The organism is Prevotella sp. ICM33 (genome assembly GCF_000517825.1).
Taxonomy (GTDB): domain Bacteria; phylum Bacteroidota; class Bacteroidia; order Bacteroidales; family Bacteroidaceae; genus Prevotella; species Prevotella melaninogenica.
Window position 1 is genome coordinate 1 of the sequence record NZ_JACD01000027.1, and the last position, 41,517, is coordinate 41,517.

33 protein-coding genes and 2 tRNA genes are annotated in these 41,517 nt (G+C 38.2%); 21 read left to right on the plus strand and 14 right to left on the minus strand.

Translation table 11 applies throughout. The features are described from left to right. The first annotated feature begins 157 nt into the window (after positions 1-157). Entirely contained in the window at positions 158-1,030 is an 873-nt protein-coding gene (locus HMPREF1505_RS03825; RefSeq protein ID WP_036922808.1) for an endonuclease/exonuclease/phosphatase family protein, read from the plus strand. 225 nt (positions 1,031-1,255) lie between these two features. On the opposite strand, the gene HMPREF1505_RS03830 is transcribed toward HMPREF1505_RS03825, so the two are convergent. From HMPREF1505_RS03830 to HMPREF1505_RS03840, 3 genes are all read right to left on the minus strand, one after another. Beyond that, positions 1,256-2,383: a nucleotidyltransferase family protein gene (locus HMPREF1505_RS03830; RefSeq protein ID WP_036922811.1), complete on the minus strand. Its 1,128-nt coding sequence runs from the start codon at positions 2,381-2,383 to the stop codon at positions 1,256-1,258. 36 nt (positions 2,384-2,419) lie between these two features. Beyond that, positions 2,420-4,336, minus strand: a complete 1,917-nt coding sequence (locus tag HMPREF1505_RS03835) for a nucleoside-diphosphate sugar epimerase/dehydratase (protein ID WP_036922815.1) — start codon at positions 4,334-4,336, stop codon at positions 2,420-2,422. Between the two features lie 166 nt (positions 4,337-4,502). Continuing rightward, positions 4,503-5,882 carry a toxin-antitoxin system YwqK family antitoxin gene (locus HMPREF1505_RS03840; RefSeq protein ID WP_036922818.1) on the minus strand — a complete coding sequence of 460 codons (1,380 nt, stop codon included), beginning with the start codon at positions 5,880-5,882 and terminating at the stop codon, positions 4,503-4,505. 149 nt (positions 5,883-6,031) lie between these two features. Here HMPREF1505_RS03840 and HMPREF1505_RS03845 point away from each other — a divergent pair, with 149 nt between their 5' ends. The 4 genes from HMPREF1505_RS03845 to sucD all read left to right on the plus strand — a co-directional run bounded on the left by HMPREF1505_RS03845 (position 6,032) and on the right by sucD (position 10,128). Continuing rightward, complete coding sequence (locus tag HMPREF1505_RS03845; RefSeq protein ID WP_036922821.1) at positions 6,032-6,943, plus strand: phosphate acyltransferase; 912 nt, start codon at positions 6,032-6,034, stop codon at positions 6,941-6,943. Positions 6,944-6,973: 30 nt separating this feature from the next. Next, on the plus strand, positions 6,974-8,038 hold the full coding sequence (buk, locus tag HMPREF1505_RS03850; protein ID WP_036922824.1) for a butyrate kinase: 1,065 nt from the start codon (positions 6,974-6,976) through the stop codon (positions 8,036-8,038). A 65-nt stretch (positions 8,039-8,103) separates the two neighbouring features. Continuing rightward, a complete protein-coding gene (gene sucC, locus HMPREF1505_RS03855) occupies positions 8,104-9,243 on the plus strand; it encodes an ADP-forming succinate--CoA ligase subunit beta (RefSeq protein WP_013264279.1) in 1,140 nt (379 codons plus the stop codon). Positions 9,244-9,255: 12 nt separating this feature from the next. Beyond that, positions 9,256-10,128: a succinate--CoA ligase subunit alpha gene (gene sucD / locus HMPREF1505_RS03860; RefSeq protein ID WP_013264181.1), complete on the plus strand. Its 873-nt coding sequence runs from the start codon at positions 9,256-9,258 to the stop codon at positions 10,126-10,128. Positions 10,129-10,214: 86 nt separating this feature from the next. Here the strand turns inward: sucD and HMPREF1505_RS03865 are convergent, their stop codons facing one another. Next, the gene (locus HMPREF1505_RS03865) at positions 10,215-11,426 is read right to left on the minus strand and encodes an esterase (protein WP_051412308.1); all 1,212 of its coding nucleotides are present in this window, start codon (positions 11,424-11,426) and stop codon (positions 10,215-10,217) included. Positions 11,427-12,206: 780 nt separating this feature from the next. Here HMPREF1505_RS03865 and trxA point away from each other — a divergent pair. Together trxA and HMPREF1505_RS03875 are read left to right on the plus strand one after the other, a co-directional pair. After that, on the plus strand, positions 12,207-12,716 hold the full coding sequence (trxA, locus tag HMPREF1505_RS03870; protein WP_036922827.1) for a thioredoxin: 510 nt from the start codon (positions 12,207-12,209) through the stop codon (positions 12,714-12,716). 9 nt (positions 12,717-12,725) lie between these two features. Beyond that, a complete protein-coding gene (locus HMPREF1505_RS03875; protein WP_036922830.1) occupies positions 12,726-13,082 on the plus strand; it encodes a MarR family transcriptional regulator in 357 nt (118 codons plus the stop codon). 155 nt (positions 13,083-13,237) lie between these two features. On the opposite strand, the gene HMPREF1505_RS03880 is transcribed toward HMPREF1505_RS03875, so the two are convergent. Both HMPREF1505_RS03880 and HMPREF1505_RS03885 read right to left on the minus strand, forming a co-directional pair. Continuing rightward, a complete protein-coding gene (locus HMPREF1505_RS03880) occupies positions 13,238-14,779 on the minus strand; it encodes an RNase adapter RapZ (protein ID WP_036922833.1) in 1,542 nt (513 codons plus the stop codon). A gap of 122 nt (positions 14,780-14,901) precedes the next feature. Beyond that, complete coding sequence (locus HMPREF1505_RS03885; protein WP_036922836.1) at positions 14,902-15,111, minus strand: hypothetical protein; 210 nt, start codon at positions 15,109-15,111, stop codon at positions 14,902-14,904. Positions 15,112-15,361: 250 nt separating this feature from the next. Between HMPREF1505_RS03885 and HMPREF1505_RS03890 the strand changes: the two genes are divergently transcribed. The 8 genes from HMPREF1505_RS03890 (at position 15,362) to HMPREF1505_RS03925 (ending at position 26,091) form a co-directional block, all read left to right on the plus strand. Further along, positions 15,362-16,582, plus strand: coding sequence for an HD domain-containing protein (locus HMPREF1505_RS03890; RefSeq protein WP_036922893.1), 1,221 nt, complete (start codon positions 15,362-15,364; stop codon positions 16,580-16,582). A gap of 50 nt (positions 16,583-16,632) precedes the next feature. Then, on the plus strand, positions 16,633-17,673 hold the full coding sequence (gene lpxD, locus HMPREF1505_RS03895) for a UDP-3-O-(3-hydroxymyristoyl)glucosamine N-acyltransferase (protein WP_036922839.1): 1,041 nt from the start codon (positions 16,633-16,635) through the stop codon (positions 17,671-17,673). Positions 17,674-17,678: 5 nt separating this feature from the next. After that, positions 17,679-19,067: a bifunctional UDP-3-O-[3-hydroxymyristoyl] N-acetylglucosamine deacetylase/3-hydroxyacyl-ACP dehydratase gene (locus HMPREF1505_RS03900; RefSeq protein WP_036922842.1), complete on the plus strand. Its 1,389-nt coding sequence runs from the start codon at positions 17,679-17,681 to the stop codon at positions 19,065-19,067. A gap of 18 nt (positions 19,068-19,085) precedes the next feature. After that, positions 19,086-19,856 carry an acyl-ACP--UDP-N-acetylglucosamine O-acyltransferase gene (lpxA, locus tag HMPREF1505_RS03905; protein WP_036922845.1) on the plus strand — a complete coding sequence of 257 codons (771 nt, stop codon included), beginning with the start codon at positions 19,086-19,088 and terminating at the stop codon, positions 19,854-19,856. A gap of 114 nt (positions 19,857-19,970) precedes the next feature. Beyond that, positions 19,971-20,882, plus strand: coding sequence for a tRNA (adenosine(37)-N6)-dimethylallyltransferase MiaA (gene miaA / locus HMPREF1505_RS03910; RefSeq protein WP_036922848.1), 912 nt, complete (start codon positions 19,971-19,973; stop codon positions 20,880-20,882). A gap of 77 nt (positions 20,883-20,959) precedes the next feature. Continuing rightward, the gene (locus HMPREF1505_RS03915) at positions 20,960-23,485 is read left to right on the plus strand and encodes a transglycosylase domain-containing protein (protein WP_013264105.1); all 2,526 of its coding nucleotides are present in this window, start codon (positions 20,960-20,962) and stop codon (positions 23,483-23,485) included. 297 nt (positions 23,486-23,782) lie between these two features. Continuing rightward, positions 23,783-25,558, plus strand: coding sequence for an AAA family ATPase (locus HMPREF1505_RS03920; RefSeq protein WP_036922851.1), 1,776 nt, complete (start codon positions 23,783-23,785; stop codon positions 25,556-25,558). After that, a complete protein-coding gene (locus HMPREF1505_RS03925) occupies positions 25,558-26,091 on the plus strand; it encodes a hypothetical protein (RefSeq protein WP_036922855.1) in 534 nt (177 codons plus the stop codon). The genes HMPREF1505_RS03920 and HMPREF1505_RS03925 overlap by 1 nt, the downstream gene beginning before the upstream one ends. A gap of 120 nt (positions 26,092-26,211) precedes the next feature. Here HMPREF1505_RS03925 and HMPREF1505_RS03930 read toward each other — a convergent pair whose 3' ends face one another. The 7 genes from HMPREF1505_RS03930 to HMPREF1505_RS03960 all read right to left on the minus strand — a co-directional run bounded on the left by HMPREF1505_RS03930 (position 26,212) and on the right by HMPREF1505_RS03960 (position 33,392). After that, complete coding sequence (locus tag HMPREF1505_RS03930; protein ID WP_036922858.1) at positions 26,212-26,697, minus strand: ferritin; 486 nt, start codon at positions 26,695-26,697, stop codon at positions 26,212-26,214. A gap of 465 nt (positions 26,698-27,162) precedes the next feature. After that, positions 27,163-28,179, minus strand: coding sequence for a branched-chain amino acid aminotransferase (locus HMPREF1505_RS03935; RefSeq protein WP_036922861.1), 1,017 nt, complete (start codon positions 28,177-28,179; stop codon positions 27,163-27,165). 128 nt (positions 28,180-28,307) lie between these two features. Next, on the minus strand, positions 28,308-28,496 hold the full coding sequence (gene xseB, locus HMPREF1505_RS03940) for an exodeoxyribonuclease VII small subunit (RefSeq protein WP_013265025.1): 189 nt from the start codon (positions 28,494-28,496) through the stop codon (positions 28,308-28,310). A gap of 40 nt (positions 28,497-28,536) precedes the next feature. After that, positions 28,537-29,841 carry an exodeoxyribonuclease VII large subunit gene (gene xseA / locus HMPREF1505_RS03945; protein WP_036922864.1) on the minus strand — a complete coding sequence of 435 codons (1,305 nt, stop codon included), beginning with the start codon at positions 29,839-29,841 and terminating at the stop codon, positions 28,537-28,539. A 28-nt stretch (positions 29,842-29,869) separates the two neighbouring features. After that, the gene (locus HMPREF1505_RS03950; RefSeq protein WP_036922867.1) at positions 29,870-31,291 is read right to left on the minus strand and encodes a S8 family serine peptidase; all 1,422 of its coding nucleotides are present in this window, start codon (positions 31,289-31,291) and stop codon (positions 29,870-29,872) included. A gap of 97 nt (positions 31,292-31,388) precedes the next feature. Continuing rightward, positions 31,389-31,461, minus strand: a tRNA-Lys gene (locus HMPREF1505_RS03955). Positions 31,462-31,976: 515 nt separating this feature from the next. Beyond that, positions 31,977-33,392, minus strand: a complete 1,416-nt coding sequence (locus HMPREF1505_RS03960; protein ID WP_036922870.1) for a threonine/serine exporter ThrE family protein — start codon at positions 33,390-33,392, stop codon at positions 31,977-31,979. 667 nt (positions 33,393-34,059) lie between these two features. On the opposite strand from HMPREF1505_RS03960, the gene HMPREF1505_RS03965 reads away from it, so the two are divergent. After that, positions 34,060-34,911, plus strand: a complete 852-nt coding sequence (locus HMPREF1505_RS03965) for a hypothetical protein (RefSeq protein ID WP_036922873.1) — start codon at positions 34,060-34,062, stop codon at positions 34,909-34,911. 141 nt (positions 34,912-35,052) lie between these two features. On the opposite strand, the gene HMPREF1505_RS03970 is transcribed toward HMPREF1505_RS03965, so the two are convergent. After that, positions 35,053-36,105, minus strand: coding sequence for a glycerate kinase (locus HMPREF1505_RS03970; RefSeq protein WP_036922876.1), 1,053 nt, complete (start codon positions 36,103-36,105; stop codon positions 35,053-35,055). A 95-nt stretch (positions 36,106-36,200) separates the two neighbouring features. Between HMPREF1505_RS03970 and sppA the strand changes: the two genes are divergently transcribed. The 5 genes from sppA (at position 36,201) to HMPREF1505_RS03995 (ending at position 41,273) form a co-directional block, all read left to right on the plus strand. Beyond that, on the plus strand, positions 36,201-37,979 hold the full coding sequence (gene sppA / locus HMPREF1505_RS03975) for a signal peptide peptidase SppA (RefSeq protein ID WP_036922879.1): 1,779 nt from the start codon (positions 36,201-36,203) through the stop codon (positions 37,977-37,979). Between the two features lie 6 nt (positions 37,980-37,985). Then, entirely contained in the window at positions 37,986-39,167 is a 1,182-nt protein-coding gene (lpxK, locus tag HMPREF1505_RS03980) for a tetraacyldisaccharide 4'-kinase (protein WP_036922882.1), read from the plus strand. Next, positions 39,094-39,858 carry a purine-nucleoside phosphorylase gene (locus HMPREF1505_RS03985; RefSeq protein ID WP_004361080.1) on the plus strand — a complete coding sequence of 255 codons (765 nt, stop codon included), beginning with the start codon at positions 39,094-39,096 and terminating at the stop codon, positions 39,856-39,858. Before lpxK ends, HMPREF1505_RS03985 begins: the two co-directional genes overlap by 74 nt. A 99-nt stretch (positions 39,859-39,957) precedes the next feature. Continuing rightward, positions 39,958-41,067, plus strand: coding sequence for a thiamine-monophosphate kinase (locus tag HMPREF1505_RS03990; protein WP_036922885.1), 1,110 nt, complete (start codon positions 39,958-39,960; stop codon positions 41,065-41,067). A 133-nt stretch (positions 41,068-41,200) separates the two neighbouring features. Further along, positions 41,201-41,273 (plus strand) — tRNA-Phe (locus HMPREF1505_RS03995). The last annotated feature ends 244 nt before the right edge of the window (positions 41,274-41,517 follow it).

Here is a 41,517-nt window from a genome sequence, read left to right on the forward strand (position 1 = left end):
GGAAAGAAAAATATATTAATTAAGAAAATTTCCCCACCTTTTTTCTACTGAGCCACTTAATAGAGTAATGACTTTTGGAAAACATTATGTACTTTTGTAACATAAAGCTGCATTTAAAAGTATATTATAGATTGTGGAACAATAAAGAACTTAAATCATGAATAAACTAACAACACTATTCCTTGCATTGCTACTGAGCTGTAGCCTTTCGGCTCAACGACTCTATGTAGGCACTTATAATATCCGTTATAACAACCCAAATGATGAAAAAGAAGGCAATGCATGGACACAACGTTGTTCACATTTGTGTGACTTCATCAATTTTGAACAGCCAGAAATATTTGGTACACAAGAGGTACTTGTAGACCAACTACATGATTTAATGAAAGGATTAGATAGTTACGGTTATATTGGTGTTGGACGAGACGATGGTAAAGAAAAAGGAGAATACGCAGCAATCTTTTATAAAAAAAATCAACTTAGTTTATTAGATAGTGGTAATTTCTGGCTCTCTCCTACTCCTGAAAGAGCTTCTTTGGGATGGGATGCAGCGTGTATTCGTATTTGTACATGGGGAAAATTTCAAGACAAGGTATCGGGTAAGCAATTTTATTTCTTCAATACTCACATGGACCATGTGGGTACTGTGGCACGGAGAGAGAGTGCTCGATTAATTTTAAAACGCATTAATCAGTTATCAAAAGGGTTACCTACAATTCTGACGGGCGATTTTAATGTAGACCAAACAGATGAAATCTATCAAATCTTCTCTAACTCTGGGGTTCTACGTGATTGTTACACCAACGCTCTACAACGCATGACACCTACTGGAACATGGAATGACTTTATGCAGGATAGTCGCAGTAAATCCCGAATTGACCATATTTTCGTTTCTTCTGATTTTAAAGTTCCACATTATGCTATCTTTACCAACAGCTATTGGCTTGGTAAATCACGTCGCAATATCTCAGACCATTATCCCGTCATGGTAAAACTTATATTCGCGCAAGATAAGACTCTTACAAAGTAATACCCACCTTCTTTATACTAACACAATAGAAGTTGAACTGGATTACCTAATTACTCAAGCGCGATTTCAACTTTGATGATACAATACAAAGACTAAAACACCAATCGTGTTAGTACTGAACACCATTAGTGTTTACGCACAGCACCATTGGTGCTCACGTATAACACTACTATTCAGCCTTATATTTTCAATCGGAAAGAGTTCTATTCTATATTAATAAAGCGCTTATTTTGAACTCCGACGTAGTTGGCGACGCAAATATGCCTTGTATATCATATGCCACCACCTTGAGATAGGACGCCCCCATACGGTTTCAGATGGAAAGTCTATCGCAAAATGAAGATTTCGATATATTTCTAAAAAATATTGGGAATAAACTGATTTACCAGCAAATGAATAACGATGATCATGAAAACCAAAATTACCTGCCATCAATATTTCAGAAACAAGCATCTTACCTATTCTATCATTAGGCTCCAAGAGTAAATACTTGTCTGGTAAACCAAATATATCTTTCATTACATACATTACAGCTGCTGTGAATTTGCACATCCCGACATCTTTCAGTACATGAAGAGTTTCTTTACGCTCCTTCTCGCTAAAGCCACGTAGCAACAAATAATAATAATCTATCATTTGTCTTAAACCAATACCTTCAAAAAAGAAATGGTGCATCAAATGAGTCAACTGAAAAACACGATTAAAATCATCTGTTACAGTATAAATCTTTCCTAAACCATCTGGTAACTCTGTTAGATGCTTAAACTGATTCTCTTTACATTGTTCAAAGTATCGACGTAACTTATATTCATGCCACAAATTTCCCATAAATGAAGGGAAAAAGTGAACTTCTACTGGTGTTTTAAAATAACTCAGTTCAATGTGATGATATCCGATTTCTCCTTTACTATCTAACTCACGAGAAATACGTATAATATCTAACGTTTTTGCATCAGTCCATAGGTCTATATCGCCTGATGTACGCATATAGGGATCAGGATACATCAATGCATTAGTTTGCCCTTTTAAAACACAACTACGTACACCATACTTTTCACGTAATAATGTTGTAAGTGCATCTGCATCTTTATAAGTTTGTTTATTAGCTTGCTCTATATAAGAGTAAGCACCATACCACTTAAATATTTGCTCCTTATTAGGACGATATGGAGATTCTGACAACTTCTTTATACCATGAAATAAGACACCAAGAATAGCTTGTTTTTTTCCAAACTTATAGAGTGCATCCCAATCCATCTCTGCTAAATTAGCAGGTACCTTAGCATCCTCCTTTAAGCAAAAACGCAGAAACTCAAAGAAAAGGACAGAAGAATCTTCTTTTTTATATTCCATTAAGTGTAATTAAAAATCCACTACTCGACCAATGAATTATTTATCGAGTACAGAGTATTTACTATTATTACTTACATACTCTGGTACAATTTCTTTCATTTTTTCAACAATAGCCATATCGTCGTAGGTGTGACTCAAAGCTATAAGTGATTCTATTTGCTTGTTTACCTCATTAAAATCGTACTCACGTACCTCTGCGATACGAATCTTCTCGTGGAAACTTGGAAGTGTATTTTCAGTTGTACTCAACACCTCCTCATATAGTTTCTCGCCAGCACGCAAACCTGTATATTTAATTTCAATATTCTTAGCACCAGAAAGCTTAATCATTCGTTTAGCAAGATCAGCTATTCTAACAGGTTTACCCATATCGAACACGAAGATTTCTCCACCACCTCCGTGTGTACCAGCTTCAAGTACCAATTTACATGCTTCAGGAATCAACATGAAGAATCGAATGATGTTAGGATCTGTAACAGTAACAGGTCCTCCAGCCTTTATCTGCTTCTCGAACAAAGGAATAACAGAACCATTTGAACCTAATACATTACCAAAACGAGTAGTAACAAATTGCGTAGTAGGTTTACCATTTGCCTGCTCATTAATCATTTTGTTAAGGCTTTGACAATATATCTCACAGATACGCTTTGAGCAACCCATAACATTTGTTGGGTTTACAGCTTTATCTGTTGAAACCATAACAAATTTCTTAACGCCGTACTTAACACTAAGGTCTGCAATAACTTTTGTTCCCCAAACGTTATTTTGTATACTTTCAGACGGATTATTTTCCATCATCGGTACATGCTTATACGCAGCTGCGTGGAAGACATAATCAGGCTTATAAGTTTGGAAAATCTTCTCCATTCTTTCCTGATTAGAGATGCTTGCAACAATAGTATGCGCCTTAATATCAGGCCATTCAAATTGCATCATCAAGCGAATGTTATGCTGAGGTGTCTCTGCCTGATCAATAAGGATTAGCTCTGCAGGTTTATAGACAGCAATCTGACGTACCATCTCAGAACCAATACTACCAGCAGAACCAGTAATCATAATCTTCCTATTACGTAAAAGATTACCAATGGAATCCATGTCAACATTAATTTGATCACGTGGAAGCAAGTCTTCAATACTAATCTCCTTAAGTTGAACCTTCGTATAATCTTCATTTTGAGTCCATTCTTTCTCCGCTGAACTCATAAAGATTTGTACACCAAGACTTAAAAGTATATCCTGTAACTTTGCATCATTACGGAAACGCTCATTCTGCAGTGGAGATACTAAAACAGCCTTTATTCTCAATGCTTTGATATGTTCTGCAAGATTATCATCTACAAGATAAATCTTCTCACCCATGAGAATTCGACCTTTGATATCTGGGTCATGTGCAATAAAGCCCTTCAATAAGAACTTACGTGGAACGTCACTTCTAATGCTTTTTGCCAATCCAACACCACCATCTTTTACACCATAGATGAAAGTGCGAATACCTTTATCTGTAGTAAATAAGACTTCATAAACTGACTTTGTTAATATACGAAAGGCCATCATACCAATGGTCGCAACAAGATACATTGCTGCAATTTGTCTTCCTTGAAGACGAACAAATTCAAGATCCCAATGATAAACAACATAATGCATTGCCTCTGCAACAATAAGAGAGAGGAGCATAGCCAATACTACTCGACGCAAATCAACAAAGGAAGAGTAACGAATAATCCCTGAATATGTACGAAAAATTCTAAAACCAATAAGGTTAAATATCATGTACATAAAGATTGTTTTACTTAACAATACAATATGCTGAGGGGAAACAGCACCATGATAATATAACCAAAAGACAAAGATACCTGAAAGATAACAGATAACAATGTCTATAGCCAATATGACCCAATATGGTAATGCATTCCTCGAAAGATACCAATCCAACAGTTTGTCAAATACTTTCATAATCACTTTAAATAGTTTACAGGTGATTGCTCATTATGAATAATGAACTTGTTCGTTCTCTTCTTAGCAGAAAATTAATTTTATGATGCAAATATACTAAAAAAAACTAAATGATATACATCAACCGAGTAATATTTGATTTAATAAATCTAAAAAAACAATTTCATCATTTTATATCCATTTGAATATGATAAAGTCCTGCATAAAGGTTTGACTGATGAGTGAAGGTGACAATAACTTCACGCTCACCATAATCCATAGGTTTAATCTTTGGCTCAAGAATAAAATTTCCATCTGTTGACTTATAATCTATACCTCCAAGAGTTTTATAGCCAGCATTGATAGCTTCTTGAGCGATAAGATACATTTCCTCTTCTGACCAAGTGAAAATATTAATACGATCAATGAAAAGATTACTTCCGGTAATTGTGCCAAAGAAGCCTATTTGCCTTGGCTTGCTACCTGTAACTTTATCCTTGCTATTCTGTACATCATAAATCATATTATGATGAAAAACAACTTCCTTCTGGGCTCCAAACCCATCAATTATTTGTGAAGAATTTAACTGAAAATTATGACTAATGCCTGTTAGTACGTCTATACTCTTTGACCTTTCATTTTCTTTGCTAAGCAAACTATGAAGATAAGTAAAATTAAATCTTCCTTTCTGTGGTATTATGCCATCTGAAGACATCTTATCACTAATAGTTCCAGTCTTTTCTTTTGGAGTATCTGGATACTTTATATTAGCAAGATATTTATCCTCCTTTGATGTTTGACTGGACTCAATCTCTTTCACCTTATTATTAATAGAATTAATACGTTCCTTCTTTGCCACATCATCATGTGCGCCCTGAGGTTCTTTAGATTCAGTTGTAGGATTACTATTTAATTTCTTTGTAGCTTTAACATTTTGCTCCTTATTTTCTCTTGCTTTATAGATGCTTTTTGATTGTGCCATTATTAACGCCTCGTCATGGCGATATCGTTCGCAGAATTCATCTTCATTAGTATTTTTATCAATGTAATGATCCTTTCCACCTTTAATCTCATTGACTTTAGAACCATTGCGCCAGATAGTAGTAAATTCTAAACGACCATTCTCGGTATAAGTATAACAAGGACCATCAAGTAATCCATTGCGATATGATAATTTCATTCCAATGTTACCACTTGGGAAAAATGACAAAGCACGACCATTTGCTTTACCATTCTTATATTGTAACACAGACTCTACTCTACCGGACTTATGGAAAGTTCTACACACGCCATTTAAGACCGTGTTTCTATCATTTTGTCTGTTTATACTTATATAATGTTTCTCTGCTTGAAGTTGTCCTGTAATATAATAATCATAAAACATCTTCTGCCCCTTATCATCAATAGCCAAAACTCTATAATAAGCAGCTTTATCAGCACTACTAACTCCTTTCCACTGACTATCATAGAAAAAAGCACCATGAGGAATATAACTACGTACTACACGTTGAGCTGTAGCAACTGTAAATAAAGTACTTACAAGTAAAACAAAGTACAAACGTTTCATATATAAATCTCTAATTCTTTTGCAAATATACACCAACCAATACAAAAAAAAGAATTTTCTTCTGTTTTTTTCTTTAAATATCAAGCATATTTCAAAACAAAGTATTATCTTTGTCACAATATAAAACTGTAACTGAAAATCGATTAACTATGCCTGGAGAAAGAAAGACTATCAATGACTTTAAGTTGCTCATTCATCTTCTTAAAGAAAGGAAGATTTGTAAACGAGCAGTAGTTGTTTGGCCTGAAGAAAGCCATACACAAGAAGCTGTGTGTAAAGCTGTACACGATGGTTTCATTGAGCCCATATTAGTATGCTCTAAACAAACTATGGAAGACTATGCCAAAAAGAATGCTTTTCAATGTATTATTGCAGAATCGCCAGAGGATGCAGCTCGCAAAGCTGTTGAATTAATTAGACGAGGTGAGGCTGACATTGTAATGAAAGGCTTTCTTAATACAGACGTCCTTCTACGTGCTATACTTGATAAAGAAGTTGGAATTTTACCGAAAGATACTGTATTAACACATATAACCGTAGCAAAGTTACCCGAGTATCCGAAATTACTTTTCTTTACCGATGCAGCTGTTATTCCTGCTCCAAATGACAAACAGCGAAGAGCACAAGTACAATATATTGTAGACTTCTGTCATGCCTTTGAAATAGAATGTCCTAAAATTGCTCTTATCCATTGTTCTGAGAAAGTGGACGAACGTCATTTCCCATATACAGCTTCATACAGAGCACTAAAGGCAGAATCTGAAACTGGTGCCTTTGGTAAATGTACAATAGATGGACCATTAGATTTGATTACCTCTTGTTCTGTTGAAGCAATGAAAATCAAACAAATAAACTCTCCCATCAATGGAGAAACTGATGCATTAATTTTCCCAGACATTGAAGCTGGTAATTTGTTTTATAAAACCGTTACCCTTTTCTGTCATGCGAAAACAGCAGCCATTCTTCAAGGTACCATGGCGCCAGTAGTGCTCCCAAGTCGTGGCGATACAATTGAATCTAAGTACTATAGTCTTGCACTTGCAAGTCTTATCTCCAAATAGTATATATATAAGGTATATAAAGAAAACATTATGGCTTACAAGATTTTAGCTATTAACCCTGGATCAACATCAACTAAGATATCACTTGCTAATGATGATCAGCCTGTCTTCGTTGCTGACATTGCACACTCAAGAAAGGAACTGAGTAAATTCAAGCGTATATCCGATCAGTATCATTTCCGCAAACAAGTTGTAATTGAAGAATTAAAGAATAGAAATATTCCTTTGGATTTTGATGCCGTCATCGGACGTGGTGGACTTGCAAAACCAGTGTCAAGTGGTGTGTTTACAATCACTGAACAGATGATAATTGACCAGCAACGGGCTATTCACCAACATGCTTGTGATCTTGGCTGTATGATTGCTGATGAGATTGCGAGAGAGATTCCAGGATGTAAGAGTTTTATTGCAGACCCTGGTGTGGTAGATGAAATGGAACCAGAGGCACGACTATCAGGCTCTCCTCTTATGCCACGTATGTGTATTTGGCACGCCCTAAACCAAAAAGCTATTGGTAGACGATTTGCTAAAGACATGGGTACAACTTATGAAAAGCTTAACCTTATTATATGTCATTTAGGCGGAGGAATATCTATTGCAGCACATTCACAAGGGAGAGCTATTGATGCTAATAACGCATTAGATGGTGAAGGACCATTTTCACCAGAACGTGCAGGAACATTACCTGCAGCTGACTTGATTCATCTTTGCTTCAGTGGGAAATATACTGAGGAACAATTATTGGAGAAAGTGAGTGGCCAGGCAGGTCTAATAGCTCATCTCGGAACAAATGATTTACGAGAGATAACAAATTGGATTAAGGCTGGTGACAAACATGCTGAACTCGTCGTTTCTGCTATGATTTGGCATATTGCTAAAAATATAGCAGCAGAAGGAGCAGTACTATGTGGCAACATTGATGCAATTCTGCTGACAGGTGGTATGGCAAAGTCAGACTATATTATTGAACGTCTCAAGAAACGTCTCTCCTATCTTGCACCGATTCATGTTTATCCTGGGCAAGATGAGATGCAAGCTTTGACAGAGAATGCACTGGCAGTTCTTCGAGGTGAACGCGAAGCAAAAGAGTATTAAATACTCCTACAAGTACAAGAACCCTAAACAATTAATACATAGTTTATAAATCAAAACTAAATCTTATGAAGGTACATGAATACCAAGCAAAGAAATTCTTTGCAAGTTATGGGCTTCCAGTAGACCGCAATATTATTTGCCGTACTCCTGATGAAGCTGTTGAAGCCTACAAGCAATTAGGTATTGAGAAAGCCGTAGTGAAAGCTCAGGTTCACACGGGTGGACGTGGTAAGGCTGGTGGCGTGAAACTTGGCTGTAATGAAACTGAGATTCGTCAGCATGCAGAAGCTATCTTAGGTATGAATATCAAGGGGTTCATTGTAGACAGAGTACTTGTCAGCGAGGCTGTAGACATTGCATCAGAGTACTATATGAGTATCCTTGTTGACCGTAAGTCAAAGTGTCCTATGTTAATGCTGAGCCGTGCAGGTGGTATGGATATCGAGCAGGTAGCAAAGGAGACACCAGAGAAGATTGAGAAGATTGTCATCGACCCAGTTATCGGAATGAGCGACTATCTTGCACGTGAGGCAGCCTTCAAACTTTTCGATGACATGGCACAGGTTAAACAGGCTGTACCAATCTTCAAGAATATTTATAAACTCTTTACTGAGAAGGATGCCTCATTGGCTGAAATCAACCCATTAGTCATGTTGAAGGATGGTTCTTTGAAAGCCATTGACGCAAAGATGACCTTCGACGATAATGCCCTTTTCCGTCACCCAGATGTAGCCGAACTTTTTGAACCTACAGAGGAAGAACGCAAGGAGCGTGAAGCTAAAGACAAGGGATTCAGCTATGTGAACCTTGGAGGAAGCATCGGTTGCATGGTAAATGGTGCTGGTCTTGCAATGGCAACCATGGATATGATTAAGTTATATGGTGGCGAACCAGCTAACTTCCTCGATATTGGTGGTAGCTCTAACCCTGAGAAGATAGTTGAAGCTATGAAACTTCTCTTGAGTGATAAGCATGTTAAGGTAGTGTTAATCAATATCTTCGGTGGTATTACCCGCTGTGATGATGTTGCAAACGGACTCTTGGAAGCATTCAAGGTTATCGAAACTGATATTCCTATTGTCATCCGCTTAACAGGAACCAACGAGGCAGAAGGTAGAGCCATCCTTGAAGGAACCCACTTCACTGTCGGCACAAGTATGGCAGATGCTGGACATAAAGCTGTAGAACTGAGCAAAAAACTTTAAAACACAAGAGTTATGAGTATTCTAATCAATAAAGATACAAAGTTAATCGTACAGGGCATTACAGGTCGTGATGGTAGTTTTCACGCTTCTAAAATGAAGGAATATGGCACCAATGTGGTTGGTGGAACATCTCCTGGCAAGGCTGGTCAGGAAGTATGCGGCATCCCTGTATTCAACACAGTTAAAGACGCTGTTGCAGCAACTGGTGCCAACGCATCTATTATCTTTGTCCCTGCCCCATTCGCAAAAGACGCAATGCTTGAAGCAATTGATGGTGGCGTGGAACTCGTCATTTGTATCACTGAAGGCGTACCAACACTCGATGCAGTTGCAGCACAACGTTACGCTAAGATTAAGGGTGTAAAGGTAATTGGTCCAAACTGCCCAGGACTTATTTCTCCAGAAGAGAGTATGGCTGGCATTATGCCAACTAATATCTTCAAGAAGGGACATACGGGTGTTATCAGCCGTAGTGGTACACTGACTTATGAGGTTGTGTATAACCTCACACAAGCAGGTTTAGGACAATCAACAGCAGTTGGTGTTGGTGGTGACCCAGTCGTTGGACTTTATTTCGAGGAACTTCTCCGTATGTTCCAGGATGACCCAGAGACAGATAGTATTGCACTCATTGGAGAGATTGGCGGTGATGCTGAAGAGCGTGCAGCTAAGTTTATCAAAGAGCATGTTACAAAGCCTGTAGCAGTATTTATCTCTGGTCAGCAAGCTCCTCCGGGCAAACAGATGGGACACGCTGGTGCTATTATCTCAAGTGGCTCTGGTTCTGCAAGCGAAAAGATTGCAGCTTTTGAGGCTGTAGGTGTACCTGTTGCACGTGAGACAAGTGAAATACCAGAGCTCCTTAAGAAGCAATTAAAGAAGTAAAAGGCTTGGTATTTAAACCATTTTCTATAATGTTTAGAGGAATATCCTTAGTGGATATTCCTCTATTTTATTTCTGACACGCTTATTTATTTTACATGCTTGAAAAGCTTTTGCGCAAATATAGCCAGATATTCTCTCCAGTTTCGCCAAGTATGCCCGCCTTTCGTCTTAAGATAAGCGTATTTATAAGATTCTTTATCCAATGCTGCACGGAGGTTTTCATCGTCGTATGAGAGAAAATCATCCTTACCAATACCAATCCATATAAGCTTAGGAGATTTCTTACACAACGTCTTAAACTTCTCGTCAATGTTCTTATAAATAGGAGAAAGATTATCACCATCCTTTGCCATTTGATTAAATGCAGCAGAAAATAAGCCAATATAATCAAAGGTATCAGGATTATTTAATGCAGTATAAATCGAATGAAAACCGCCCATAGACAGTCCAGCAATAGCTCTGTTTGCTTTATCCTTCTTCACACGATAAACCTTTTCTACAAACCGGATGATATCAGGAAATGCCTTTTCAAAGTTTCCATCCATTGTTTTAGGGTATCGCATTGCAGCAGTAACAAATCCACGAGACCCTTCACCTGGTGCTGCTTCCTGCGAAATATTACCATTTGGCATTACCACAACCATTGGTTCTGCTTTCCCCTCAGCAATAAGATTATCCAGAATTTGTGTGGCACGACCCAATTCTTCCCATGCATTCTCATCTCCTCCCATACCATGAAGTAAGTAAAGAACAGGATAGCTTCGCTTACTTGTTTCGTAACCAGCTGGCGTATAAACCGTCATACGACGTTTAAGTCCTGCTGTTGGACTATCATACCACACTTTTCTAACCGTTCCATGAGGTACATTCTTTACTGCATACAAGCCATCTACACCGCCGCCAACAAGCGCAACACTATATGTATTACCAATATCACGCACCATATATATGTTCTTTGGATCTGTTATCTTTACACCATCAACAATGAGATTATAACTATAAAACTCAGGCTTTAAAGGTGCAGTTGTCAGTGTCCACCGTCCATTTGTATCCTTATTCATCAACTGTGGACTCCAATCACCATCTGCATACTTATCTGGAGTTTCCTTCCCTGCATATAGGAAATTACCTGTAAGTTCAACCTTCTTTGCATTTGGTGCAAAAAGACTGATAGTTAAAGAATTATCAGCATTAACCACAGGAGACACGATCTCGTCATCTTTCCAATTAAGAACCTCCTGAGCAGCTACTAATGAAATGCTTGTAAGACAAGCAAAAAACAGAATAAACCTTTTCATGATTTCGTATTTTAATTTATATCATTAACTTAATTTTCAATCTATGCACAATCTATATTCAAAGTGTAAACACTTATTCGATTATGATTATATACTTTGTAAAGTCCGAAAACATTATTATCAATGCGTAAAAAAGGTGTCAGATAAAAATAAAGACTTCTCCCCCACTTCTTTAGATACCTTTTACTATGATACCACTTAAAATCAATAAACCCTATATCGTTTTATTGCCCCATCAGTTTATGCTTTTGGAAATGACACTACTCATCGGCAAAGGTAATTAAAAATCATATAAATTCAAATTCATAAACAAAAAAAACTAAAAGGCAAGTGCAATAAAAGAATATCTGCATGCACCATTACGACACATACACTTTCTTTTAAGTTTCTTTCTTATTATCTAATTAAAGATATGTTTAGGCATAATAACTGATTCAGCTTTAACAACAAGTTGATACCATTTCGGTAAGGTTTTGCAGTGTGTTTAGTGCTCCGCACCATTAGTGCGAAGCCTTAGCACCAATGGTGTTAACCATCAACACGATGTGTGTTGACTAAAAGCACATCAAATAAAGATCGGAAAAGGGAAGCATTATCAGTACAAAGTCCCATCAGCTTACAATCTAATAAAAAGTCGAAGTACAACGAATAATTTTCCATTGGAAATTTGGTGGGAAATAAAATAATTGTTACCTTTGCAACGTTTTCCTTAGGAAACAAAATAAACATTAACAAACCGAGTAGTAAAAGAACTTCGGTAAATTAAAATTTACATATATAATGAAACGTACAGCAACACTTGTAGTGGCTATTATGGCATTAACACTGACAGCTTGTAAAGCAGATAACAATCCTAAAAAGCAGGATAACAGTGCAATGACTACAGAACAAACAGAAGTAAATAATCAAAATGAAGGAAAGGAAAGTAAAATGAGTGTAACAGAAATGAACATAGATATGTTCCAGCAGAAAGTAATGGATTTTAAGAATAATCCTAAGACATGGAACTTTAAGGGTGATAAGCCTGCTATTATTGACTTTTATGCAACATGGTGTGGTCCATGTAAAGCAACAGCGCCAATTCTCGAGGAAGTAGCGAGTGATTATGCAGGTCAGATTGACGTTTATAAGGTTGATGTTGACAAGCAGCGTGAGTTAGCAGCCCTCTTTGGTATTCGTTCAATCCCATCAATCCTCTTTATTCCTAAGGCAGGTGAACCTACAATGCAGAACGGAGCTATGAACAAGGCTCAGTTTGAGGAGGTTATCAAGTCTGTCTTGTTGAAGTAAGAACATATAATGGACAATCATTGTATCAGTAAGATTCGCGAGATATTTCGTGTCATCACAGCTTTTGAATGTGGATTACAACAGCAAATAGGCTTAAACATCAATGAAGCAATGCTGTTGTGTCTACTCTCAGAAAGTGAGAAACCTATGTTGGCTGGTGAAATAGCTGAAGAGATGGGCTTGACACGTTCGAATACTTCAAAGGTAATCGCCTCATTGGAGCAGGCTTCGCTTATTCGCCGCCGTGCTTGTTCGGAGGATGGACGCTGCCAGAGGTTTCACATTACAAAACATGGTTTAGAGAAATTAGACCATTTTCATTGTGATTCCATAGCTGTTCCAGAGGAGTTAAAAGAAATCATATAAGATATATCGCAATCTTTCTGATAATAGACAAAGGTAAATAAAAATAGGGACGTATAGCGTGTGAGTTGCTAATTAGCATTTTAATAACTCGCAAACTATACGTCCCTATTTATATCTACTATCTCAAGATACCAACTCTTTTGAATCCAACAGAGTTACTTCGCCTTTAATATTTGCTCAATACCCTGTTCTCTGTGCTTTATATGCACCTCAATTCCATACTTCTCATTAAGATGTTCAGCAAGATGCTGTGCACTGTAAACAGAACGGTGCTGTCCACCGGTACAGCCAAATGAAAACATTAAATCAGTAAAGCCACGTTGCATATAACGTTCTACATGATGGTCAGCAAGCTTATAAACAGGCTTCAAGAACTCAAGTATCTCACCATCATCTTCAAGGAAGCGGATAACAGGCTCATCTAAACCCGTAATCTTCTTATAAGGTTCGTATCGACCTGGGTTATGCGTACTTCTACAATCAAAGACATAACCGCCTCCATTACCAGATGTATCTTCAGGAATACCCTTCTTAAATGAGAAACTAAAGACACGCACCACCAATGGTCCTTTACCATCATATTTAGAGAAAGTTGCAGGACCATCTAAAGGATTAGCCTTATAAATATCTTTCTCTGCTATTTTTAGTCCATCTGTTCTGTTAGCTGCAGGCTTCTCTATATGCGCAAACTGTGGTAATAATGTGAGACGTTTCAACATATCCATCATGTATGGATATGGGAAAACATCATCACCTAATGCCAAGAGATCACGCAGATTTTGTATAGCAGGAGGAATAGAATCGATAAAATGCTTCTTACGTTCAAAGTAACCACGGAATCCATAAGCACCTAAAACTTGCAATGTACGGAAGAGAACAAACAATGACAAGCGGTTGACAAAATGACGTTTAGAAGGCACCTCAGTATAATTCTTAAGGCTCTGATAGTATTCAAATACCAATTCACGACGCAATTTGAAAGAATACTTTGCGCTTGCTTGCCATAAGAACGAAGCAAGGTCATAATAGAAAGGACCTTTTCTTCCACCTTGGAAATCAATAAAATATGGTTTCCCTTCCTTATCTAACATAATATTTCGTGCTTGGAAATCACGATAAAGGAAAGAATCCATCTGCTCTGATGTTAGATCTTTTGCAAACATACGGAAGTTTGCTTCGAGCTTCAATTCATGGAAGTCGAGTTCGGTTGCTTTGAGAAAGCAGTACTTAAAATAATTCAAATCAAAGAGTACACTCTCTTGATTGAATTCTGGTTGTGGGTAACAATTCGAAAAATCAAGTTCTCTTGCGCCACGCAACTGAATATTTGGTAATTCTCTTATGGCATTGCGTAACAGCTTCTGCTCAGCAAGATTATAGCGTCCACCAGCCTCACGTCCACCACGTATAGCATCAAAGAGTGACGTATTACCAAGGTCTGATTGTAGGTAACATAACTCATCAGCAGATACAGCATAGATATGTGGTACTGGCAAACGTCGTTTCTCGAAATGTTTAGCAAGATAGATAAAGGCATGATTTTCATCACGACTTGTTCCTATAACACCAATGACAGTATCACCCTCTTCGTCAAACATTCGGTAATACTCACGGTTACTACCTGCTCCTGCTAACTTTTCTACGTTTGAAGGGTTACTACCCTTCCAATTCTTATATAGTTCTAATAGTTGCTCCATAATTCTTTAACTTATATAGATGCATTGTAAACTACTATTAAACCATAGTTTTTGCACTACATAATGAGACATAAGAAATCACAACTTTACATGAAGAAAGCTGCAAAAAGTATGTGTAAAAGTTAGTCGTCTTGCTCCTCAAGCTTTTTCTTTATATCTTCAGCTTGTTTCTCACCACGCTTCTTGTGGTCATACTGACGTAGTAAGCCATCTACCAACAGTAGAAGTGCAAGAACACCACCAGTAACAAGCCATGACCTTGTAATATAATATATGCCTCCAATAACGATGAAGAGCACAGCAAATTCTTTCCAGTTAATCAATTGTTTCATGCTACAAAGTTAACGAAAAGATTACAGATAAGGAATGAAAACAGAGAAGTTTTTATTTTAATTATTCTAATCTTATTAATTTATAGCTGTCAGCATATAGCTGTCTTATAATCAAATATATTCTATTTTAGCGAAACAAGAGGCTTTCTTACATCAACACTTAGAATTATTTATATTAAAGGGCTGTCGTCTAAAGGAAATATACTATCTTTGTACTTTAATGATAAAAGAGCAAGATAACATAGATAAGATGACAGACGCAAAGATAATTAATGACCCTGTTTTCGGATTTATAAAGGTGCCACGTGGACTGTTACTTGACATAGTACGTCACCCACTTATGCAACGATTGACACGTATCAAGCAATTAGGATTGACACAAGAGGTTTATCCTGGTGCGCAGCACACACGTTTTCAACATTCTTTAGGTGCCTTTCATCTTATGAGTGAGGCACTTATATCGCTACAACAAAAGGGTGTATTTGTCTTTGACAGTGAGGCTGAAGCGGTACAAGCTGCCATCCTAATGCATGACATTGGGCATGCTCCATTTTCTCATGTGCTTGAAAACACACTAATTAGTGGTATTACTCATGAAGAAATATCGCTGATGATGATGGATTGTATCAACCAAGACATGCATGGAGCACTCAACCTTGCGATTAGTATCTTTAAGGATGAATACCCCAAGTTCTACCTTCATCAGCTAATTTCCAGCCAACTTGACATGGATAGGCTTGACTATCTCCGTCGTGATAGTTTCTTTACGGGAGTGACAGAAGGCAATATTGGCTCTGCACGTATTATCAAGATGCTTAACGTTGTCGATGATGCTTTGGTTGTCGAATCAAATGGTATTTATTCTATCGAGAATTATCTTACTTCACGTCGCCTTATGTATTGGCAAGTATATCTGCATAAGACAACCGTTGGATGTGAGAATGTTCTTATCAATGCTTTACATAGAGCAAAACAATTAGCAAAAGAAGGAGTTGAACTTTTTGCTTCACCAGCTCTTCGTTACTTCCTTTACAATGATATTACAGCTGAAACTTTCCATACAGACGACAAGGCATTAGATAATTATATAGCTTTGGATGACAATGACATATGGAGTGCTATTAAAGTATGGCAACAACATGAAGATAAGATACTTTCACTCCTATCTTCAAACATGATCAATCGAAAAATATTCAAAGTAGAGGTGCGAGAAAAGGAACCGACAGCAGAGGAAATCAATCAACTTAAACAACAGATTTCTGAACGATATGAGATAAGTTTCGCTGATTGTGATTACCTCATTGGAGTAAATCGGGTACAGAAAGATATGTACAATCCTTTTGATGACCATATTAGCATTCTGTACAAAGACGGAACATTGAAAGATATAACCGAAGCATCGGAGATTTTGAACATTGAATTACTCTCGAAAAAAATATGCAAATATTACTTATCTTATCAACGTTTCTAATAAAAAATCCCTATCTTTGCACAAATTATAATCAATAAAAGGCAATATAAATGGAATTCTCTGCGAAACAAATATCGCAATTTATACAAGGTCGTATTGAAGGTGACGAAAACGTAACCATTAATACCTTCGCCAAGATTGAAGAAGGTAAGAAAGGAGCTATCTCTTTTCTTGCAAACCCTAAATATATACACTATCTCTTTGAAACAGAGTCAAGCATTGTACTTATAGATGAAGACATTCAACTGGACAAGGAGGTAAAGCCTACTCTTATCCGTGTGAAGAATGCACGAGACTGTGTTGCTAAATTGTTGCAACTCTATGAAAGTATGAAACCTAAGAAGCAAGGCATTGATTCTCTTGCTTTTGTTTCATCGAAAGCAACAATTGGTAAGGATGTTTATATCGGTGCACTTGCATATATAGGTGATGGTGTAACTTTGGGTGATGGCTGTCAGATTTATCCTCACGCAACAATCATGGATGGTGTGCAGCTGGGAAATAATTGTATTGTCTATCCAAATGCAAGTATTTATCATGGTTGTAAGATTGGCAGCAATGTAATCCTTCATTCTGGTTGTGTAATTGGTGCGGATGGTTTCGGCTTTGCACCTAATCCAGAAACAAATAGTTACGATAAAATACCTCAGATTGGTATTGTAACAATAGAAGATAACGTAGAAATTGGTGCCAACACTTGTATTGATCGCTCAACCATGGGCAGTACATACGTTCGTAAGGGAGTAAAACTTGACAACCTTGTTCAAATAGCACACAACAATGATATTGGTGAGAATACAGTGATGTCTGCTCAGGTAGGTATTGCAGGCTCAACCAAAGTTGGTCAATGGTGTATGTTTGGCGGACAAGTGGGTATAGCTGGTCATATCACTATCGGTGACAAGGTATTCCTCGGTGCACAGTCAGGTGTTCCTGGTAGCCTAAAGAGTAATCAGCAACTCATTGGAACTCCTCCAATGGAGCAGCGTCCATACTTTAAGTCACAGGCTATCTTCCAGCGTTTGCCAGAGATGTACAAGCAGTTGAATGCACTGCAGAAAGAAATTGAAGAATTGAAAAAGAATAAATAACATACATGGAAACAGTTAAGCAGAAAACTTTAAAGGGAAGTTTTTCCCTCTTCGGAAAGGGACTTCATACAGGATTGAGTCTTACTGTAACATTCAATCCTGCCCCTGAAAATACTGGCTATAAGATACAAAGAATCGATCTTGATGGACAGCCTATTATTGATGCTGTTGCTGAGAATGTTGTTGATACACAGCGTGGAACAGTATTGGCTAAGGGTGAGGCACGTGTTAGTACGATTGAACATGGTATGTCTGCCCTCTATGCAATGGGTATTGATAACTGTCTTATACAGATTAATGGTCCAGAATTCCCTATCCTCGATGGCTCTGCAACAATGTATGTTGATAAAATCAATGAGGTTGGTATCGTTGATCAGAATGCTCCAAAGGATTACTATATCATTCGCAAGAAGATTGAGATTAAGGATGAGAATGGCTCTGTAATTACTATTCTCCCTGACGAGCAGTTCTCTATCACTGCGATGTGTAACTTTGACTCTAAGTTTATTAGCAGTCAATTTGCTACATTGGATGATATCAATACTTATGCAACCGAGATTGCTCCAGCACGTACATTCGTTTTTGTACGTGACATTATGCCACTCTTGCAGGCTAACCTGATTAAGGGTGGTGACTTGGATAATGCAATTGTTATCTATGAACAACAGGTTTCACAAGAGAAACTTGACCAATTGGCAGACCTCTTGAAGGTTCCTCGTATGGATGCAAATAACATTGGTTATATTCAGCATAAGCCTTTACAATGGGATAACGAATGTACACGCCATAAGCTCCTTGATATCATCGGTGATATGGCATTGATTGGTAAACCTATCAAGGGCTGTATTATTGCGACTCGTCCTGGTCATACTGTAAACAATAAGTTTGCTCGCTTGATGCGTAAAGAAATACGTAAGCATGAGATACAAGCACCAATGTATGATCCAAATGATGAGCCATTGATGGATAACATCCGTATCCGTGAGCTTTTACCACACCGCTATCCAATGCAGTTGGTAGATAAGGTCATTGCAATGGGTTCAACAAGTATTATTGGTATTAAGAATGTAACCAGCAACGAACCATTCTTCCAAGGTCACTTCCCACAGGAACCTGTTATGCCAGGAGTATTACAGGTTGAGGCTATGGCTCAATGTGGCGGACTCTTAGTACTTTCTCAGGTTGAAGAGCCTGAGCGTTGGTCAACTTACTTCTTGAAGATTGATGACGTTAAGTTCCGTCAGAAGGTTATTCCTGGTGACACGCTTATGTTCCGTGTTGAACTTCTTGGTCCTGTTCGTCATGGAATCAGTTCAATGAAGGGTTATATGTTTGTTGGAGAGCGTGTTGTTGCTGAGGCTACATTCACTGCCCAGATTGTAAAGAACAAGTAATAATTTCATAAGACGCATATGAACCAGATAAGCCCATTGGCCTTTGTTCATCCAGAGGCAAAACTTGGTGATAATAATATAATTGGTCCATTCTGTTATATCGATAAGAATACTGTTATCGGTGATAATAATGTGTTCCAAAACAGCGTAACCATCCATGTTGGTGCACGTTTAGGCAATAACAACGAAATATTCCCAGGTGCCAGTATCTCTACAAAACCTCAGGACTTGAAGTTTAGAGATGAGGAAACACTTTGTGAGATTGGGGACAACAACTCTATTCGTGAGAATGTTACTATTTCACGTGGTACGGCTTCAAAGGGTACAACAAAGGTTGGTAGTAATAACCTACTGATGGAATGTGTACATATTGCACATGATTGTGTTATTGGTTCTGGTGACATTATTGGTAATGCAACCAAATTTGCAGGCGAAGTGACAGTTGATGATAACGCTATCATATCTGCTAACATTCTCTGTCATCAGTTCTGCCATATTGGTGGATACGTTATGATACAGGGTGGAAGCCGTTTCTCTATGGATATTCCACCATATATCATTGTTGGTAAAGAGCCTGCCCGCTATATGGGAATTAACCTCATTGGTCTTCGCCGTCGTGGCTTTTCAAATGAACTCATTGAACTTATCCACAATGCTTACCGCATCCTTTATGGAACAGGTACACGCGCCGAGAACATTCAGAAGATTAAGAACGAACTACAGATTACGCCAGAGATTCAGAAGATTATAGACTTTGTTGAATCATCTGAACGTGGTATCATTAAATAAAGACTATCCCCTCCCCCTCTCAAAAGGGAGGGGAATCTTTAAAAGCGAACGAATAGCTTGAGTATTCCACAACTTAAACGAGTTGGAAAACATTATTTGTAATCATTTATCAGCTTGAAAAACAAAACATTAATAGTCATCACTGGCCCAACAGGCGTTGGCAAGACAGAGACCACTCTCCGTATTGCAGAGCATTTTAATGTACCTGTTATCAATGCTGACTCCCGACAAATATTCTCTGAGATTCCTATAGGAACAGCAGCACCAACGGCAGAACAGCAGCAGCGTGTACAACACTATTTTGTTGGTAATCATCATTTAGAAGATTATTATTCTGCAAGCCTATACGAACAAGATGTACTTAATATTATTAACAGCCAGCACACACCTATCTCGTTACTCTCAGGTGGTTCAATGATGTATATTGACGCTGTATGTAATGGTATTGATGATATCCCGACGATTCTTCCTGAAATACGAGAGAAAATGATGAGACGCTTAGAAGCAGAGGGATTAGAACAGATGTGTAATCTGTTACGAGAACTGGACCCTGAGCACTGGAAGATAGTTGACAGGAATAATCCACGTCGTGTTATCCATGCCCTTGAGATATGTATCCAAACTGGAAAAACATATACATCTTTCCGTTCCAATACTATTAAAGATCGTCCTTTTAATATCATCAAGGTTGGATTAAATCGTGATAGAGACGAACTTTATAATAGAATCAATCAGCGAGTATTAGACATGATTGAAGAGGGAATGATAGAAGAAGCACTACAAGTTTATCCTAAGCGAACTCTGAATTCACTCAACACGGTTGGATATAAGGAACTATTTGAATACCTTGATGGCTTAACAACACTTGATGAAGCCATATTTAAAATACAGAGTAATACTCGAAGATATGCTCGCAAACAGCTCACATGGTATAAAAAAGATACCGCTTTTCAATGGTTTAATCCCGATAACATTGAAGAAATCTTAAATTATGTCCATACAATGATATCAAATACAAGTAAATAAGTACTTTTGTATTAAACGTATTATAGCAATATTATAAACATAGGCAAGTAGCTTTAAAACTTGAAGATTGTCAATCAATGATAAAGAAAATATTTAAATTCATTAGAAGTATATTCCGAGGGATTTTCAACTTCTTCCCATGGTACGCAAAACTATATAAAGGTCGTGCTTGGTACACGAAGATGGCTGTCGGAACAGTATCTTTCTTTGTAGCTATCTTCCTCTATTTAGGAATGGTAGACATTAACTTCCTTTGGCTCTTTGGCAAGTCACCAGGTTTTATTGATATAAAAACTCCTCCAACCTATGCTGCATCAGAGATTTATAGTGCAGACTCTGTCCTCATTGGTAGATTCTATAAAGAGAATCGTACACCAGTAAAGTATGAGGAGGTAACCCCTGCATTCTGGAATGCACTCATCAGCACAGAGGACGAGCGCTTCTATAGCCATAATGGTATAGACTTTATGGGTATCGGTGGTGCCATCAAGGATGCCGTAACAGGTAGTGGAGGTCGTGGTGCATCAACCATCACACAGCAGTTGGCGAAGAATATGTTCCGTGTTCGTACGCAATATTCTTCAGGTCTATTAGGTCATGTACCAGGCTTGCGAATGCTCATTATGAAGAGTAAGGAATGGATTATTGCTGTGAAGTTAGAGTTAATCTATTCAAAGAAAGAAATCCTGACAATGTATGCCAACACCGTTGACTTTGGCAACAATTCCTTTGGTGTAAAGACAGCTGCTAAGACTTATTTTAATACAAGTCCTTCAAAGTTATCTATTGATCAAGCTGCAACGTTGGTAGGTATGTTGAAAGCTACTACTTATTATAATCCAATCTTGCACCCAAAGAATTCTATTCGCCGTCGTAACACTGTGCTGTATAATATGGTTACACATAATGTATTACCACATGATGAGTACGCACTATACTCTAAGCGACCTATGAAGTTGGATATACACGTAGAAGAAAACTATGATGGTCAAGCTCAGTACTTCCGTGAATATATATCAGAATACTTCAAAGATTGGATGAAAGACAATGGTTACGACCTCTATAGCAGTGGTTTAAAGATCTATACCACCATTGACACTCGTATGCAGAAGTATGCTGAGCAAGCTGCAACAAAGCAGATGGAAAAGGTTCAACAAACTTTTGATAACCACTGGAGAGGTATGCAGCCTTGGCGCGATGCAAAGGGAAATGAGATTCCTGGTTTTATTGAGGGCATTGCTGAACGTCAGCCTTTCTATAAGAAGCTATTACAGAAATACCCTAACCAGCCTGATAGCGTTCTTTATTATCTCAACAAACCGCATAAGGTGACTCTCTTCGACTATGAAAAGGGGCATATTGAGAAAGAAATGTCATCAATGGACTCTATCCGCTATATGGTTAAATTCATGCACTGTGCTATGGTTGCTATGGAACCAGAGACTGGTGCGGTAAGAGCTTGGGTGGGTGACATTGATTTCAAAACATGGAAATATGATAAGGTTGTTGCACAGCGTCAACCAGGTTCAACCTTCAAACTATTCGTCTACTCAGAGGCGTTCAATCAAGGACTGACCCCTTGTGATAAACGTCGTGATGAATATATCAGTATGCAGGTTCTTGATAAGAAGACTGGTCAGATGAAGACTTGGACACCACACAATGCCAATGGTAGATTCTCTAATGATTCTATTACACTGAAGAGTGCTTTTGCTCGCAGTATAAACTCCATTGCTGTACGCTTAGGACAGGAGATGGGCATCAAGAATATTATCCGTACAGCTCAGGAGATGGGTATCAAGAGTCCGTTGGATGATGAGCCTTCATTAGCACTCGGTTCAAGCGACGTAAACTTATTAGAATTGGTAAATGCTTATAGTACTGTAGCAAATGATGGTGAATATCATGTTCCAGTTGTCGTTACACGCATCTTAGATAAAGATGGAAACGAGGTATATGTAGCACCAAAAGACCACGAGAGAGCATTACCTTACAAGACAGCATTCCTCATGCAGGAAATGTTGAAGGCTGGTGTGAACGAAGGTGGTGGTACAAGTCAAGCATTACGTCATTATACTTTTGGTGATACAGACTGGGGAGGAAAGACTGGTACAAGTAATAACCACTCTGATGCTTGGTTTATGGCAGTCAGCCCTAAACTTGTCGTTGGTGCATGGGTTGGTGGTGAATATCGCTCCATCCACTTCCGTACAGGAGCCTTAGGACAGGGTTCAAAGACTGCACTACCTATCTGTGGAGAGTTTATTTACAGCTTAATGCGCGACAAGGCTTTCCAAAAGTATCATGCTAAGTGGCAGTTAGATCCAGACGAGGATATCGACCCTTCAATGTACAACTGTCAACCTACAGTAGTTCGGCGTGCTGCTCCTGATTCTTTGCGTGACTTTACAACAGGACATAGACGTCATCAGGAGGAAGAGGAAGAACCTATCGACGGACACGAAAATACAGACGAGGGTGGCTTTATATTAGAACCAGCTCCACAACCTACTCCAGAACGGCAGGGCAATAGTTCTAATAATGAATCGCCTCAAATTATAAAGAAGGCGAAGAAGCCACGCAGTGAAGATATGGAAATTTAGGTAATTCATAATTCTTAAAATGGAACTTATGATTACTTTTGGTTGATAAAGAAATCAGAATACTTTGGTAATTGATTAATAACTATCAATTCTCTTCCTCAAACAACAAACTTCTATATATTCACAGAGACTTTTACCTCTGTGAGTATATATGAAGGTTTTTGTTTTATCTATAGCCTCTTGTCAGTAAACTTAACAATAGGTCGTTGTAATTATACAGAAAAGGCGCAAGGCATAAATATAGCTTAGTAGCAAACATAACTACCAACTGCAAAGGGAACTAAAGCCCCCCAATCAATGTCACAAAAGAAGGTAAACATAGACGTAAATACGATTGACTTGGATAATACAGAGTTGCAAAAAGCACTTCAGATTATTCAGTTTACAAACAATTCCCTATTCCTCACTGGAAAAGCAGGAACAGGAAAGTCTACATTTCTACGTTACATTGCTGCGACAACAAAGAAAAAACATATTATTCTTGCACCCACAGGCATAGCTGCTATCAATGCAGGTGGTAGTACTCTGCATAGCTTCTTCAAACTTCCATTCTATCCTCTTGTCCCAACTGACAAACGTTATTCTGCCCGTAATCTACGCAGCACAATGAAATACAATGGTGACAAGTGCAAACTTTTGCGGGAAGTCGAACTAATCATTATTGATGAGATTAGTATGGTTAGAGCTGACATCATTGACTTCATCGACAAAATACTGCGCATATACAATCGTAATATGCGCGAGCCATTCGGCGGAAAACAGCTTCTCTTGGTAGGCGACATTTATCAGTTAGAACCTGTTCTAAAGGAAGAGGATCGTCGACTCTTACAACCCTATTACCCAAGTAGCTACTTCTTTGATGCAAAGGTGTTCCAAGATTATCCACTTGTGAGTATTGAACTCAATAAAGTCTACCGCCAAAACGACCCTCACTTTATTTCCATTCTTGACCATATCCGTACCAATCAGGTCACTGACACTGATTTCAACCATATCAATGAACGTGTTGGGGCAAGTTTGGAGAATACAAACAAGCCAGAAGGAGATTTCACCATTACCCTATCGACTAAGCGAGATACAGTAGACTGGATAAACAATGAAGGACTTGATAGCCTTGATGGAGACCCTGTGATGTTCTTAGGTGAAATCAAAGGAGAGTTTCCTGAGAGCAGCCTCCCTACTCCTATTGAGTTAAACCTCAAGGTGGGAGCACATATCATGTTTATCAAAAATGACATTGAGAAGCAATGGGTTAATGGGACCTTAGGTATTATTATCGGTATTGATGAGGAGGCAGGAATCCTCTATGTTCATACAGAAGAGGGAGATGACTTACAGGTGCAACGTGAGATGTGGGAGAATATAAGGTACCGATTCAATGAGGAAGAACAACGAATTGAAGAGGAACAAATAGGTACTTATATACAATTCCCCATCAAGTTGGCTTGGGCTATTACTGTACATAAGAGTCAAGGACTGACATTCAAGAATGTAAATATTGATTTCACAGGCGGTGTCTTTGCCGGTGGTCAGGCATATGTTGCTCTATCACGCTGTACAAGTCTTGAAGGTATTACACTCAAAGAACCACTACGTAGAAATGAGGTCTTTGTAAGAAGTGAGGTAATACATTTTGCCAGACACTACAACGATAATAATATTATATCGACAGTACTCAAACAAAGCAAGGCTGATAAAGAATACTACGATGCTGTATGTGCTTTCGACAAGGGAGACTTTGATGCTTTCCTGCGTAGCTTTTTTCTTGCTATTCATAGCCGTTATGATATTGAACAACCAGCAGCTAAGCGATTTATCAGACGGAAACTGGACCTCATTAACCAGTTACGTAATGAAAATGAGGAACTTAAGCGACAACAAGATAAGAAGAATGAGTATCTCAAAGAGCTGTCAGTAGAATATGTTATGATGGGTAAAGAGTGCGAGCGTGAAGAAATGAATGAGGCAGCTATTGCCAATTATGAGAAGGCTATTGCACTCTATCCTGATAATCCGACAGCACAGAAAAGATTGAAGAAATTAAAACCTTCAACCGAAAAAGATAATAAATAATGGAACAGAAAAAGAGTCTTTCAAAAATTATAGCAACAATCGTTTTTGGTATTGTTTTCATCATTATTGCTATTGTATCTTGTAATCAAAGCAAAACAATAGAAGGCAGTAACAATGGAGATACTGTTGCTGCAAAGGAGTTTACACCACATGTTGAGAATGGTAAACTAAATATTGATTTACAGAGTATTACTTCTATTCGCTTTCCTAAGTATAAGACAACAAAAGCAATACCTTTTATACCCGACTCTGTTAGTTTAGCGGCTGATGAAGAATCGGTAGAAAGTGGCAACTATTCAGCAACACTACTTCTTGATACGATTCCAAATAAAGAGTTTTATCAGAGAATAGACCTTGCAGCACAGCATGATACGTGTTGGGATATTAACAAATTTGCTTATACTTACGAAAGAAAAGATAAAGCTGGAGGTGTGTATAAAGTCGTATTTAGTAAAGGTGGACAGCTGATATTTGTCACTCATCTGAATAAAGACATGATAAAAAATACGAATCAAACGAAGCCGGACAAATAAACATCACAATACACCCTAATTATGCTTAGGTTCTAAATGAACCAGTTTGGGTTTAATAAAACGCATAAAAAAAGTGTCAAAGCAAGTAGCTTTGACACTTTTTTATATCCTTTTTAAGTCTTAACGAGCCTGCTCAAGCTTACTATCAATATGTGCAATAGCATGGCTTTCCAAGTGAGCGAATGAATCGAGAATATCCTTAACATTCTTCTCTTCCTCTACTTGCTCATCAATATACTTTGCAATGAAGTTCTGTGATGCGCGGTCCTTCTCCTCATCAGCAACATCTGCCAACTTGTTGATAAGTTCTGTAACCTTCTGCTCATGCGCAAATGTATCTACAAAAGCCTCCTTAGCGTCTGTCCAACTTGTCTTAACGGCATCGATACTGGTAAGGATAACCTCACCACCACGATGAAGAACAAACTGAGCCATATCCATTGCGTGCTGTCTCTCCTCTTCAGCCTGCTTGTACATCCAGCCTGAGAAGCCCTTCCAGCCTTCCTTACGGAACCAACATGACATCTGTAAATAGAGATTTGATGACCACATTTCTGCCACAATCTGCGCATTGAACGCATCCTGCATTTTCTTTGATATATTCATTTCTTGTTCTTTTTAATTAGTAATTAATTACTTACTTCGTTAGTCACTAATAATAATTCCGACTGCAAAATTACAACATTCTTGTTATTTTTCCAAATTATCAGCCCAAAAATATGATTTTTTCACATGCTTATTAAACTCATATCACACATCTATTTTATCATCCCAGCTATATTTATACTCCTTTTTAGATGATGTGTTATTGTACCGCACATGTCGTACTGATGATAAACACCAATGGTGCTGAGCACTAATTAAGTTGCTATATATTGCTATAAAAAAGTGTATTTTTATATTATTGGGATGAGGTCTACACCCAAACGGGAATACAAACGTATTTCATCGTACTTTTATATATCAAAAAAGATTTGCATCAAAGCGGTTACTAAAAGTAAACCTGAACTTTGATACAAATCTTTGTTTTCTATACTTATCTTTATAAACGTATTCTCGTTCTACAAAAGATTATTCAATTACTACAGTTGTCCAACCATGCTTGTCTTCTATCGTGCCATACTGAATACCACGAAGGGTTTCATAAAGCTTGGTAGACCATGGTCCTGGTTTGTCACCAAAACTATAAACCTTACCCGTATCCATATCATCAAGATGTGATATCGGAGAGATAACAGCTGCTGTACCACAAGCACCAGCTTCTTCAAAGCTATCCAATTCATCTTCTGAAATAGGACGACGCTCTACCTTCATTCCAAGGTCTTCAGCAATCTGCATCAGACTCTTGTTCGTTATAGATGGCAAGATAGAACTTGACTTAGGAGTAACGTAAGTATCATCCTTGATACCAAAGAAGTTGGCTGCACCACACTCGTCAACATACTTCTTCTCCTTTGCATCCAAATAGAACTCTGATGCATAACCTTGTTCATGTGCACGACGATTTGCTCTAAGTGATGCAGCATAGTTACCACCAACCTTATACATACCAGTTCCCAATGGAGCAGCACGGTCAACATCACGAACAATAACATAAGGATTAGCACAGAAGCCACCCTTAAAGTAAGGACCAACAGGGGTAACAAAGATTAAGAAGCAATATTCCTCTGCTGGACGAACACCCACCTGAGCAGATGTACCAATTAACAACGGACGAATATAGAGTGAAGCACCACTCTCGTAAGGTGGGATGTATTCTTGATTAAGACGAACAACTTTTTTAACCATTTCTGCAAACAACTCTGTTGGTACTTCTGGCATTACAATACCACGACTTGTATTCTGCAAACGTTTTGCATTTTCTTCTACACGAAAAACACGCACTTTACCATCTGGACAACGATATGCCTTCAATCCCTCAAAAGCCTCTTGACCATAGTGAAGACAAGTTGCTGCCATGTGAAGTTTAAGATACTCATCTGAACTGACTTCTACCTCACCCCACTTACCATTACGATAGTAACAGCGAACATTATAATCAGTTGGCATATAGCCAAATGATAAACTTGACCATTCTATATTCTTCATATTATTTTCGTGTTAAGTTATTATTCATGACAATTATCTACAAAAGTAAACAAAATATTCTTACCATGCAACCAAATAACAAGTTAATTAAACTTACATTTCGTTTTCTAAATAAGAAAAAAAGAGAATTATTGCTTTTCTAAAAGCTTTTGAATCTCGTTGTCGGTACGCTTAAGCTTTTGTTTACAGAGCTTTACTAACTCTTGAGCTTCTTTTAATTGGGCAGCCATAGAGTCTATATCAAGTTCTCCACGTTCCATTTTATCTACAATAGCTTCCAATTTATGAACTGCTTCTTCGTATTTTATTTCTTTCATTGCCTTTTTACATTTATAATATATGGAATAATATGCTCTTTTAGGATAAACGTTCCACCTTACTCTCTACCTCGCCAGTCTCAAAACGTGTTGTTATCGTATCACCTATCTTTAAGTCTTTAGCGTTACGAATTGTCTTACCATTACACAATGTAATACTGTACCCACGCTTTAAAAGTAAAGAAGGATCAAGTAACCTTGCCCGCTGCTCAAGTATATCGAGTCGATGCTGCTCAACAGACAACTTATTTTGCAGTGTCAGTAACATACGATTTTGTAACGTGCTTAAATGAAAATCAGCCTGTTTTATAGCTTCATTCATTCTCATCACCAGCCGTTGGGATAAGCCTTCAAGCCAAGCATCCTGCTTTGTACGAACCACAGAGAACAACACTGGAATATGTGAACCAATATGTTGAATACGCATTTTCTCAACCTCTAAAGCCTTCTTCACACCATCGATTATCGCAGCTTGCGCGTTTTCTACTCTCATCAGCGTTGAAGCAAGATGGTCTATGAGATAAGCAGCAGCAGCAGTTGGCGTCTTCATACGTTGAAACGATACCATATCCAAGATGCTTTCATCACGTTCGTGTCCAATACCTGTTATAATTGGTAATGGAAAGTTTGCCACATTCTCAGCAAGATTCAAGGTATCAAAACCGCTAAGGTCGGCTGTTGCGCCACCACCACGAATGATAACAACACAATCGAAATGTTCTTCACGACTATTGATTTGATTCAATGCGTTTATTATACTCTGTTCAACAGAGTCGCCCTGCATAATAGCAGGAAACAATTCTACGTGAAAATAGAATCCATAATCATTAGTTTCTAACTGATTACAAAAGTCACCATAACCAGCAGCGGTCTCAGAAGAGATAACAGCTATACGCTGAGCAAACATCGGAAGACAAAGTTCTTTTTGCAAATCAAAGACTCCTTCTGCCTTTAATTGACGGATAATCTCTTGCCGCTTACGCATCATATCACCCATCGTATACTCAGGATTGATATCATCAACTATCCAAGAGAAGCCATACTGAGGATGAAATTGAGCATGAACTTGTAACATCACCTTCATTCCTGCTCGTATTTCCTGACCTGTAATACGAACAAAAGCAGGCTTAATAAGCGTCCAAATGTTGCTCCAACACTTTGCTGAAGCACGTGCTATAGGTACATTGCTACCTTCATTCTTCTCAATCAACTCCATATAACAGTGTCCACGATTCTCACGGGCCTCAGACAATTCTGCTTCCACCCAATAAGAACGTGACAGAGTTGCATCTATCACATCTGCGACAAGACTGTTTAATTCAAATAACGAAAGTGCTTTGGTCATCTTTTAGAAATATATGTTTCACTAACCACTACTGATTATAACGAGTTGCTGACTGATAGGCTGACCAAAAGTCAGGTATACCATATCCCATTATATTGTCAGGAGATTGACAATTATTTCCCGATTGACGAACAATATCTATTATCTCTTTTGCTGATTTATTAGGGCATGCCTGCCACAAACAGGCTACCATACCAGCTATGAGTGGACAAGCGAACGATGTTCCATTGTCTGGTATGATATATCCCCTACCCGATACGACATTTGTTGGACATCCATAAGCCATTACATCTGGCTTAATGCGCCCATCAGCTGTAGGCCCTATCGATGAAAAAGGGGCATTAACTTTATCAAGAGAAACTGCTCCCACAGTAAGAATATCATGTGCATCAGCAGGAACATTAATCTTCTTCCAAGTTCCCATACCATCGTTACCTGCACTATTTACAAGTATCATTCCCTTACTTGCCAAACGTGATGCTGCTTGAGAAATTGCTGCAGTTCGCCCATTTAAATCTGAGTAACGATAGTTCATAGATATGTCATCAAAGCCGTGATAGCCCAAAGATGAACTAATGATATCAACACCTACAGAATCAGAAAACTCAACTGCAGCTATCCAAAAATCTTCTTCTGCAGGACTTTCTGTCGAATAGTCTTCCGTACGAAGCAACCAGAAATCAGCTTTAGGAGCAGTACCCACAAACACCGTAGGCTGGTTCATCGCTATTGTTGACAAAGTCTTGGTACCATGATCCATCTCTTTATAGACATCATTATCATACCCTGCAACAAAGTTATGTGTACCTTTTATATTGAGATTCCTAAAGGCAGCAATCTTATCCACATTCATAAAGCCTGCATCCAACACTGCGATAGTCATGCCTTGTCCCATAAAACCAAGGTTGTGCAGCTTTCTACCATTCAAACTCTCAATTTGCCCCTTACCCATACCATAATAGTCGTGAACCGTAGAATCAAGAGATTGAAGTTCAGAATTATAACGAACACGTTGAGAAAGTGGACGGATAGAGTCTGGAGAGACAAATACTAACTTACTATCTTTCACAAAAGACAATACTTTTAAGTCTTCTAACGTTTGGCGATTATTGCCACGCACAAGAACAGAGTTATTCCATTTACTCACAGCAACAACCTTACCACCTCTCTTCTTTATCTGTTGAATATAATCAGGTGATACCGGTAGGTCTGTCGAATCAAGCTTTAATCCCTGACGTTCACGTCGAAGAAGAGAAGCTTTTGATAGAAATTTCTCTGGTTTATCCAAGGAATAAGGTGTTCCATTCTTATCTTTTAAAGTAACACGGAACATATAACACTTTCCTCCTGGGTAACTTATCAAGCCACCACTCTTATTAGAAGCTAATAAAGTAGCGCTGACCAGTATAAATAGGAATATAATATAATTTCTGAGATAAGTTTGTTTCATAATCTGCAAACTTACACAAAATAATTGAATTATACCGCAGATATAAAAAGAAATTAGATAAATAAAAAGGATTTCCTTTATTAGGAAATCCTTCTTGTACACCCTTAGGGATTCGAACCCTAGACCCACTGATTAAGAGTCAGTTGCTCTACCAACTGAGCTAAGGGTGCTCATTTCGTTTTTGCGAGTGCAAAGGTATTACTTTTTTGCGAATTAACCAAACTTTTCTATCTTTTTTTAGTCATAAATCAGTCGATAATATTATGCTATCAGGCTGAAAGTTTAGTATAACTACTTGATAATATGAGTATTACAAAATGACATGGTTCTAAAAGGAAACAATTATTTTTATGTATTTATAATTATCTTTCGCTCCAGATAAGTAAATTCAGACGCCTTTGATGCCTAATCAACTTATATAATTTAACCCAATTCGATCATTAGAGCCTAAACATATTTTGTTTTATTATCGAGTAGATTGTTTGGCTTTGGAACGCAGGCGTAGCGGGCTACGTCAAGTTAAAAAGACGGACAAGATGCCGATAAGAAAATAAAAGATGTTAGGAAACAACACAAAAACAAGAATTCCTGAAACATTGTGGTCTAATGATTTGGGTTAAACAAAATAAGGATGAAACTTACAACAGTTTCATCCTCATAATATCGTTTTATAATGATTTCTCTATTATATATTATACTGATGCAAATCAACAAACTTACCACGCTGGCGACGCTCATCAATCATACGTTGTAGCTTTGCCTTGCGATGTGGCGCAATCCATTTCTTCGCAAAAATGTTAGGAATAGCAACACCAAGAGCAATACAAACTAAGACTAACGAACCATTGATTGCAAAAGACATAGCATGCGTTACTTCTCCAACAACACCCTGCATCCCCATAAAACCATAAAGTGCACGATACATTAACACACCTGGAACGATAGGGATAACAGCAGGAATAGTGATACACTGATGTGGTGTATGGAGGATATGGACAGCCTTAATATTAATGATAGATATCAATGCCGAACCACAAAGTGAACCAACAACTATTCCAAGTCCAAGACCAGCATTTCCTGTTGAAGGATCAAGGAAGACGAAGTTACGCGTACAAACACAGATTATACCTCCAACCGCAATCCAAGGCATTAAACGATATGGAATATTATAAATCGTTGCGAAGCCCATAGCAGAAATTGCAGCAGCAACAGCATAGACATAGAAAGAGTGATGAGGAATTGTTGATAGGTTTTTAGCAAAGCCATCAAAACTACCACACTTAATTGCCAACATAATACCAAATGACATTGCTATGACAATAAGAAGCGTGTTCATTGCACGGACTAATCCCGTGTTTATATGATTGTCTAACAAGTCATTAACAGCGTTTATTAAAGGGACTCCTGGAACAATATAAAGGGCACAAGCTAAGAGTGGATGCCAAGGAGTTTCTGTAAACAGAATTGGACGAAGGAACTCTGGTAGCGCTGCTTGAACGGTAGGTGTAGAGAGAAAAGATGACAACCATGCAAGAATTGTACTAACAAAAGCCGCAACAGCAAAGTTGGCATAAAGATTAGAACCAGAATGATTCAAGAACATACGAAGGCGATTACCCAATATAGCGGCAATAGAAGCATAGAAGAAAGCTGTCCAATCACAACCGAACTGAATACAGAATCCACCACAAGCAAGACCTGCACCAATAGCAATCATCCAATCCTTGTAGTAATGTTTACCATTAGCAATCTTCTCAAGTTCCTCTTCATACTTGTCTAACGAATAGTCCTTTTGAATAGCACGCCATGAGAGTTTTGAAACTTCCTGAATAGCAAGCATATTAATTACATGCTTATCACAACGCTGCATCTTAGAAAAACTATGATATTCATCACTAACATTCACCTGCAACATATAATAATCAATGTTCATGTGCAGATTCTCTTTGGGAAGTCCCAAATAAGCTGCTGTGCGCTCCATATTTCGCTTCACACGACTCGTATCAGCAGAACTTTCCATAAGAATTTGCCCTGTACGAAGGAGCAAATCGAGTTTTCTACGAAGGGTTTTCTTGGAACAATCCATCTGTTTTTCGTCCATACAAAACAATCTTTAAACTTTAAAACTTTTGCAAAGGTACAATTTATTATCCGTATAGGAAAATTACGCTGCTAAAAATCAAATCTTTAGCTTAATAATTATAGAACTTTGTTCTCAATAATAAAAGGCTCATCAGACTTTTCGAGTAATATTACTATAGAATTTTACAACGCAAACCTCTGTTCTCCTTTAGGCTTATTCGTGACCAACAAGTTTTCTTATACTTAGTAAATCTGTACATCGTAACCATCCGCACCATTGGTGTTCACCGCCCGCACAACATGTGCTGTCCCTCCGCACCAAATCATTTCACAAACAGTAAAATACGGATTATTAGAAGTTTGAGTAGGTATCTATCAAAGAGTGGATGAATAAAAACAAACGAGTTTCTTTCCCTCTCTTTATTCTTCAATGCCCAAAGAATCTTCTGCCAATGCTGCAACGATAACAATTTTCTCGTAGAAAACGAAATGGACGAGAAGAAATCCTGACTATAAACTTTGAGTTTCTTACATCTTCGTTAGAAAATCTCTTCAAAGCCGTTTTTCATCGAAGTGTTAATACCGACAACATTCTGGTAACCAAAACCTTTCTGTAGGATAAATCGATTTTAATAGAGTGTTGTAACTATGAAAATAAAGCTTCTCAAATAATTATAAAATGCAAGATGTACAATAAAACAAATTATCTTCAAAAATTAATTCCGATTTCTTTGGATTTCTCAAGAATGTTATATACTTTTGCTCATATCATTATGAGAAAATATGTTTTTACTGCCATTATAGCATCTGTAACTTTAACGAGTTGCTTTAGCTTCTTCCCCAATCAGTACGAGAAAGCTCTTGTATACAATGGTTTTCGAGTAAATACCAATACAGGGATAGCTACAAAAGTGAATATAAAAGGCTATTATTCTTTAGTTAATGATAGCACCGATTCTGTTACTGTAGGAGGTTCTTCTATCATTAGCAAGGGTGGCATGTCGACGCTTGCAGGGTATAATCCTTTTATCCTTTATGAGGATGGAACATACGGAAATATTCTTTTCAATGCTGTAGAAAAGGATTTTTATGCCAATGAGCATTATAAGAGAGCTAATATGGAATTGGATAAGGAATGTACTCCTTTAAATAACATATATCTTATGAGGAGTGGGTATTATAAGCTAAAAGAAGATACAATCTGTGTAACGACATATATATATTATTTACTACGCACAGAACTGGTATTACTGAGGTATAAAATCATTGATAACAGTCATCTGCTACTTTTAGATGAAACCTATATTTCTGGAAATAAAAATGAAAACGATACTTGTGTTCAGAATAGGATATTTGAATTTATCCCAGCTAAAACACTTCCTTCTCCATCTTTGTTCCCAATTAAAAAGAAAAGGTGGGCTTGGGCTAATAAGAAGGATTGGAAACAATTTAAGCATAGTATTGCAAGAACATCAAAAAACCGAAATAAAGTTTACAGAACAAAACAATTTATTCAAAATATATTTTCCTGTCACTGATATCATCCAAAAATAGCCTATAAACAATTGATTTGCAGCACCTTTACATGAAGTGTTAAAAGTGACAGCAAAATAAAATTAAAACAACAATGCTTATATCACTAACTTTAGTCTGCTTTATTACTCCGCATATCGGAAACCTTAATTTAACTGTATAATAGCTTTTCGAATATTCTCTTTTGCAACAGTAGGTTTCATTGCTTCTGTAAGCATCATATCCTTTGGTGTAATACATTGAACTTGTGAGAAGCCTGCTTTAAGTAAAGCTGCCGCATCCTTTACCTTCCCAGCTATAAGCATAACAGGAACATTCTTACGAAGACCATATTCTAAAACCCTTATCGGTATCTTTCCCATTAATGTCTGACTATCTGCACTACCCTCCCCTGTTATAATCAAATCTGCATCTTCTATAAGTGAATTAAAATTGACAGTTTCTAAAAGAACATCTGCACCTGAACGCATCTTAGCATTCATAAACTGCATAAAAGCATAACCCAATCCACCTGCAGCTCCAGCACCGTTATTCAAAGAACAATCAAAACCTAACTGAGCAGCAGCCATACGTGCAAAAGTACGTGCTCGACGATCCAAACAAGCTATCATTTCTGGTGTCGCCCCCTTCTGTGGACCAAAAATGACAGCAGCACCACGTTCACCAAAGAGAGGATTATTTACATCTGAAGCTAAGATTATATCTAAATCTCGTAAAAAATTATCACGCCAGTTCTTCCCAAAAATGTCTTTCAAAGCTGCCAACATACCAAGTCCGCAATCGCTTGTAGCTGACCCTCCAAGTCCGATAATAAATTTTCTAAACCCTCTTTGAAGTGCGTCTGCTAAGAGTTCACCTAATCCATAAGTGGTTGCACGTAAAGGATTCAATTCCTGTTGCTTAAGAAGATTTATGCCACACGACAAAGCCGTCTCTATGACGACCGTATTATCTGCACATACGGCATAGCTCGCTTGAATGGGACGCATGAGTGCATCGTGGCAATTAACAGTAATCTCCTTACAGTCGAATAACTGTAAAAAGACTTCTAACATTCCATCTCCCCCATCCGTGACAGGAACCTTTACAACATTAACTTCCTGCCACCGCTCACGAAGACCCTGTTCAGCAGCATCTTCAGCTTCAACAGAAGATAAACAACCTTTAAAACTATCAATTGCTAAAATAATATGCTTCATATTGCTTGCAAAGTTATTAAGAATTCGTGAATAATTTGGTTTTTACATCTATTATATATATCTTTGCAAGATAAACTGTAATTATATACCTCTTTATGAAACAATTTTTCAAATTCGTTTTTGCTTCTTTCTTTGGAATGATGCTGTTTAGCATCGTTACGGGACTCTTTGCACTTTTCACTATTGCCGGTATGATTGCATCGCAGGATACAACCAAAGAACCTGAAGACAACTCAGTACTTGTTTTGAATCTTTCAGGACAGATGTCAGAGAGAAGTGAAAATAATTTTCTTAGTCAGCTACAAGGTTCTCAAATAAATAGTTTGGGTCTTGACGATATGCTTGAAGGAATCAGAAAAGCTAAAGACAACGATAAAATTAAGGGTATATACATAGAAGCAGGTGCGTTTGCGTCTGATTCATATGCTTCTATGCAGGCATTGCGTAAAGCACTACTCGATTTCAAGAAGAGTAGAAAGTGGATTATTGCTTACGCTGACACCTATACACAGGGTACATACTACTTGTCGTCTGTTGCTGATAAAGTTTATCTTAATCCACAAGGACAGATTGACTGGCACGGATTAGCTTCTGAACCAGTTTTCATTAAGGACCTCTTGGCGAAGTTCGGTGTAAAAATGCAGGTTGTAAAGGTTGGTGCTTACAAAAGCGCAACCGAGATGTTCACTGGCGATAAGATGAGTGATGCTAATCGTGAGCAAACATCAGCCTATTTAAACAGTATCTGGGGCAATATTACAAAGGAAGTTGGCGCAAGCAGAGGTTTGTCAGTAGCACAACTGAACGCATACGCTGACAGTATGATAACCTTTGCTGACCCACAAGAATATGTAAAACTGAAGCTCGTTGATGGCTTAGTTTATACAGACCAGATAAAAGGAATCGTGAAGAAGCAGTTAGGTATTGAGGCTGATAAAGACATCAATCAGGTTACTATTGCTGACATGGTGAACACTGAGGACAAGGACCAAGGTGATAAGGAAAATGAAGTTGCAGTCTACTATGCTTATGGTGATATTGTTGATGGTGTTGTAGGAGGTCTCTTCTCACAAGGTCATCAGATTGACGCACAAGTTGTTTGCAAGGATTTGGAGGAATTAGCAAAAGATAAAGACGTTAAGGCTGTTGTCGTACGTGTCAACTCTGGGGGTGGCTCCGCTTATGCATCAGAGCAAATCTGGCATCAGATTATGGAACTGAAGAAATTGAAACCTGTCGTTGTTAGTATGGGTGGAATGGCTGCTTCAGGTGGCTATTATATGTCAGCTCCAGCCAACTGGATTGTTGCTGAACCTACAACAATTACAGGCTCTATTGGTATCTTTGGTATGTTCCCAGATGTTAGCGGTCTGCTAAGAGAAAAATTGGGTTTAAAGTTTGATGAAGTAAAAACCAACAAATATGCAGACTTCGGCACACGCGCTCGTCCTTTCACAGAAGAAGAAATGTCATATCTTAGCCAATATGTAAACCGTGGCTATAAACTCTTCCGTCACCGTGTGGCAGAAGGACGTAAGATGACTGAAGAACAGGTTGAGAAGGTAGCACAGGGGCATGTGTTTACTGGTCAAGATGCACAAAAGATAGGACTTGTTGATCAGCTTGGTGGATTGGATGTTGCTGTAGCAAAAGCTGCACAACTTGCTAAACTACCAAATTATAGAAAATGTGCTTACCCTAAGGAGCCTAACTTCTTAGAGCAAATGATGGAGCAAACGAATCCTAATAATTACCTCAGCCAACAGTTACGTGCTAACTTAGGTGACTATTATGAGCCTTTTACACTCTTAAAGACCATCAATCAACAGAATGCAATCCAGGCACGTCTGCCATTTTATCCTAATATCCATTAATCATATATGGAAGGAGACCACATCAAAATAAACAAATGGCTATTGCCTTTCAGCTGGCTCTATGGGCTTGGAGTAAGACTGCGCAATGAGTTATTTGAACTGAACATTCTCAAATCCCGACAGTTTGACATTCCAGTCATATCTGTTGGTAATATTACCGTGGGTGGTTCTGGCAAAACTCCCCACGTAGAATATCTTATCCGATTACTGAAGGATAAAATGAAGGTGGCTGTCCTCTCACGTGGCTATAAACGTAAGAGTTGTGGATACGTATTAGCAAACGAGAATACTCCTATGCGGGAGATTGGTGATGAACCCTATCAAATGAAGACAAAGTTCCCTGATATTCGTGTTGCAGTTGATAAGAAGCGATGTGAGGGAATAGACCGATTAACATCTGACGAGGAAACAAAAGATACAGATGTAATCCTTTTAGACGATGCTTTTCAGCACCGATATGTACATCCTGGTATCAATATCCTGTTAGTTGATTATCATCGACTTATCATCTATGACAAACTTCTTCCTGCAGGAAGACTACGTGAGCCACTCTCTGGAAAGAATCGTGCAGATATTGTGATTATCACGAAGTGCCCAAAGAGTCTTAACCCAATAGACTATCGTGTATTGAGTAAAGCAATGGAACTCTACCCTTTCCAACAGCTTTATTTTACGACGTTAGACTATTGTGATTTGGAACCTATCTTCAGTAAAGGAAGAAATATACCACTCACAGAGATAAGAGGAAAAAATATCTTGTTGCTTGCTGGTATCATGTCACCAAAGCAATTGGAGTTGGATCTAAACTCTTTCACAGGAAACAATGCACTGACAACACTATCGTTCCCAGACCATCATGCATTCACAACAAAGGATATTCATCGTATTAACGAGACCTTTGCTAAAATGCCTGAACCAAAATTGATTGTCACAACAGAGAAAGATAAGGCACGTCTTGTTGATATTGATAAATTATCAGACGAAGTAAAAGAAAACATTTATGCACTTCCTATCAAGGTAAGCTTTATGCTTGACAAGGAAGAGACATTCAATAAAAAAATAATATCCTATGTACGAAAAAATTCAAGAAACAGCATCTTGGCTAAAAGAGAGGATGACCACAAGTCCAAAGACAGCCATCATTCTGGGCACAGGCCTCGGACAATTAGCTTCAGAGATAACCGATAGCTACTCATTTTCTTATCAAGATATACCAAATTTTCCAGTTTCAACAGTAGAAGGTCACGCTGGTAGCCTTATCTTTGGACGACTTGGTGGTAAGGATATCATGGCTATGAAAGGTCGCTTCCACTTCTATGAAGGATATAACATGAAGGATGTTACCTTCCCTATTCGTGTAATGCACGAGTTAGGCATTGAAACATTGTTTGTTTCAAACGCTTCTGGCGGTATGAATCCATCGTTCAAGATTGGTGACCTCATGATTATTACAGATCATATTAATATGTTCCCAGAACATCCGCTACGTGGTCGTAACTTCCCTACAGGTCCTCGTTTTCCAGATATGCACGAGGCATACGACCATAAATTGGTTGATTTAGCAGACTCTATTGCTAAGGAGAAGAACATCGAAGTTCAGCATGGAGTTTACATGGGCGTACAAGGACCAACCTTTGAAACACCTGCAGAATACCGTATGTACCACAAGATGGGAGGTGATGCTGTTGGCATGAGTACCGTACCAGAGGTTATCGTTGCTCGCCATAGTGGTATTAAGGTGTTCGGCATCAGTGTAATCACTGACCTTGGTGGCTTTGATGTTCCTGTAAAGGTTAGCCACGAAGAGGTTCAGGAAGCTGCAAACGCTGCACAGCCACGTATGACAGAGATTATGCGTGAGATGATTAAACGCTCATAAGGCATATAAATATAAAAAGAAACTAAGGCGTTCTTTATTCTATAATTCATAGATAAAGGACGTCTTAGACATTATATCAATAAGCTATTAATAAAGTAAATGGAAATAAAAGACCTTGGTGAATTCGGACTAATCAACCGTCTCACAAAAGATATACAACCAATCAACAACTCTACCATTATGGGCGTGGGTGATGATGCTGCTGTTTTACACTATTCAGATAAAGAAACACTTGTCTCTTCACAGATGTTCATGGAGGGTGTACAGTTCGATTTAACTTACATAGACATGGAACATCTTGCCTACAAGGTGGCTATGATAGCTATGAGTAACATATTCGCTATGAATGGACAACCACGGCAACTCATCGTTTCATTAGGGCTTGGAAAACGTTTCAAAATAGAAGACCTTGATCAGTTCTATGCTGGATTGAACAAAGCTTGTGCTAAATGGAATGTAGACATTGTTGGAGGTGACACGACTTCTTCATATACGGGACTTGCTATTAACCTCACTTGTATTGGTGAAGCTGCAAAAGATGATATCGTCTATCGTAGTGGAGCAAATGAGACCGATCTTATCTGCGTTACCGGTGATCTTGGTTCAGCCTACATGGGCTTGCAAATTCTCGAACGCGAAAAGACAGTCTACTACCAGCAGGTCCAGGAATATAATAATAAGGTAAAAGAAGCACAAAGTAATAAAGATGAGAAACGACTTGAAGCTTTGCGCCAAGAACGTGCAGCCATTGAGGATTTTCAGCCTGATTTTGCGGGTAAAGAATATCTTATTGATCGCCAGTTGAAACCTGAAGCACGTGGTGATGTACTCAATCAACTGCGTACAGCAGGCATACATCCAACCTCTATGATTGATATTTCAGATGGATTGGCAAGTGAATTAAAACATATTTGCGAAAAAAGTCACTGCGGTTGTAGAATCTATGAAAAGAATATTCCTATCGATTATCAAACTGCAGCAACCTGCGAAGAGTTCAATATGAACCTTACAACAGCTGCTTTGAATGGTGGAGAAGACTATGAACTTCTTTTTACAGTACCTATCGGCGATCATGAGAAGATTGATAAGATGGAGAATATCAGACAGATAGGTTATATAACAAAGGAAAGCTTGGGTGCATTCCTTATTGCTCGTGATGGTAACGAGTTTGAGTTGAAGGCACAAGGTTGGCCTAAAAACGAGAAATAGCCAACCTGTTAAAGGATGTAAACAGAAACATTTTTTTTTAGAAAAACTTGGAGGAATAAAATAAAAGTACTACCTTTGCATCGCAATTGAGAAAACAACACAAACGTTACAAAAATTGATTGCAAATAACAATGGTGCCATAGCTCAGTTGGTAGAGCAAAGGACTGAAAATCCTTGTGTCCCCGGTTCGATTCCTGGTGGTACCACTCCTCCTTTCATCAGGGCGGTTCTCGCAAGAGGCCGCTCTTTTTTTTACTCATTATAACGGGGCAGTCCTAAAACCGGCTCAGTAGGAAAAAGGGCGCAGTCCAAAAACCCAGTTGCAAGTCTATACTCTTAAGCGCATAATTTCATAAGTATTTATTACCTTTGCATCATGAAGAATCACCAAAACGGGGGACAGTAGATATTTAGTGGGGATAGGCATATATTTTGGCAAGCCTAAAAAGA

Bases quoted from the DNA above. Each gene is read 5' to 3' on its own strand.
- HMPREF1505_RS03990 (WP_036922885.1), top strand. From the start codon at position 39,958: ATGGAAATAAAAGACCTTGGTGAATTCGGACTAATCAACCGTCTCACA.
- HMPREF1505_RS03890 (WP_036922893.1), top strand. From the start codon at position 15,362: ATGACAGACGCAAAGATAATTAATGACCCTGTTTTCGGATTTATAAAG.
- HMPREF1505_RS03985 (WP_004361080.1), top strand. From the start codon at position 39,094: ATGACCACAAGTCCAAAGACAGCCATCATTCTGGGCACAGGCCTCGGA.
- HMPREF1505_RS03925 (WP_036922855.1), top strand. From the start codon at position 25,558: ATGGAACAGAAAAAGAGTCTTTCAAAAATTATAGCAACAATCGTTTTT.
- HMPREF1505_RS03960 (WP_036922870.1), bottom strand. From the start codon at position 33,392: ATGGACGAAAAACAGATGGATTGTTCCAAGAAAACCCTTCGTAGAAAA.
- HMPREF1505_RS03825 (WP_036922808.1), top strand. From the start codon at position 158: ATGAATAAACTAACAACACTATTCCTTGCATTGCTACTGAGCTGTAGC.
- HMPREF1505_RS03830 (WP_036922811.1), bottom strand. From the start codon at position 2,383: ATGGAATATAAAAAAGAAGATTCTTCTGTCCTTTTCTTTGAGTTTCTG.
- HMPREF1505_RS03865 (WP_051412308.1), bottom strand. From the start codon at position 11,426: ATGAAAAGGTTTATTCTGTTTTTTGCTTGTCTTACAAGCATTTCATTA.
- sppA (WP_036922879.1), top strand. From the start codon at position 36,201: ATGAAACAATTTTTCAAATTCGTTTTTGCTTCTTTCTTTGGAATGATG.
- HMPREF1505_RS03935 (WP_036922861.1), bottom strand. From the start codon at position 28,179: ATGAAGAATATAGAATGGTCAAGTTTATCATTTGGCTATATGCCAACT.
- sucC (WP_013264279.1), top strand. From the start codon at position 8,104: ATGAAGGTACATGAATACCAAGCAAAGAAATTCTTTGCAAGTTATGGG.
- HMPREF1505_RS03845 (WP_036922821.1), top strand. From the start codon at position 6,032: ATGCCTGGAGAAAGAAAGACTATCAATGACTTTAAGTTGCTCATTCAT.
- HMPREF1505_RS03970 (WP_036922876.1), bottom strand. From the start codon at position 36,105: ATGAAGCATATTATTTTAGCAATTGATAGTTTTAAAGGTTGTTTATCT.
- HMPREF1505_RS03965 (WP_036922873.1), top strand. From the start codon at position 34,060: ATGTACAATAAAACAAATTATCTTCAAAAATTAATTCCGATTTCTTTG.
- xseA (WP_036922864.1), bottom strand. From the start codon at position 29,841: ATGACCAAAGCACTTTCGTTATTTGAATTAAACAGTCTTGTCGCAGAT.
- HMPREF1505_RS03885 (WP_036922836.1), bottom strand. From the start codon at position 15,111: ATGAAACAATTGATTAACTGGAAAGAATTTGCTGTGCTCTTCATCGTT.
- HMPREF1505_RS03880 (WP_036922833.1), bottom strand. From the start codon at position 14,779: ATGGAGCAACTATTAGAACTATATAAGAATTGGAAGGGTAGTAACCCT.
- HMPREF1505_RS03835 (WP_036922815.1), bottom strand. From the start codon at position 4,336: ATGAAAGTATTTGACAAACTGTTGGATTGGTATCTTTCGAGGAATGCA.
- buk (WP_036922824.1), top strand. From the start codon at position 6,974: ATGGCTTACAAGATTTTAGCTATTAACCCTGGATCAACATCAACTAAG.
- HMPREF1505_RS03930 (WP_036922858.1), bottom strand. From the start codon at position 26,697: ATGAATATATCAAAGAAAATGCAGGATGCGTTCAATGCGCAGATTGTG.
- lpxK (WP_036922882.1), top strand. From the start codon at position 37,986: ATGGAAGGAGACCACATCAAAATAAACAAATGGCTATTGCCTTTCAGC.
- sucD (WP_013264181.1), top strand. From the start codon at position 9,256: ATGAGTATTCTAATCAATAAAGATACAAAGTTAATCGTACAGGGCATT.
- lpxA (WP_036922845.1), top strand. From the start codon at position 19,086: ATGAACCAGATAAGCCCATTGGCCTTTGTTCATCCAGAGGCAAAACTT.
- lpxD (WP_036922839.1), top strand. From the start codon at position 16,633: ATGGAATTCTCTGCGAAACAAATATCGCAATTTATACAAGGTCGTATT.
- trxA (WP_036922827.1), top strand. From the start codon at position 12,207: ATGAAACGTACAGCAACACTTGTAGTGGCTATTATGGCATTAACACTG.
- HMPREF1505_RS03920 (WP_036922851.1), top strand. From the start codon at position 23,783: ATGTCACAAAAGAAGGTAAACATAGACGTAAATACGATTGACTTGGAT.
- HMPREF1505_RS03915 (WP_013264105.1), top strand. From the start codon at position 20,960: ATGATAAAGAAAATATTTAAATTCATTAGAAGTATATTCCGAGGGATT.
- HMPREF1505_RS03840 (WP_036922818.1), bottom strand. From the start codon at position 5,882: ATGAAACGTTTGTACTTTGTTTTACTTGTAAGTACTTTATTTACAGTT.
- HMPREF1505_RS03950 (WP_036922867.1), bottom strand. From the start codon at position 31,291: ATGAAACAAACTTATCTCAGAAATTATATTATATTCCTATTTATACTG.
- HMPREF1505_RS03875 (WP_036922830.1), top strand. From the start codon at position 12,726: ATGGACAATCATTGTATCAGTAAGATTCGCGAGATATTTCGTGTCATC.
- HMPREF1505_RS03900 (WP_036922842.1), top strand. From the start codon at position 17,679: ATGGAAACAGTTAAGCAGAAAACTTTAAAGGGAAGTTTTTCCCTCTTC.
- xseB (WP_013265025.1), bottom strand. From the start codon at position 28,496: ATGAAAGAAATAAAATACGAAGAAGCAGTTCATAAATTGGAAGCTATT.